The organism is Streptomyces sp. NPDC048623, assembly GCF_040650755.1.
Classification (GTDB): domain Bacteria; phylum Actinomycetota; class Actinomycetes; order Streptomycetales; family Streptomycetaceae; genus Streptomyces.
In genome coordinates this window covers 12,517-70,187 of sequence record NZ_JBEZHV010000016.1, presented here as the reverse complement: position 1 = coordinate 70,187, position 57,671 = coordinate 12,517, and the positions used below count along the sequence as shown (strand labels likewise).

The 57,671-nt window shown below is 73.4% G+C and carries 44 protein-coding genes, 1 tRNA gene and 2 pseudogenes (1 of these 47 running past the window's edge); 17 read left to right on the top strand and 30 right to left on the bottom strand.

Annotation, left to right across the window (positions count from 1 at the left end; genetic code table 11):
• Positions 1-1,563 carry the 5' portion of a DUF4139 domain-containing protein gene (locus tag AB0C73_RS22895; protein WP_362533055.1) on the bottom strand. It extends 513 nt beyond the left edge of the window, so only the first 1,563 of its 2,076 coding nucleotides appear in the window; the start codon lies at positions 1,561-1,563; the stop codon falls past the left edge of the window.
• 102 nt (positions 1,564-1,665) lie between these two features.
• Positions 1,666-2,193, bottom strand: a complete 528-nt coding sequence (locus AB0C73_RS22890) for an NUDIX hydrolase family protein (protein WP_362533303.1) — start codon at positions 2,191-2,193, stop codon at positions 1,666-1,668.
• A 164-nt stretch (positions 2,194-2,357) separates the two neighbouring features.
• On the opposite strand from AB0C73_RS22890, the gene AB0C73_RS22885 reads away from it, so the two are divergent.
• Complete coding sequence (locus AB0C73_RS22885; protein WP_362533052.1) at positions 2,358-3,071, top strand: DUF2993 domain-containing protein; 714 nt, start codon at positions 2,358-2,360, stop codon at positions 3,069-3,071.
• A complete protein-coding gene (locus tag AB0C73_RS22880) occupies positions 3,068-4,024 on the top strand; it encodes an endonuclease/exonuclease/phosphatase family protein (RefSeq protein ID WP_362533049.1) in 957 nt (318 codons plus the stop codon). Before AB0C73_RS22885 ends, AB0C73_RS22880 begins: the two co-directional genes overlap by 4 nt.
• Here the strand turns inward: AB0C73_RS22880 and AB0C73_RS22875 are convergent.
• From AB0C73_RS22875 to AB0C73_RS22860, 4 genes are all read right to left on the bottom strand, one after another.
• The gene (locus AB0C73_RS22875) at positions 4,011-5,408 is read right to left on the bottom strand and encodes a GH1 family beta-glucosidase (RefSeq protein ID WP_362533047.1); all 1,398 of its coding nucleotides are present in this window, start codon (positions 5,406-5,408) and stop codon (positions 4,011-4,013) included. The two genes, AB0C73_RS22880 and AB0C73_RS22875, sit on opposite strands and share 14 nt — an antisense overlap.
• 114 nt (positions 5,409-5,522) lie before the next feature.
• On the bottom strand, positions 5,523-6,434 hold the full coding sequence (locus AB0C73_RS22870; protein WP_362533045.1) for a carbohydrate ABC transporter permease: 912 nt from the start codon (positions 6,432-6,434) through the stop codon (positions 5,523-5,525).
• Positions 6,431-7,384, bottom strand: a complete 954-nt coding sequence (locus tag AB0C73_RS22865) for a sugar ABC transporter permease (RefSeq protein WP_362533042.1) — start codon at positions 7,382-7,384, stop codon at positions 6,431-6,433. Before AB0C73_RS22865 ends, AB0C73_RS22870 begins: the two co-directional genes overlap by 4 nt.
• A gap of 115 nt (positions 7,385-7,499) precedes the next feature.
• A complete protein-coding gene (locus tag AB0C73_RS22860; RefSeq protein ID WP_362533040.1) occupies positions 7,500-8,837 on the bottom strand; it encodes an extracellular solute-binding protein in 1,338 nt (445 codons plus the stop codon).
• A gap of 348 nt (positions 8,838-9,185) precedes the next feature.
• On the opposite strand from AB0C73_RS22860, the gene AB0C73_RS22855 reads away from it, so the two are divergent.
• Entirely contained in the window at positions 9,186-11,969 is a 2,784-nt protein-coding gene (locus AB0C73_RS22855) for a glycosyl hydrolase (RefSeq protein WP_362533038.1), read from the top strand.
• Between the two features lie 103 nt (positions 11,970-12,072).
• Here the strand turns inward: AB0C73_RS22855 and AB0C73_RS22850 are convergent, their stop codons facing one another.
• On the bottom strand, positions 12,073-13,098 hold the full coding sequence (locus tag AB0C73_RS22850; RefSeq protein WP_362533035.1) for a LacI family DNA-binding transcriptional regulator: 1,026 nt from the start codon (positions 13,096-13,098) through the stop codon (positions 12,073-12,075).
• Positions 13,099-13,351: 253 nt separating this feature from the next.
• Here AB0C73_RS22850 and AB0C73_RS22845 point away from each other — a divergent pair, with 253 nt between their 5' ends.
• On the top strand, positions 13,352-13,948 hold the full coding sequence (locus AB0C73_RS22845; RefSeq protein WP_362533032.1) for an ATP-dependent Clp protease proteolytic subunit: 597 nt from the start codon (positions 13,352-13,354) through the stop codon (positions 13,946-13,948).
• Between the two features lie 70 nt (positions 13,949-14,018).
• On the opposite strand, the gene AB0C73_RS22840 is transcribed toward AB0C73_RS22845, so the two are convergent.
• The 9 genes from AB0C73_RS22840 to AB0C73_RS22800 all read right to left on the bottom strand — a co-directional run bounded on the left by AB0C73_RS22840 (position 14,019) and on the right by AB0C73_RS22800 (position 21,476).
• Entirely contained in the window at positions 14,019-15,164 is a 1,146-nt protein-coding gene (locus AB0C73_RS22840) for a DUF6596 domain-containing protein (protein ID WP_362533300.1), read from the bottom strand.
• A 16-nt stretch (positions 15,165-15,180) separates the two neighbouring features.
• Positions 15,181-15,588: a YciI family protein gene (locus AB0C73_RS22835; RefSeq protein WP_362533029.1), complete on the bottom strand. Its 408-nt coding sequence runs from the start codon at positions 15,586-15,588 to the stop codon at positions 15,181-15,183.
• Between the two features lie 137 nt (positions 15,589-15,725).
• Positions 15,726-16,280, bottom strand: coding sequence for a Clp protease N-terminal domain-containing protein (locus AB0C73_RS22830; RefSeq protein ID WP_362533027.1), 555 nt, complete (start codon positions 16,278-16,280; stop codon positions 15,726-15,728).
• On the bottom strand, positions 16,281-16,490 hold the full coding sequence (locus tag AB0C73_RS22825) for a helix-turn-helix domain-containing protein (protein ID WP_362533024.1): 210 nt from the start codon (positions 16,488-16,490) through the stop codon (positions 16,281-16,283).
• A 108-nt stretch (positions 16,491-16,598) separates the two neighbouring features.
• Entirely contained in the window at positions 16,599-16,829 is a 231-nt protein-coding gene (locus AB0C73_RS22820) for a hypothetical protein (protein WP_362533021.1), read from the bottom strand.
• 196 nt (positions 16,830-17,025) lie between these two features.
• Positions 17,026-17,952, bottom strand: a complete 927-nt coding sequence (locus AB0C73_RS22815) for a GNAT family N-acetyltransferase (protein ID WP_362533019.1) — start codon at positions 17,950-17,952, stop codon at positions 17,026-17,028.
• Positions 17,953-18,165: 213 nt separating this feature from the next.
• On the bottom strand, positions 18,166-19,686 hold the full coding sequence (locus tag AB0C73_RS22810; protein WP_362533016.1) for a chitinase: 1,521 nt from the start codon (positions 19,684-19,686) through the stop codon (positions 18,166-18,168).
• Positions 19,687-19,964: 278 nt separating this feature from the next.
• Positions 19,965-20,906: a hypothetical protein gene (locus AB0C73_RS22805; RefSeq protein WP_362533013.1), complete on the bottom strand. Its 942-nt coding sequence runs from the start codon at positions 20,904-20,906 to the stop codon at positions 19,965-19,967.
• 138 nt (positions 20,907-21,044) lie between these two features.
• Positions 21,045-21,476, bottom strand: a complete 432-nt coding sequence (locus tag AB0C73_RS22800; RefSeq protein ID WP_362533011.1) for a hypothetical protein — start codon at positions 21,474-21,476, stop codon at positions 21,045-21,047.
• A gap of 65 nt (positions 21,477-21,541) precedes the next feature.
• Here AB0C73_RS22800 and AB0C73_RS22795 point away from each other — a divergent pair, with 65 nt between their 5' ends.
• On the top strand, positions 21,542-22,168 hold the full coding sequence (locus tag AB0C73_RS22795; RefSeq protein WP_362533009.1) for a TetR/AcrR family transcriptional regulator: 627 nt from the start codon (positions 21,542-21,544) through the stop codon (positions 22,166-22,168).
• A gap of 303 nt (positions 22,169-22,471) precedes the next feature.
• On the opposite strand, the gene AB0C73_RS22790 is transcribed toward AB0C73_RS22795, so the two are convergent.
• A complete protein-coding gene (locus AB0C73_RS22790) occupies positions 22,472-22,960 on the bottom strand; it encodes an Lrp/AsnC family transcriptional regulator (RefSeq protein ID WP_362533007.1) in 489 nt (162 codons plus the stop codon).
• A gap of 99 nt (positions 22,961-23,059) precedes the next feature.
• Between AB0C73_RS22790 and AB0C73_RS22785 the strand changes: the two genes are divergently transcribed.
• The 3 genes from AB0C73_RS22785 (at position 23,060) to AB0C73_RS22775 (ending at position 25,764) form a co-directional block, all read left to right on the top strand.
• Complete coding sequence (locus AB0C73_RS22785; protein ID WP_362533005.1) at positions 23,060-24,016, top strand: SMP-30/gluconolactonase/LRE family protein; 957 nt, start codon at positions 23,060-23,062, stop codon at positions 24,014-24,016.
• A 70-nt stretch (positions 24,017-24,086) separates the two neighbouring features.
• Positions 24,087-24,950 (top strand): TauD/TfdA family dioxygenase, encoded by an 864-nt coding sequence (locus tag AB0C73_RS22780; protein ID WP_362533003.1) that lies wholly within the window; start codon positions 24,087-24,089, stop codon positions 24,948-24,950.
• Positions 24,951-25,104: 154 nt separating this feature from the next.
• On the top strand, positions 25,105-25,764 hold the full coding sequence (locus AB0C73_RS22775; RefSeq protein WP_362533001.1) for a hypothetical protein: 660 nt from the start codon (positions 25,105-25,107) through the stop codon (positions 25,762-25,764).
• Here AB0C73_RS22775 and AB0C73_RS22770 read toward each other — a convergent pair.
• The 3 genes from AB0C73_RS22770 to AB0C73_RS22760 all read right to left on the bottom strand — a co-directional run bounded on the left by AB0C73_RS22770 (position 25,752) and on the right by AB0C73_RS22760 (position 28,744).
• A complete protein-coding gene (locus tag AB0C73_RS22770) occupies positions 25,752-26,639 on the bottom strand; it encodes an alpha/beta hydrolase (RefSeq protein ID WP_362532999.1) in 888 nt (295 codons plus the stop codon). The two genes, AB0C73_RS22775 and AB0C73_RS22770, sit on opposite strands and share 13 nt — an antisense overlap.
• A gap of 106 nt (positions 26,640-26,745) precedes the next feature.
• Positions 26,746-27,636 carry an NAD-dependent protein deacetylase gene (locus AB0C73_RS22765; protein ID WP_362532996.1) on the bottom strand — a complete coding sequence of 297 codons (891 nt, stop codon included), beginning with the start codon at positions 27,634-27,636 and terminating at the stop codon, positions 26,746-26,748.
• 67 nt (positions 27,637-27,703) lie between these two features.
• A complete protein-coding gene (locus AB0C73_RS22760; RefSeq protein ID WP_362532994.1) occupies positions 27,704-28,744 on the bottom strand; it encodes a vWA domain-containing protein in 1,041 nt (346 codons plus the stop codon).
• Between the two features lie 227 nt (positions 28,745-28,971).
• Between AB0C73_RS22760 and AB0C73_RS22755 the strand changes: the two genes are divergently transcribed.
• Together AB0C73_RS22755 and AB0C73_RS22750 are read left to right on the top strand one after the other, a co-directional pair.
• The gene (locus AB0C73_RS22755; protein WP_362532992.1) at positions 28,972-30,150 is read left to right on the top strand and encodes an FAD-dependent oxidoreductase; all 1,179 of its coding nucleotides are present in this window, start codon (positions 28,972-28,974) and stop codon (positions 30,148-30,150) included.
• Between the two features lie 77 nt (positions 30,151-30,227).
• Positions 30,228-31,121, top strand: a complete 894-nt coding sequence (locus AB0C73_RS22750) for an RNA polymerase sigma-70 factor (RefSeq protein WP_362532990.1) — start codon at positions 30,228-30,230, stop codon at positions 31,119-31,121.
• 9 nt (positions 31,122-31,130) lie between these two features.
• Here the strand turns inward: AB0C73_RS22750 and AB0C73_RS22745 are convergent, their stop codons facing one another.
• The 7 genes from AB0C73_RS22745 to AB0C73_RS22715 form a co-directional block, all read right to left on the bottom strand.
• Entirely contained in the window at positions 31,131-31,265 is a 135-nt protein-coding gene (locus tag AB0C73_RS22745) for a hypothetical protein (protein WP_362532988.1), read from the bottom strand.
• Between the two features lie 670 nt (positions 31,266-31,935).
• Positions 31,936-33,843 carry a hypothetical protein gene (locus AB0C73_RS22740; protein WP_362532987.1) on the bottom strand — a complete coding sequence of 636 codons (1,908 nt, stop codon included), beginning with the start codon at positions 33,841-33,843 and terminating at the stop codon, positions 31,936-31,938.
• Positions 33,840-37,622: a DUF5682 family protein gene (locus AB0C73_RS22735; protein ID WP_362532985.1), complete on the bottom strand. Its 3,783-nt coding sequence runs from the start codon at positions 37,620-37,622 to the stop codon at positions 33,840-33,842. Before AB0C73_RS22735 ends, AB0C73_RS22740 begins: the two co-directional genes overlap by 4 nt.
• On the bottom strand, positions 37,619-38,773 hold the full coding sequence (locus AB0C73_RS22730; protein ID WP_362532983.1) for an AAA family ATPase: 1,155 nt from the start codon (positions 38,771-38,773) through the stop codon (positions 37,619-37,621). Before AB0C73_RS22730 ends, AB0C73_RS22735 begins: the two co-directional genes overlap by 4 nt.
• Before the next feature lie 226 nt (positions 38,774-38,999).
• Positions 39,000-43,934, bottom strand: coding sequence for a DNA-binding protein (locus AB0C73_RS22725; RefSeq protein WP_362532982.1), 4,935 nt, complete (start codon positions 43,932-43,934; stop codon positions 39,000-39,002).
• Positions 43,931-44,815: a DUF4132 domain-containing protein gene (locus AB0C73_RS22720; RefSeq protein ID WP_362532980.1), complete on the bottom strand. Its 885-nt coding sequence runs from the start codon at positions 44,813-44,815 to the stop codon at positions 43,931-43,933. The genes AB0C73_RS22725 and AB0C73_RS22720 overlap by 4 nt, the downstream gene beginning before the upstream one ends.
• Positions 44,816-45,112: 297 nt before the next feature.
• Positions 45,113-46,552: a DEAD/DEAH box helicase gene (locus AB0C73_RS22715; protein WP_362533298.1), complete on the bottom strand. Its 1,440-nt coding sequence runs from the start codon at positions 46,550-46,552 to the stop codon at positions 45,113-45,115.
• A gap of 253 nt (positions 46,553-46,805) precedes the next feature.
• On the opposite strand from AB0C73_RS22715, the gene AB0C73_RS22710 reads away from it, so the two are divergent.
• Complete coding sequence (locus tag AB0C73_RS22710; protein ID WP_362532979.1) at positions 46,806-48,518, top strand: protein kinase; 1,713 nt, start codon at positions 46,806-46,808, stop codon at positions 48,516-48,518.
• Positions 48,519-48,813: 295 nt separating this feature from the next.
• On the opposite strand, the gene AB0C73_RS22705 is transcribed toward AB0C73_RS22710, so the two are convergent.
• Positions 48,814-49,449, bottom strand: a complete 636-nt coding sequence (locus tag AB0C73_RS22705; RefSeq protein WP_362532977.1) for an SUKH-4 family immunity protein — start codon at positions 49,447-49,449, stop codon at positions 48,814-48,816.
• Positions 49,450-49,950: 501 nt separating this feature from the next.
• Here AB0C73_RS22705 and AB0C73_RS22700 point away from each other — a divergent pair.
• From AB0C73_RS22700 to AB0C73_RS22685, 4 genes and pseudogenes are all read left to right on the top strand, one after another.
• Positions 49,951-50,337 (top strand): annotated as a pseudogene (locus AB0C73_RS22700) (ricin-type beta-trefoil lectin domain protein); the annotation flags it as partial.
• A 79-nt stretch (positions 50,338-50,416) separates the two neighbouring features.
• Positions 50,417-50,490, top strand: a tRNA-Met gene (locus tag AB0C73_RS22695).
• A gap of 168 nt (positions 50,491-50,658) precedes the next feature.
• Complete coding sequence (locus AB0C73_RS22690) at positions 50,659-50,973, top strand: hypothetical protein (protein WP_362532974.1); 315 nt, start codon at positions 50,659-50,661, stop codon at positions 50,971-50,973.
• 914 nt (positions 50,974-51,887) lie between these two features.
• Positions 51,888-52,433, top strand: coding sequence for a DUF6193 family natural product biosynthesis protein (locus tag AB0C73_RS22685; RefSeq protein WP_362533295.1), 546 nt, complete (start codon positions 51,888-51,890; stop codon positions 52,431-52,433).
• A 155-nt stretch (positions 52,434-52,588) separates the two neighbouring features.
• Here the strand turns inward: AB0C73_RS22685 and AB0C73_RS22680 are convergent.
• Positions 52,589-52,761, bottom strand: a pseudogene (locus AB0C73_RS22680) (IS5/IS1182 family transposase); the annotation flags it as partial.
• Here AB0C73_RS22680 and AB0C73_RS22675 point away from each other — a divergent pair.
• Both AB0C73_RS22675 and AB0C73_RS22670 read left to right on the top strand, forming a co-directional pair.
• Complete coding sequence (locus AB0C73_RS22675) at positions 52,750-53,076, top strand: hypothetical protein (RefSeq protein ID WP_362533323.1); 327 nt, start codon at positions 52,750-52,752, stop codon at positions 53,074-53,076. The pseudogene AB0C73_RS22680 and the gene AB0C73_RS22675 overlap by 12 nt on opposite strands.
• Before the next feature lie 430 nt (positions 53,077-53,506).
• Positions 53,507-56,452 carry a BTAD domain-containing putative transcriptional regulator gene (locus AB0C73_RS22670; protein ID WP_362532971.1) on the top strand — a complete coding sequence of 982 codons (2,946 nt, stop codon included), beginning with the start codon at positions 53,507-53,509 and terminating at the stop codon, positions 56,450-56,452.
• A gap of 469 nt (positions 56,453-56,921) precedes the next feature.
• On the opposite strand, the gene AB0C73_RS22665 is transcribed toward AB0C73_RS22670, so the two are convergent.
• Positions 56,922-57,671: VCBS repeat-containing protein (locus AB0C73_RS22665; protein WP_362532968.1), on the bottom strand; the 750-nt coding region annotated here is incomplete at its 5' end.

Below are 57,671 nucleotides of genomic sequence, written 5' to 3'. Positions count from 1 at the left end.
CAGCGTCGCGTACACGGTCTGCTCGACGGACGGGACGCACAGGTACTCCGTGCGCAGACCGACCGTGATCTCACCGACGGTGACGGTGTGCCAGGTGCCGTCGGACGGGATGTCCACACGGGCCGCCGCGTCGTAGCGGTGATCGAAGGAACCGGCCGAGCGGCGCGGCCGCACGGCGTGCCCGGGCAGCGGCAGCAGGGCGACCTTCTCGGCCCGCTGCCGGTACTCGGCGGCGACGGGATCGGACGCGGCCGCCGCCGGGAACAGGCGTCCCCGGCGCGCCGCCGGCTCGCCGGGACCGCTCAGCACCAGTGCCGCGTAGTCGAGTTCGGCACCGCTGGGCCGGGGCGGCCCGGGCTCCGGCTCGACCACCGGCTGGACCGAGGGCGGGGCCGGGGCTGGCGACGGGGGAGCACCGCGCCCACGCGTGGGTGCGGCCGCCCTGGCCATCGGCGGAGGAGGAGCCCCGTACGCGCCTCCGGGCGCCTGCGGCCCGCCCGGCGCCGGCGGCGGTGGCATCACGGCCGGCGCCGGTGGCGGTGGCGGTACGGGAGGGGTGAGGCCGCCGGCCACCGGCATGGACTCCCACCCTCCGGCGGCGGCTCCGACCGCGAGGGGCCGGCCGGACGGGCGGCGAGGAGCGGGGGCCGGGCCCGTCGCGTCGTACCCGGAGAACAGATCGCCGAGCCCGGCCGGCGGCTCGCGCCAGCCCGCGGGCGCCGGCACGGGCCGGCTGCGTCCGATACGGATCGAGGAGAGCCGGGGCAGATCGGTGCGGCGGCGCAGATCGGCGGTCGCGAACGCGACCCGCACCCCCGTCCAGTCCTCGCCGGTGCGCTGCGCGACCGAGGCCCGCAGCACCAGACGTCCGCTGCCGTCGCCCTGGCGGGCGTCGAGCCGGTACGACGGCGCCCACACGGCGCCGGGCACCCCGTACTCCACCTCCAGTCCGACCTCCTGGCCGACCGGGCCGTCGAGCGTGAGGAGCGCGCTCACGGTGGTCTCCACATGCACGCCCGGGGTGTCGCTGGACGCGCGGGCCATCCGGCCGTCGAGGAGCTCCGCCTCGTGGTCGAGGTCCCGGAGCTCCTCGTCCAGCTCGGCGAGCCGGGCGTGCAGCCGGGTCAGCCGCTCGTCCACGAACTCCGTCAGCTCCAGCCACGCCTCGACCGGCGCAGGGCGGTACGGCTCGTCCCGCTTGCGCTGCGGCACGACCGGACGCAGCGCCGTGACCTCCTTGACCAGCGTCAACTGGCGCTCCCTGCGCGCCCACGCGGCATCCCGCGCCTCCCGCAGCCGCTCGGCCTCCCGGCGCAACGCGTCCCCGCCGCCGTCCGCGACCGGCACGGCCGCCACCTCGACGCGCGCCTCCGTGACCCGTACACCGGAACCGTCCACCACGCGCGCCCGCAGGGACGCCGGATCCGCCACCCGCGGCAGCCCCGTCACCCGGACCCGCCCGCCGGCCGGAACCGCCCCGCGCGCCACCCGCGTGCACAGCGCACCCTGCGCGTACACCACCACACCGTCGAGCACCGACACCCAGGCGTGCTCCGTCCCCACCGCCATACCCTGCCCCCGAACGCCGTTCCAACCCTCGCGCCCGAAGCGTACGCGCCCCTGCTGACAGCCGGGCCCGAGAGCCGGGCCCGGCCGTTCACCCCCTCAGAACGCGAGCCCCACATGCGCCAGCGCCTGCCGCAGCAGCGCCCCGTGTCCGCCCGGCATCTCGCCCTGCACGGCGGCCGACGCCGCCTCCTGCGGGCTGAACCAGACCAGGTCGAGCGCGTCCTGGCGGGGGCGGCAGTCGCCCGTCACCGGGACCACGTAGGCGAGGGAGACCGCGTGCTGACGCGGGTCGTGGAAGGGGGTGATGCCGGCCGTCGGGAAGTACTCGGCGACCGTGAAGGGCTGGAGGGAGGAGGGGATCCGGGGCAGCGCCACCGGACCCAGGTCCTTCTCCAGATGCCGCAGCAGCGCGTCGCGGATCCGCTCGTGGTGCATGACACGGCCGGACACGAGCGTGCGGCTGATCGTGCCATCCGCGCCGATCCTCAGGAGCAGCCCGATACTGGTGACTTCGCCGCTGTCGTCCACGCGCACGGGCACGGCCTCGACGTACAGGATCGGCATCCGGCCCCTGGCGGTGTTCAGCTCGTCCGCCGACAGCCAGCCAGGCGTGGTTTCGGTCATGTCAGACATCGCTTGATCATACTTTCCCGGCCGTTCCACGTCTCGGGAAACACGCCTGCCGGGTGCCTGCTCATCCGTACGACATAGGATCGATCACCGGTCCGAGCGGCCGGCGACGAGCCGGCGCCCGCCAGGGGCGCGGCACGAGACGGGGGAGTACGGGGATGGGACGGCGCTGGGTCAAGGTGCTGCTGATCGTGTTCGGCATACTCGCGGGGCTGTTCGTCGCGGTGGACCGGATCGCCGTGCACTACGCGGAGAAGGAGGCCGTCGCCCTCGCGCAGGAGAAGTACGGCTACGCCGACTCGACGAACAGCTTCACGGAGCTGTCGATCCACGGCTTCCCGTTCCTCACGCAGGCCGCCTCCCTCCAGTTCGACCACGTCACCCTGACCGCCGGGAACTTCTCGGTCAACACCACCGCGAACGCCCAGGGCGACCATCTCACCGTCCGCCGGCTCGACCTGGAGATGCACGGCCTGGCCGCCGGCTCGGTCTCCTCCCGCCGCGTGGACGCGAACCTGGTCACCGGCCGCGCGACGATCGGTTACGAGGACCTGTCCGGCGTCCTGTCCCGGCTGACCGACCAGGGCGGCGCGCTCACCGTCAAGCAGGACCCCACCGCCTCCTCCGGCGGGAACACCGCCACCGAGGCACCGCTGCGCGTGACCGGCACCAAGGACGGGCGGACCGTGGACACCGCGGCGAGCATCGCGGTGGCGGCCGACGAGTTCGAGTTCCGCGTCCCGCAGTTCTCCGCCCAGCCCTACACCTGGCGCCTTCCGCTCCCGCAGAACATCAACATCACCGGCGTCCGCTCCACCGCGGACGGTGTCGAGTTCGAACTCACCGGCCACCAGGTCGTCCTCGGCGGATGACCCGGACACCGGCGTCGGCCGCGCCCCGGAACAGGGGCCGGGGCCGGGGCCTCGCCGTCGCCGCGATGGTGACCGCGGCCCTCCTGGCCTTCCACCGGGCCGCCCCGAACACCCCGGGACACCTCGGCAGCCTGCTCGAAGCCTTCCTGCCCTGGCTCGGCCTGCCGGTCGTGGTGCTGCTCGGCTGGGCCCTGCTGCGCCGTTCGGCCCTCGCCCTGGCGGCTCTGCCGCTGCCCGTGGCCGTCTGGACGTACCTCTTCGGTGGGCTGTGGCTCCCCGCGGCGGAGCCGGGACCGCGCGAGCTCCTCGTCGTCCAGCACAACGTCAGCGACGAGAACACCGATCCGGCCGGCACGGCGCGGGCCCTGGCCGCCGCCAGACCCGATCTCATCGCGCTGGAGGAGCTGCTGCCCGCGGCCCTCCCGGCCTACCAGCAGGCCCTGGCTGCCGCGTACCCGCACCACGCCGTCCACGGCACCGTCGGCCTGTGGTCGAAGCACCCGCTGACCGGCGTCCGGCCGGTGGACATCAGGCCCCGGGAGATCACCGAGGGATGGAGCCGCGGACTGCGGGCCGAGGTGCGCACACCACACGGCGCCGTCGCGGCGTACGTCGCACACCTCCCCTCCGTACGCCTCGGGGCCGGCGGCTTCGCCTCCGCCCGGCGCGACGAGAGCGCCCGCCTCCTCGGCGAGGCCGTGGCCGAGGAAGGACAGCGCACCGTGATCCTGCTCGGCGACCTCAACGGCACCGTCGACGACCGCGGTCTCGCCCCGCTCACCTCCCGCCTGAACATCGCCGAACGGGGCTTCGCCCTCAGCTTCCCCGCCGCCTTCCCCACGGCCCGTATCGACCAGGTCATGGCCCGCTCCGCCACCGTCGGACGGATCCGCACCCTGCCCGCGACCGGCAGCGACCACCTGCCCGTCGCCGCGCGGGTCACGTTGCCCTGAGCAGGCCGCCGCGGGCGATGACCTCCGCGTACCAGCGCGCGCTGTCCTTCAACGTGCGGCGCTGCGAGGCGAAGTCGACATGCACGATCCCGAAGCGCTTGCTGTAGCCGTACGCCCACTCGAAGTTGTCGAGGAGCGACCACAGGAAGTAGCCGCGCACGTCGGCACCGTCCGTCAACGCCCGGTGAACGGCGGCCAGATGGGCGTGCAGATACGCCACCCGCTCGGGGTCCTTCACCTGCCCCGAAGGATCGGCGTAGTCGTCGTACGCCGCGCCGTTCTCGGTGACGAGGAGGGGCAGGCCCGGCAGTTCGTCGCGCAGCCGCACCAGGAGCTCGTACAGACCGTCCGCGTCGACCGGCCAGTCCATGGCCGTCCGCGGACCGGCGACGGGCACGAACCGCACATGCCGCTCGGCGCCGGCCCACGGCGACGGCGCCCCGGTGGCCTCGCCGGCTCCGGCCGCGACCTCGGTGGGGGAGTAGTAGTTGACGCCGAGCGAGTCGATCGGGGCGGCCGCCGTCGCGAGGTCCCCGTCGTGGACGAAGGACCAGTCGGTGATCTGGGCGGTGTCCGCGATCAGGTCCTCCGGGAGACGCCCGTGGAAGACCGGGTCGAGGAAGATCCGGTTGCCGACGGCGTCGATCCGGCGCGCCGCGTCACGGTCGTCCGGAGCATCCGAACGCGCCCGCACCGCATGGAGGTTGAGGGTGAGCGACACCTCGGCGGGCGACGCGGCCGCGGGCGGCGCGGCGCGCAGCGCCCGTACCGCGAGACCGTGCGCCAGATTGAGGTGGTGCGCGGCCCGCAGCGCACCGGCATCACCGGTCCGGCCCGGCGCGTGCACCCCGCTGCCGTAGCCCAGGAAGGCCGCGCACCAGGGCTCGTTGAGCGTGGTCCAGGTCGCGACCCGGTCGCCGAGCGCCTCGGCCGCGATCCCCGCGTACTCGGCGAAGCGGTACGCGGTCTCCCGCTCCGGCCAGCCGCCCGCGTCCTCCAACTCCTGGGGCAGGTCCCAGTGGTAGAGCGTCGCCACCGGCCGGATCCCGGCCTCGCGCAGCTCGTCGGTCAGCCGCCGGTAGAAGTCCAGGCCCTTCTGCACGGCCGGGCCACGGCCGGTCGGCTGCACGCGCGGCCAGGCGATCGAGAACCGGTAGTCCGTCACGCCGAGCCGGCGCATCAGCGCGATGTCCTCGCCCACCCGGTGGTAGTGGTCGGCGGCGATGTCCCCGGTGTCGCCGTTGCGGACCCTGCCCGGCGTACGGCTGAAGGTGTCCCAGATGGACGGCGTCCGCCCGTCCTCGCGGGCGGCCCCCTCGATCTGGTACGCGGCGGTGGCGGTGCCCCAGCGGAACCCGGGCGGGAAGCGGAGCGGCATGGTCATGAGGACACGACTCCCGGAGAAGTGAGGGATGGTGGGGTACGGGACGGGGTGGGGCGGGTGCGGGGTGCGCGGAGGCGCGGGTCCGGGGTCGTGCCGGAGCGGACCGGCCGGCCGTCAGCCCTTGACCGCGCCCTGCATGATCCCGCCCACGATCTGCCGGCCGAGCAGGCCGAAGACGAGCAGCACGGGCAGGGTGCCGAGCAGGGTGCCCGCCATGATGACGGACTGGTCGTTCACGTAACCGCCGCCGAGCTGGCGCAGTGCGACCTGGACCGTCGGCTCGGAGGAGGAGAGGGCGACGATCGGCCAGAAGAAGTCGTTCCAGGCCGTCATGAAGGTCAGCAGGCCGAGCACCGCCATGCCGGGCCGGGCGATCGGGACGACGATCGACCAGAAGATCCGCGCGGTGGACGCGCCGTCGACCCGCGCCGCCTCGATCAGCTCGTCCGGCAGGGACTGGACCAGGAACTGCCGCATGAAGAACACACCGAACGCGGAGACGAGGCCGGGCAGGATGACGGCCTGGAGCTGGTTCACCCACTGCAGCTTCGCGATCAGCATGAAGAGCGGGATGACGCCGAGCTGCGGCGGGATCATCATGGTGCCGACGGTGAGCGCGAGCAGCGCGCCCCGGCCGCGGAAGCGGAGCTTGGCGAAGGCGAACCCGGCGAGGGTGCAGCACAGCACCGTGCCGAGGGTGATCGACCCCGATACGACAAGGGAGTTGAGGAGCGCCTTGCCGATGTCGGCCTCCTCCGTCACCGCCTGGATGTTGTGCGCCAGGCGCGGTCCGGGAAGGAGCGCCGGGGGCACCTTCGCCAGGTCGGCGTTGGAGCGGCTGGCCGCGACGAGCGTCCAGTAGAACGGGAACGCCGAGACGAGCACGGCGAGGGTGAGGATCGCGTAGGCGAGCTTCCCGCCCCGCATCGTCCGCCCGGCGCGTGAGCGGCGCCGCCGGCCACGCGGGGCGATCGGGCCGGTGCCGGGCTCCCGGACGGGCGGGGGCGGTGCGGCGAGCGCGGTCATCGGCCGGCCTCCTTGGGCGAACGGCGCCGTACGACCAGGGCGTTGACCCCGACCACCAGCAGGATCAGCAGGAACATCACCCAGGCGATCGCCGCCGCCCGGCCCAGATGGAAGAAGCCCCAGCCCTGCTCGTACAGATACAGCCCGAGCGTCTGGTACTGGTGCGAGATGCCGCCCGACACCGAGCCCTCGAACAGCAGCGGCTCGCCGAACAACTGGGTCGCGCCGATCGTCGACACCACGACTGTGAACACGATCGTGGGCCGCAGCCCGGGCAGGGTGACATGGACGAACTGGCGCCACCGCGAGGCCCCGTCCATCTCGGCGGCCTCGTACAGCTCGCGCGGGATGGACTGCATGCCCGCCAGATAGATCAGCGCGTTGTAGCCGGTCCAGCGCCAGATCACGATCGTGGAGACCGCGACCTGGGAGGCGACCGTGCCGGTCTGCCAGTCGACCGGGTCGACACCGGCGAGCCCGAGCGCGTAGTTGACCAGACCGAAGTCCCGGCCGAAGAGCTGCGCGAAGACAAGCGTCGCGGCGGCGACGGAGGTCGCGTACGGAAGGAGCACGGCGGTGCGGAAGAACGTCCGCCCGCGCAGCCGGTAGTTGAGCAGATGCGCGAGCCCGAGCGCCATCACCAGCTGCGGCACCGTGGACAGCACCCCGATGGTGAACGTGTTGCGCAGGGCCGTCCAGAAGTACGCGTCGCCGAGAAGCGCCGTGTAGTTCCCGAGCCCCCGCCACTCCATCTCGCCCGGCGTCTGCAGCTCCACCCGGTAGAGCGACACGAACGCCGTGTAGAGGAGCGGGAAGAGCCCGAAGGCGGCGAACAGAGTGAAGAAGGGGGCGAGGTACGCGTACGGGGAGGCCGTCCGCCACGCGCGCCGCAGCGCGGGCGGGCGGCTCACCGCCCTCGGTCCGGTGGTCGTCGGTGCGGTCAGGGTCACGCTGCGGCCCTTCGGGAGGAGTGGGGGGGCTCTACGGGAGTGGTGCCGGTACGACGCTCGGCGGGGGCCGGACCGGGAGGTCCGGCCGTGAGGCTGCCGGGGCTGCCGGGGCGGCTCAGCCGATGGTGTTCTCGACGCCCTTCCGGGCGTTCGCCCAGGCCTGGTCCGGTGCCGTGCCCTTGCGTTCGACCTCGCTCAGGGCGTTGGTGATCTGCTGGGCCACGTTCTGGTCGTGGACGCCGAGCACCTGGACCGGGGCGGCCTTCGCCGCGTCGCCGAAGATCCGGCCGATCGGCGCGCCGCTGAAGTACGGGTCGGTGGCGCCGGCGATCTGCCCGATGGCGGCGGTCGCGGACGGGAAGCTGCCCTGCTTCTGGAACAGCCGGGCCTGCTGGGCGGGCGCCGTGAGCCAGGCGATCAGCTCGTACGCCTCCTTCTTGTGCTTCGCCGCGCGAGGCACCGCGAGATACGAGCCGCCCCAGTTGCCCGCACCGCCGGGCAGCTTCGCGATGTCCCACTTGCCCTTGCCCGCGTCACCGGCCTGGCCCCTGATGTAGCCGAGCATCCAGGCGGGGCAGGGGAGCGTGGCGAAGGAACCGGCGGAGAAGGCCTGGTTCCACTGCGGCGACCACTGGTCGAGCTTGGCGCTCAGCCCGTCGTGGGCCGCCGTGACGGAGGTGTCCCAGGCCGTCTTCAGGGCCGGGTTGGTGTCCCAGATCAACTTGCCGGAGGAGTCGTAGTAGCGCTCCTTCTGCTGGCCGATCATCACCGAGTAGAGGCTGCCGACGCTGTCCAGCCAGGCACTTCTGCCGGCGGCCTTCGCCTTGTACTGCCGGCCGAGGCCGAGATAGCCCTCCCAGGTCGACCACTTCCGCGCCAGCTCCTCGCGGTCGGTGGGCAGCCCGGCCGCGGCGAGGAGGTCGGTGCGGTAGCACATCGCCTCCGGGCCGATGTCCGCGCCGAGGCCGAGCACCTCGCCGTTCTTCCCGGTGGCGGCCGCCCATTTGGCCTCCTGGAACTGCCCCTTGAGCCCGTCCGCACCGTGCTTGCGCAGGTCCTCGAAGCGGTCGCTCTGCTGCTGCGCGACGGAGGCGATCCGGCCCACCTCGACCGCCTGGACGTCGGCGAGACCGCCGCCGCCGGCCAGCCGGGTCTGCAGCGACTTCCAGTAGTCGGCCTCGTCCTCGGTGTCCGTCTGCTTGATCGTGACACCTGGGTGCAGCTTCTCGTACTCGGCGTAGAGCCCGGCCTCCTGGTAACCGAAGGAGCCGAACAGGTCCACGGTGAGCGTGACCTCGCCGCCCGCGCCGTCGGAGGCGCCCTCCGGTGAACCCCCGCAGGCGGCGAGCAGGACCCCGGCGAGCGCGACCGCTCCCAGGCGGACGGCGGCCCGGCCGGCGGCCGTCCGAGGGACCTTGCCGGTGGCTCTTCCGGCGGCTCGGGCAGTGGGCATGGGAAGCCTCCCTTGGCTTCGGGACCGGATGAGAACGCTTTTGAGAGCGCTCTCAAGGTGCGAGGGGAGCGTGCCCGCGCCATGCGTGATCCGTCAAGAGTCGAAGGCGTAACGGGCCGGAATCGACGAGGAGTCGGGGTGTTGCGTCATGTATTGACAGCGGAGTTTGGGCAGCCCTACGTTTCGAGCCGTCTGAGAGCGCTCTCGGACACGTTCACGGATTCGTGCCGCGGCCCCGACCCGCAGGCGCGCCACAGCCACACCCGCATCCCGCACCGCCCCCGTATCCCCGCACCGCCCCGTATCCCCGTCCGTCGTCAACCGTCTGATGACACGAGGTGTATCCCCATGCGAGTCCCCCACCCGCGCCCCGCCGCCTCGCTCCTCCTGGCCGCCGCCCTCGCGGCGGCCGTCCTCGGCCCGTCGGCCGCTCCCGCGGCCGCCGCCACCGTCCCCGTGGGCTCCGGCAGCTACTCCGACACCCGCCCGGCCGGTACCTCCGGACCCACCACCAACACCGGCACCCCCGTCACCCCCAAGGTCACCCCGGCCGCCCAGGGCAAACCCGTCCCCACCAACGACTGGTGGTCCTCCCTCGCCTTCCAGCGCTACGGGGACAACCCCTGGTCGACTCCCATGTACGGGCACCCGCTCACCTACCAGGCCACCGCCGGCGGCCTCGACATCGGCTACCCCACCAGCCCCGCGATCGTCGGCGACGGGCGCCAGTACGAGTTCGCCCACAAGCGCGACCTCACCGTCGGACTCGCCGGGCTCAACTCACCCGACACGAAGGCGGACGCCTGGTCGGACTGGACCGTCACCCCGTACTGGTCCGACGGCACCCGCACCCTGCGCACCACCATCGGCCACGGCAGCCCGTTCGTGTACGCCCAGGGCACCGGCGGCAACGCCCAGATCACCACCGCCGGCACCCCGACCGTCTTCGCCGACCAGGGCAACGTCCTCGGCATCACCGTCGCCGGCCATCACTACGCCCTGTTCGCGCCGACCGGCAGCGACTGGACCGTCTCCGGCACGACCGTCAGCGCCGGGCTCGGTGGCCGGGACTACTTCTCCGTCGCCGTCCTGCCCTCCACCGACGCGCTCGCCACCTTCCGGAAGTACGCCTTCAGCTTCGTCACCGGCTCCCGCGTCGACTGGAGCAGCACCGGCGGCACCGTCCGCGCGACCTACACCCTCACCACCGAGGCCAGGGAGGGCACCGAACGCGGCACCCTCCAGGCCCTCTACCGCCACCAGTGGCTGCACACCACCGACGCCCTCACCCCGTACACCTACGTCTCCCCGCGCGGCACCATGAAGGTGCGCGAGGCGGCCTCCTTCACCACCGTCCAGAAGGCCGCCCCGGTGCTTCCGGCGCTGCCCCGCACGAACGCCGTCGACACCGCCCGGCTGCGCGGCTACCTGAACGAGGTCGTCAACGCGAGCGACCCGTTCAACGGCGCCGTCGACACGTACTGGACCGGCAAGGCCCTCGGCCGCCTCGCCCAACTCGTGCCCGTCGCCGACCAGATCGGCGAGACCGCGACCCGCGACCGGCTCCTCGCCCTCCTCAAGGGCCGCCTCCAGGACTGGTTCACCGCAGGAGGCGCCAACGAGTTCTCGTACGACCGGACGTGGCGCACCCTGATCGGCTACCCCGCCTCCTACGGCAGCGACACCGAACTCAACGACCACCACTTCCACTACGGCTACTACGTGTACGCCGCCGCGATCGTCGCCCAGTACGACCCCGCCTGGGCCGCCGACTCCGCCTGGGGCGGCATGGTCAAGACCCTGATCCGCGACACCGCCAACCCCAGCCGCACCGACGGCGCCTTCCCCTTCCTGCGCGGCTTCGACGTCTACGCCGGCCACAGCTGGGCCTCCGGACACCAGGGCTTCGCCGCCGGCAACAACCAGGAATCGTCCTCCGAGTCCACCAACCTCAGCGCCGCGCTCGTCCTGTGGGGCTCCGCCACCGGCGACACCGCGCTGCGCGACCTGGGCGGCTACCTCCTCGCCACCGAGGGCGAGGCCGTCTCCCAGTACTGGTTCGACGCCGACCAGCAGGTCTTCCCCGGCACCTTCGCCCACGACACCGTCGGCATGGTGTGGGGCAGCGGCGCCGCCTACGCCACCTGGTGGACCGCCAACCCCGAGGAGATCCACGGCATCAACGCCCTCCCGGTGACCGCCGGTTCCTCGCTCCAGCTCGGCGCCCGCAAGGACGCCGTACGCCGCGACATCGCCGAGATGGAACGCGAGAACGGCGGCCCCGCCGTCGAATGGCGCGACATCCTCTGGGAGTTCCAGTCCCTCGCCGACCCCGCGGCCGCCAAGGCCAAGTGGGACGCGGGGAACACCGGGTACACCCCGGAGACCGGCGAGTCCAAGGCCCACACCTACCAATGGATCGTCACCCTCGACGCCCTCGGCGCCCCCGACCCGTCCGTCACCGGTGACCTGGCGACCTCCGCCGTCCTCGCCAAGGACGGCGTGCGCACCTACGTGGCCCACAACCACGGCTCCTCCCCGCGCACCGTCACCTTCTCCGACGGCAGGACGCTCACCGTCCCGGCCCGCTCCACCGCCACCGCGACCGGCACCGGCGGCGGCACCGACCCCGGCCCGGACCCGCAGCCGTCCACCGGCAACACCTTCCGGCCGCGCACCGGCGGCACCCTCACCACCGCCACCGACGGCACGCCCGGCAGCGACGTGATCCCCTCGGCGGACGGCGCCAACCACGACGGCACGCCCTACCGGCCGCTCGTCTACGAGGCCCGCGGCGTCAACGGCACCCTCCGGGCCGGCGGCACGACCGCCTTCCGCCTCCCGGTGGACGCCGGCACCGCCGTCGCCCTCGGCCAGCAGGTCCGGATCAGCTACGACCTCACCGGCGACGGCACCTTCGACCGCACCGAGACCTACCACTACTTCGCCACCGACCCGGTCGTCGGCTGGGAGGAGTACAACCAGAGCCGGGGGCTGCAGGCCGCCACCGGAACCCTCGGGAACCTGGTCGGCGGCACCGTACGCCTGGAGGTCTGGAGCGCCATCGGCAACGCCGACTCACGGCTCAGGACGGACGCGGCCGACTCCGTCCTCGTCATCCCGTACGACTGAGGGCGGAGCCGGTGCCGGTGCCGGAGCCGGATTCGGCAAGTGACGGGTGGCGGGTGGCGGCGTGACCTCAAGGGGCGCGCCGCCACCCGCTTCCGCCTTCCCGTCAGGCCGAGGCCCGCCGTATCAGACTCGTCTCGGTGATCACGGAAGCGGTCGCCGCGTCCGCCGCCCCGTCGAGCAGCCGCATCAGCAGCCGGACCATCAACCGCCCCATGCCCTCGATGTCCTGACGGACCGTCGTGAGCGCGGGCTCGGTGTCCCGGACCACGGATTCCATGTCGTCGAACCCGACCACCGCGATGTCCTCCGGCACCCGGATCCCGCGCTCGCGCAGCGTGCTCAGCGCACCGGCCGCCATCAGGTCGTTCGCGGCGAAGACCGCGTCGACGTCCGGCCGCCGGTCGAGCAGCTCCGCCATGGCGCGCGCCCCGCTCTCCCGGGTGAAGGCGCCCTGGCACAGGAGCTCCGGATCGGCGTCGACCAGGACGTCGTGATAGCCGGCGATCCGGTCGAGCGCGGACGTCTGGTCGCGCGGACCCGCGAGGTGCGCGATCCGCTGCCGTCCGAGGGACACCAGGTGGCGCACCGCCTCCCTCGCGCCGCCCCGGTTGTCGCAGTCGACATACGGCACGGCCGGCCGCGAGGCCGCCGGCCGGCCGCCGAACACCGCCGGGACCCGGCTGCGCGCGATCAGCGCCGGCAGCCGGTCGTCGCTGTGGAGCGAGAAGGCGAGCGCCCCGTCCACATGCCCGCCGTCCAGATAGCGCGCGATCCGCCCGTGATCGCCGGGCCCCTCCACCCACAGCAGGACCAGCTGGGTGTCGCGCGCGGTCAGCTCCCGGCTGATCCCGCGCACCTGCTGCTCGAAGAACGGATCGGAGAAGATCCGGAACTCCGGCTCCGCGATGATCACGGCGACCGCGCCGTGCCGCCGGGTCACCAGTGACCGCGCGGCGTGGTTGGGGACGTAACCCAGCGCCTCGACCGCCTCGCGCACCTTGTCCACCAGCGGCTGCCGTACGCCGGCGCCGCCGTTGACGACCCGCGAGACCGTCGCCCGGGACACCCCGGCGCGGGCCGCGACGGCCTCCAGGGTGGGGCGGGACGACTCCGTGGTCTCCTCGGGCAAGGCAGGCACTCCTCGTTCCTCCGCTCCGCACGCCGGTCCGATGCCGCTCAGGATAGACGCTGGACGGCACCTTCTGAGAGCGCTCCCAGAACACGGGGCCGGGCCCCGGAACGCTACTCCGATCGGCTGGCCGCTGTGATGCCCGGCGGACCGCAGGGAACGGGTGCAGAGGTACGCCGTACGAGGGCGGTACGGCCCTCCGCCCCGGTGTCCTGTCCGTCGCCCGCCCCGCGCCGCAGGAGGGAAGCCCGGTATGACCTCTGCCCCCGACGAGCCGGCCGGCGGCCCGGGATCCGGCGGCCCCGGCACGGACCCCGTCCTCGACCGGCTGCTGCGCCACGGCATCCTCCACATCAGCGAGCCGATCACCGCCGGGACCGCCGACCGCGTCACCGCCGAGCTGCTCCTCCTGGCCGCCGAGACCGACCGGCCGGCGACCCTCTACATCAACTCGCCCGGCGGATCCGTGCCCGCCGGCATGGCGATCTACGACGTCATACGGCACATTCCGAACGACGTCGTCACCATCGGCCTCGGCTACTGCGCCTCGATGGCCCAGTTCCTCGTCTCCGCCGGCACCCCCGGCAAGCGCTACGCCCTCCCCAACGCGCGGATGATGCTGCACCTGCCCGCCTTCGACCAGCCGCCGACGGGCACGGCCGAGGGCACCCGCCACGAGGAACTGCGCTACAGCCGCGACCGCATCGCCGACCTGCTCGCCGACTTCACCCACCGCGAAGTCGCCCAGGTGGTGAGGGACTTCGCCGATGACCGCTGGCTCACACCGGCGGAGGCCCTGGAGTACGGCCTCATCGACCGCGTCCTGGACATGACACCGCCCACCCCCTGACCGCCGCCGCCAGGGATCGTGCGCGGGCCGGTGGGGCACCCCGGCAGGCGAGCCGATCCCGTCCCCGTCCTCACCCCCGCAGCCGCGTGTTCAGCCGTGCCGCCTGCCGCGTCAGGTGGTCGCGTTCGGCGAGGCTGGACGCCTTCCGGGCCGCCTCCGCGTACAACCGGGCCGCCGTCGTCAGGTCGCCGGCGCGCTCGTGGAGGTACGCGGCCGCCGCGGTGTGGCGGGGGAGGGTGCCGTCCAGGTCCGCGAGGGCGGCGAGGCCCGCGCGCGGGCCGTCGGCCTCGCCGACGGCCACGGCTCGGTTGAGCCGGACGACCGGGCTGTCGTTGAACCGCGCCAACTCGTCGTACCACTCCACGATCTGCACCCAGTCCGTCTCCTCCGCGGCCCTCGCGTCCGCGTGCAGCGCCGCGATCGCCGCCTGCGCCTGGAACTCGCCGAGCCGGTCCCGCGCGAGCGCCGCCTGCAGGATCCCCACCCCCTCCGCGATCATCGCCGTGTCCCACCGCCCGCGATCCTGCTCGGCGAGCGGCACGAGACCGCCGTCGGGCGCGGTCCTGCCCGCCCGCCGGGCGTGATGGAGCAGCATCAGGGCAAGCAGCCCCGCCACCTCCGGGTGGTCGTACGCCGCCGACAGCTGCCGGGTGAGCCGGATCGCCTCGGCGGCGAGATCGACGTCGCCGGAGTAGCCCTCGTTGAAGACGAGATAGAGCACCCGCAGCACCGTCGCGACATCGCCCGGCCGGTCGAACCGCACGCCCGACACCGTCCGCTTGGCCCGGCTGATGCGCTGCGCCATCGTCGCCTCCGGCACCAGATACGCCGCCGCGATCTGCCGCGTCGTCAGCCCTCCCACGGCCCGCAGCGTCAGCGCGACCGCCGACGACGGCGTCAGCGACGGGTGCGCGCACAGGAAGTAGAGCCGGAGCGTGTCGTCCGCCTGCGTCGCGGGCCCGGGCTCCGGCTCCCCGTCCACCCGCTCCTCGCGCCGCCGTCGTGCCGCGTCCGCCCGCGTCGCGTCCAGGAACTTGCGCCAGGCCACGGTCACCAGCCAGCCCTTCGGATCCCGCGGCGGATCGGCCGGCCACACCCGCACCGCCTCCACCAGCGCGTCCTGCACGGCGTCCTCGGCCGCCGCGAAATCGGCTCCGCGGCGGACGAGGACCGTGAGCACGCCCGGCGTCAGGCTGCGGAGCAGCGCCTCGTCCATCGGTGCGGTCACCCGGTCACTCCGTGACGGTGGGCTGCTCGGTCAGGAAGGGCCGCAGCTCCAGCCACTCGTGGATCGGCTCCCCGCCCGCCCCCGGCGCGGCCGACAGCTCCCCGGCCAGCTCGACGGCCCGCTCGTACGAGTCGACGTCGATCACCATCCAGCCGGCGATGAGGTCCTTCGTCTCGGCGAACGGCCCGTCGGTCACCGGCGGCCGCCCCTCGCCGTCGTAGCGGACCCAGGTCCCCTCCGGCGCCAGCGCCTGCCCGTCGACGAACTCGCCGCTCTTCTCCAGACGCGCGGCGAAGTCGTGCATGTACGCCATGTGCGCCGCGATCTCCTCCGGCGTCCACTGCTCCATGGGGACGCAGTTGACCGCGTCCGGAGCGCCGCGGTAGTGCTTCAGCAACAGGTACTTGGCCATGATGTCTCTCCTCGGTGCGCTGCGGCCCATTCTGGTCGCGTTCACACCGGGGACGGAGCCGGCCACGCGTTCTCGACATCACAGGCGAAGAATTTTCTCCCGGCCCCGGTCACCCGGCGCCGCCGTCCGGACGGGCCCTAACCGGTGAGCTCGCTCTCCGCCCGGGCGTAGGTGACGCCGTGGTCCGCGAGGACCTCGGACACCGGGCCCGGGCGGGCGACGAGGGCGAGGACCAGATGGCGGGCCCCGATCTCCTTGTCCTTGCGGCCGAGGGCGATCCGCAGGGACTGCTCGAGGGCGTGCTTGGTCTCCGCCGTGAGCGGACGGTGCGTACGAGGCCCGGGTTCCCGCCGCCCGAACAGCCCCGCGGCCCGGCCCCGGCTCCGGGTGGGGGACGCGCTCAGAGCGCCCTCGCCGTGGGCCTCCTCGACCCGCGCCACGATCTCGGTGAGGTCGATCCCGAGCCCGGCGAGCGCCTCCTCGTCGGCCTTCGACAACCCACCCCGCCGCCGCGCCGCACCCAGCCCGTCCCGCACGGCCGCCCGGTCCACCCCGAGCGGATCGAGCGCCCCCTGCTCCATCAGGGCCAGCAGCAGATGCTCCTCGGTCACCACCGCGGCCTCCGCCTTCGCGGCCTCCACCTGCGCTCCGACCACGGCGGCCCGTGCCGCCGCTGTGAACCTCTCGAACATTCACGACCTCCCGTACTTCTTGTGCACGGCCTGCCGGCTGACGCCCAACTCGGCCGCGATCTCCTGCCAGGACCACCCCTGCGCCCGCGCACTGCGCACCTGCACGGCCTCCAACTGCTCCAACAGCCGCCGCAACGCGGCGACGGCCCGCAGCCCCACCCGGGGATCACGGTCGCCGGCGCGCCCGGCCAGTTCGGTCGCCTCACTCATGATGTCAACTTAGGTTGACGGCTCGCCCATGTCAACCCAAGTTGACGTGGGGCGGGGAACAAACATGCCGGCGCTCGAACATCCGGGCGTACACACCGCCGAGCCCCATCAGCTCGTCGTGGGAACCCGACTCGCGAATCGGCCCTCCGTGAAGACGTAGATCCGGTCGCATTCGACGACGCTCGCCAGCCGGTGGGAGATGAGGACCGTGATCTGGTCGTCCCGCGGGCGCCCGCGCAACACCGCCTCGTAGACGGCGTGTTCGGACGGCGGGTCCATGCTCGCCGTCGGCTCGTCGAGCAGGAGCACCGGCGCGTTCTTGTACGGGCCGCGGGCCACGGCGATCTTGGCCCCCTGTCCGCCGGAGTGTTTCGGTCGCCGCGCGAACCCCGCGAACAGGCGAATGCGCGTTCGTGCCGGATACACCGACCCGTGCGGCTCCGGGCCCGAGGCGGCAGGGCGTGGTGGCCGAAACGCCGATGGCCGTCGGACAGGCCGGGAAGGGGAAGGGAGGACAGGTCTGTGCAGGGCAGTGTCAGGAGGGAGCGTCCAGGGATTCCGCGTCCAGGGATTCCGCGTCCAGGGACTCCGCGTCCCGGTACCGGTCCGCGACCTCGGGGCACGTGACGAAGCCGGCCGACGCGTACGTGGCGACGGCGCCCACGTTGGCGCTCGGCGTGCAGACGAGCGCGCTCGACGAGCCCAGCTCCCGCAGCGCGGCCGCCGCCGCGACACCGATCGCCTCGCCGTAGCCGCGGCGGCGATGGTCCGCGTGCACACCCATCGGTTCGAGCAGCCCGGGCCTGCCCGGCCCGGCCGACCACACGGTGACCACCGCCACGGCCTCGTCCCGCTCGTCGTACGCGACCAGGGAACGGGCATCGGCGTACGGCACCCCCGCCGCCATCCGGTGCCAGCGCTCGTCCGTGAACCGCGACCCGCCGAACGCCGACCGGTGGACGGCGGCGAAGACATGCGCCTCGTCAGGCCCGACCACCTCGACGCGTACGCCCGCCAGGCCCGGAACCCGTACCGGCTCCGTGAGATCGTGACGCAGCGGCGTCCACGGCTCGTCGACGGGCCAGCCGTCCTCGGCCAGCACGTCCTGGAGCAGGGCGGTCCTCGGCGCCTCGATGCTGACCCGGCCCGCGGGCAGGACGCCACGCTCCGGGTCGGCGGCGTCCGCGGCCAGCCGCCGCGCCAGCTCCTCGTCGTGCAGCGCGTCCGGCGCGGTGGTCAGCCGCAGCAGCCCCGGACCGTCGAGGAGCCCGACGGCGAGGATCCGCCCGTCCCGGCTCCAGGTCCTGACCGCCCCGGCGGTCGCCTCCGCGCCCGACTGCCAGAACCAGCCCAGGTCTCCCGGATGCAGTTGCATCGGCGCCCCGTCGTGCTGCCACTCCCGCAGCGCTGCCACGGCCCGGGCCAGTTCGTCAACTCCCGGCGTGCTCAACGTAATCGCCATGCGTACGAGCACAACTCACGGCACCGGTGGACCGCAACCGGATTCACGCGCGCGTGCTCGTGACCACGGGGGCTCACGGGACGGTGGCTCCCGCCCCGAGGGGCAGGAGCCACCGTGTGCCGGCCGGGGCGGGTCACCGGGTGGGGGCCGGTGGTCCCGGTCGGCCGGCACGGTCCGCAGGCGGCCTCACCACCCGCGGACCGTGCCGGGGGTTCAGCAGGCGCCGAGGTCCTGCCAGACGCCCCACTCACCCGTGGTCCCGGGCTCCTCGCCCAGCGTCCACCACTTGGCCTTCCAGGTGTGGCCCTTGTGGGAGACCTGCTGGCCGCCGGTGTAGACGGTGGTCTTCGACCACGGGGCGGCGGTGCACTGGGTGGTCCCGCCGGTGATCGTCAGGGCGTAGGTCGCCGTGTGCGCGGCGGAGGGGCCGGACGCGGTGACGGCGATCTGGTACGTCCCCGACACGGCGGTCGTGCTGGTGGAGAGGGTCAGCGTCGAGGAGCCGCCGGCGGTGACGGAGGCCGGGCTGAAGCTCGCGGTGACGCCGGCCGGGAGGCCGCTCGCGCTGAGGCTCACCGTCTGGGCGGAGCCGGCCGTGACAGCGGTGGAGACGGTGGTGGTGGCGGCAGCGCCCGCCGTCACCGTGCCACTGGCGGGGCCGGTCGTGACGGAGAAGTCGTCGGCCGGCGTCGTGGTCCCGCCGGTGAACGGCGCGAAGATGTGGCTGAAGTCCCAGGTGTTCTGCGCGATGCCGGAGCAGTTGTCGGCCGCGGCGCCGCCGGCGCAGCTCCCGTTGTCGCGCTGGAGCGCCCAGAAGGACAGGGTGTTGATGCCCTTGCCGACCGCCCAGTCGTACACGGTGCGGGCGTTGGCCAGGGTGAAGGTCTCGGCCGGACCGAAGTCGTCGACGCCGATCATCTCGGTGATGCCGACCATGCCCCAGAGCTGCGCGGCGGTCTTGGCCGGGTAGAGCTTGGCGAGCTGGTTGTAGAGACCCTGGGCCGCGGTCTGGGTGTCCTTGGCCATGTCGTGGGCGGCGTTGTCGTAGTAGTCGAAGGTCATCAGGTTGACGATGTCGACCCGCGCGCCGTTGCTGACGGCGTTCTTCAGGACGGCCAGCCCGCTGGAGGCGAGGCCCGTGGTCGTGGTCGGGAGGGTGTACGAGATCTCCAGCTTGCGGCCGGAGGCGGCGGCCCGGTCCTGGAGGACCTTGATGGCCTTGTTGCGGCGGTCGATGCCGGCGCTGTTGTCGAGGGAGTCGACCTCGATGTCCATGTCGAGGCGCGTCACGTCGTAGGTCGTGAGGACCTTCTCGTACGCGTCGGCGATCTGGCCGACGTCGGTGCAGCTGTCGGCGATCTCGGTGCCGGTGGTGTCGGCGGTGTAGCCGCCGAAGGACGGGATCACGTCCCCGCCGCGGTCCTGCATCGTCGTGATGTCGGCGCCGAAGGTGGCGGCGGAGACGGGCATGCTCGTGTCGCCGTTCCAGTACGGCGTGCACGAGCCCTTCGTGGCGGTCTGGAGGAACGCCATGGTCAGGTGCTTGGCGCCCGACTGGGCGGACAGCGCGGCGGGGCTCTCGCCGGTCCACGCCTCGAAGTAGGGGGCGAAGACCCGGTTCGGCAGCGGCGTCGCCGCCTGGGCGGTGCCGGCGCCGAGCGCGGTGAGGCCGGCCGCGGCTACAGCGGTGGTGACGGCGGCGACGATCGCGCGCAGGGAGCGCATGCGTCTCATGTCAGTCAGTCCCAAGGTGTGTGAGGGGTCGGGAGGCACCCCTCCTGGGGAGAGCGCGGAGCAGAGCGAGGCGGCGGTGCGGAGGGGTGCCGGCTACCGGGATAGCGGTGGCCGAGGAACCGGGTCAATGGTCTGGACCAAGAGTGGACTAGACCGGTCGAGGGTGGCATCCCATGTTTCCCCAGTCCATCCGGACGGCTTATGGACTAGACCAACTGCCGGGATTTTTACCACCCTTGACCCACCGTCAGGGCGCTGGACCGCGCGCCGCCGAGCCCTCAGTAGCCCCCGAACCCGCCGCAGCTGAAACCCCCGCCGTGACCGCCGGTGAACCCGCCCGTCCCGCCCGTGGCGGTACCGCCGCTCGGGTTGCCGCGGGGAGTGGCGCGCGGCGCCGGTGGCGCCGTGAAGGTGCGATGGTCCTCGTGGAACACTTCCCGCCACCAGCTGCCGAAGTCGACCTCCTCCAGCTCGCGCTCCGTCGCGGCGACCGCCGCCTCGTCCCACACGAGCCCTACCGGGCCTTGTGCCTTGAGCTCCTGACGGAGCGTCGCCAGATCGAGCGGCGGAGCCGCCGAGCCGTCGGCGCCCGCCACATCGTGCCGGAAGATGTGCGCGGTCCGCGTCGCGCCGTCATCGCCGGTCGCCCACCGCCAGCCCCACACCGCCCGCTCGGCCAGCGCGGCCCTCCGCGCGTACGCCTCCGCCGCCCGCCGCGCCTCCTCGCGGGCCCGTTCGGCGGCCCGCTCCCGCTCCGTCCGCAGGGCGAGCCGGATCTCGGCGCCGACCGGCTCGTACGCCTCCGCCGCCTCGCGCAGCACCTGTTCGTACCGCTGCAACGCCGCTTCCCACTCCCGCAACGCCCGGCGGGCGAGCCGGGGACGCCACCGGGGAACGGCCATCGCCCGGCGGCGTACGTCCGGCAGTTCGGCGCTGACGCCGTCGACCGCGGTGGCGTACGCGAGCGCCGCGTCGACCCAGCGGCGGCACGCCTCCGCCGTGCACGGCACCAGCTGTCCGGACGCGTCACGCGGCCCCGGAGTCCACACCAGGAAGAACGAGGCCGCCCGTTGCCCGCCGAAGAGCCGCTCGGGCCAGTGCTCGTAGACCCGGACCCGGCCGTCGCGCGGAGTCACCGGCTCGCGGTCCGACTGACGACGACGCGATTCCCAGTAGTGGGCGATGAGGTACGGCAGCACGACCCGGTTCATAGGTTCCACCCGCTTCCCGTTCCTGCCAGGGTGCCCGCGCTGCCGGGGTGAGGCAATGCCCCGCACGGCCAACTCGCCGCACTCGGGCTCGGACTGCCCGAGGACGCCGGTGACCTTCCCCGGCGCCATCCCTGGCGGAGAACCGGTTCAGCGTTCGGAGTCCTCTGCGCGGGCGTCCGAGGCTGACGGCACGGGGGTGGCAGCCGACAACAGCGCGGCAAACACGAGGGGAGCGGCCGTCTGGTACCCGATCCACACCTCGCCCCCGGCGCTGCCGTCCCGCCATGTCATCAGCAAGCCGGCAAGCGCCGTCAGCACCCAGCCGGTGTCGTACCCGACCATGAGCCACACGTAGGCGCGGAGCGGGCGGCTGTGCACCAACGTGATCTCGATCCCGCCACCGATCAGCAGGGCGACTCCGGAGACGCCCATCAACCAGGCGGACACGCCCAGCAGATCGCCGAGCCGGGAAGCGCCGATCAAGTAGGCGGCGCCGAGCAGCACCTTGAAGACGCCGTCGGCGATGATCCCCGCCGAACGACGCGTCGCTGACGGTGTCACAGCCTGTGCCTGCGTCATGAGCGTTCCCCCTGGTGCCTGTCCTGGTCCCGTAACTTCGTTACTAGGATAATGGAGTTATGAGAATGACGAGAGCGGAGACCAAGGAACGCAACCGCCGCGCCCTGCTGGATGCCGCCTTCCATGTCGTCTCCCGGGATGGGCACCGCGCCAGGCTCGACGAGATCGCCGAGCAAGCCGGCCTGACGACCGGCGCTGTCTACTCACTGTTCGGCAGCAAGGGCGGCCTGGTGGCGGCCTTGGTCACCGATTACCTGCGGCCGCACTATGAAGAGATCGAGCAGGCGATTCCCGCAGAAACGGACCTCCTGGAAGCGGTGGAGGCCTTCGCCCGGTACTACCGGCGCAGCTGTGACGGCCCGGCCGCGACCTCTGCCCTGGCGTTGCAGATCACCCTGCTGGACATGGCCCTGCACGATCCCGAGCTCGGTTCCCGGCTCGCCGCGTCCGTACGGACGCAGGAGAGGCACCTGATCGCGTTGTTCACCGGCAGATCGCACAACGGGAAGGCCGTGACGTCGCATCAGGCGCAACGCCTGGTCACCGCGCTCAGGGCCCTGTTCGTCGGGCTCACCCAGGGTGTCATCCTCGGCCTCGCCCCTGGCGCCGACGAGCAGTACTTCGCCGACGTCGCCTGCGCCCTGGCGTCCAACGCGTGCCTCATCGACCAGGAAGCCGACGCCCCTGCGTGATTCAGCCGCGTTGGTTCAGGGCTCTGGCCGGGCGATGGCCGAGGGGCTGATTCTGAAACCTCTTGTGGAGCATGCGCGCCGCCGGTGGGGCGATGCGGCAGGCCGGCACGCCCTGCACCAGCCCAGAGCGCCACGGGCCCCCGCGGCGCGTCCCCAGCGCTCCCGGGCCGCCCCGGACATGCTCACGCCTGCGGCACCTTCCTGGCGGGGCCCGCACCGGAGACATGGCCTCCCTGGAGAGGCTCCTGGCGGAAGCCGCCGTATCCGCGTGCCGAGGCGCACCGCTCGCGTCGCGTGACGGCGTCAGGCCCGCGGCGATGCGGGTGCCGCGGGCGGTACGGGCTGCGTGGGCTGGGCGGCGACGGCGACCGGGCGTTCGAAGAAGGTCTCGAGGACGACCGTCGCCTGTGTCCCGCTCACCCCGTCGATCGCGTAGATCCGCCGCAGTACGTCCTGGAGCTGCTCCGTCGTCGCCGTCCGCACCTTGACGAGCACCGTCGCGCTGCCCGCGATGACGTGCGCCTCCAGGATCTCCGGCAGTGCCGCGAAGTCCGCGGCGGAGTCGCCCATCCAGGCGCTGGAGTCGACCATCACGTACGCGAGGACGCCGCCGCCCACCACGGCCGGATCCACCTCCACCGTCGTACGGCGGATGACCCCGCGCTCGCGGAGCTTGCGCACGCGCTCGTGCGCCGCGCCGGCGGACAGGCCGGCCGCCCGGCCCAGTGCGGCGTAGGACTGGGTGGCGTCCCGCTGGAGCTCCGCCAGCAGGACCCGGTCGATGTGATCCACAGCTCTCCATTCGGCATGACCTTGCCAAGACCATATCTCATCCTCCAATCTTCTCATCGAGCCAAAGAAGGTTCGGTCGACATGGCATGGAGGGGAACCATGACCGGCAAAGGCCCTGGCCTGTACGAGATGTTCGACGAACGGTTCCGCACCGGGCGGTGCATGAACGGGGACGCGGACCTGGAAGTCCTCCACACCGGCTGCCGCTGGGCGGAAGGCCCCGTCTACGTCCCGGCCTGGCGCCAGGTGGTCTGGAGCGACATCCCGAACGACCGGATGCTGCGCTGGGACGAGGAGACCGGCGCGGTCGGCGTCTTCCGCCGCTCCGCCGGGCACACCAACGGCAACACCCTCGACCGCCAGGGCCGGCTCATCACCTGCGAACAGGGCAACCGCCGGGTGACCCGCACCGAACACGACGGCACCGTCACGGTCCTCGCGGACCGCTGGCAGGGCAAGCGCCTGAACAGCCCCAACGACGTCACCGTGAAGTCCGACGGCTCGATCTGGTTCTCCGACCCGGACTTCGGCATCACCAGCGACTACGAGGGCCACCGCGCCGACAGCGAGATCGGCGCGAACAACGTCTACCGCGTCGACCCCGCCACCGGCGAAGTACGCCTGGTCGCCGACTCCTTCGGCGCACCGAACGGCCTCGTCTTCTCGGCCGACGAGCGACAGCTCTACGTCTCCGACACCCGCGCCGGACACGTCCGGGTCTTCGACGTACGCGACGACGGCACCCTCTCCGACGGCAAGGTCTTCGCCGACGCCGCCGGCCGCCCGGACGCCCGCTTCGACAACCTGCGCTTCGACGACGGCGGCCGCCTGTGGGTGGCGGCGATGGGCGACGGCGTGCACTGCTACGACCCCGACGGCACCCTGATCGGCCGGCTCGTCGTCCCCGAGACGGTCGCCAACATCGCCTGGGGCGGAGCCAAGCGCAACCGCCTGTTCATCGCCGCCGAGACCAGCCTCTACTCCGCGGTCATGGCCGTCACCGGCACCCACCCGACCGGCCCAGGACACCGCCGCTGGGTGGAGCGCCCTGTTTGAAGCCGCCCCGCCCTCGCCAGCCTGTGAGGGAGGACGCCCGCAGGGGCGCGGGCGTGGAGGTGGTCAGGCCGTGAGGAACGAACTCCCCGGGACCGAGCAGCCGTTGAGCTGGTGTCCGGCGACACTGAACAGAGACGACTGGCTGATTCCCGCACCGGACGGACCGCTGGAAGACGGCCTGGCCGACACGGTGAACGCCCGCCTCTGGCAGGGGACGGGCTTCGTCGTGCTCCGGGGCCTCGACCTCGACTGCCTCAACGACCGGCAGTGCGCCGAGCGGTGCGCACACCTCGCCGGCCAGGTGTGCGCCCCCGCCGGACCCCGTCTCCAGCGCTCCGCCCACGAACTCCTCACGGCGAGCACGGCCCCCGCCCTCCCACGGCGCCCGCCGGACCCGGGCTCCCCGCCCCCGCCCACGCCCAGCGGCGACGAGCACCTCCTGCTCCCGCACATGGACCGCGGCGAAGCGCCCGAGCCGCCCAGGCTTCTGGCCCTCCTCTGCATCCGCCCGGCGGCCGAGGGCGGCGAGTCCCTCCTGGCCAGCGGCCCGGCCCTGCACGACCGCCTCGCCGCCGAACACCCGGAAGCCCTGCGCGAACTCCACCAGGACTTCTCCTTCGGCCGCGGCCCCGGCTTCGACCGCGTCCGCCCGGTCTTCCGCCACGACGGCCCGGCCCTGCGGGTCCACTACAACCGCTACTGGATCGACCAGGGCCAGGCCGAGACGGGCCGCCCCTTCACGCCGGGACGGCGCACCGCCCTGCGCGCGATGGAGACGCTGCTCCACGACCCCGCCCTGGTGATGACCCTCCCGCTGCGCCGAGGAGACCTCCTCCTCGTGAACAACTCCGCGGTCCTGCACGGCAGAACGCCGTTCGAGGACCGGGGCGGGCCGGGAACCAGTCGCTGCTACGCGCGCGTCTGGGCGGGCTGAGGGGCGAGTGGCGAAGGGATGATCACAAGTCCCTGGCCGGTGCCGCGGCCGTGCGGCACGATGGGCGGGGACGGCATACTCGGGGGGAGTCGTGATGGGCAGGTTCAGGCAGGCACGGCCGCGGCCGGTCGGCGTGTCGGACGTTCAACGGCGGGTGCGTCGCAGCCCGTTGCTCTTCACCGCGCCGATCGTGATGCTCGTCCTGCTCACACTCGTGCTCGGCTGGGAGATCGTCCGCGGCAACATGCCGGCGGAGGCACGCACCGAGTGGCCGTGGCGGCTCCAACTGCTCGACATGGAGCCGCTGGGCAGCCTGCTCGCGGTCGCGGCCGGTGCGGTCCTCGCCCGGGCCCAGTACGCCCGAACCGTACGCCCGCACCTCGGCTGGCGAGCCGACTGGACGTCCGGACATCTGCGCGGCGGAGTGCCCGAGTGGCAGGTCGGGCTGCTCAACGGCGGATCGCACACGGTGGTCGTCGAGGAGTACGCGTGCCGGGTCGTGCTCCGGGGCACGGAACCGCGGGACCCGGCCGCCCCGTGGACGGACGTCCAGGGAGCGGCGGCGGTGCTGACCGGGGCCGGTCTCACGGTGGGGGAGGACTTCCAGCTGGTCTCCATGGGGAACTTCCCGCTGGTGGGCACGGGCAGCTATGAGACGACGATGCTCGGAGCCTTCTCCCAGCGCTTCGTCGACGAGGTCGAAGCCCTGTACCTCCAGGTCCGGGTGGTCGATGTCGTCGGCGACAGCCACGAGCGGATCCTCGACGCACTCAAGGGCGCCCGGTCGACCGCGTACCAGCGTCAGGCCCCCTGACCGTCCAGCCGGCGCAGCACCTCGGGCAGCGCGTACTGGGCGGCGAAATGCCCGGCACCGGGTACGAGGACGGGCTCGGCGCCGGGGATGGCGCCGGCCAGCCAGCGCGTGTGCGCCACCGGGGAGAACGCGTCGTCGAGGCCGTGCCACAGCAGCACGGGCACGCCGATGGCGGACACGTCGAAGCCCCACGGGCGCACGAAGGCCAGGCAGTCGTCGAGCCACCCGTGGTGCGAGACCGCCAGTGCCTCGCGATAGGTGCGCAGGAGCACCGCGCGGACCCGCGGGTCGTCGACGACCGGCAGGTCGTACGGGGAGAGTTCGGCGCGCAGGTCCTCGATCAGCCGGACCGGGTCCCGGCCGATGACGGCAGCGCGGGCGGCGAGATCCCGGTCGAGCCCGCCGGGGTCGCGCCCGTCCAGGTGGGCGCGGGCCATCCCGTACTCGCGCACGTTGAATTCGGTCATCCCCGCGTACCAGTCCAGACCGGCCGCGTCCGGCGGGGCGAGCCCGACGAGGACGGCGGCCGCCCGGACCCGCCCGGGCAGCAGGGCCGCGCAGGCGAGCGCGTGCGGCCCGCCCCCGGAGCGCCCGACCACGGTGAAGCGGTCCACGCCGAAGGCGTCGGCGACCGCGGCCGCGTCCCGGGCGGCGTCGGCGACCCGGCGGCCGGAGTGCCGGGTGGAGTGGCCGTAGCCGGGGCGGTCGTAGGCGAGGAACCGCACGCCGGGATGCTGCTCGGCGACCCCCGGCAGCGCGGTCCCCAGGCGGGTGCCGGGCGTCCCGTGGAGGAGCAGCACCGGCATCCCCGCCGGATTCCCCCATTCCTCGGCCACGAGAAGACGCCCGTCGTCAGTGCGCACCGTCTTTCGCATGGGGCGAGCGTAGGGGCTGCCGCGGCCGGGGTCTCCCCGCCGTCCCCAGGGACCCTCCCGAGGACCACGGGACCCGTCCCGGCCACCACGGGACCCGTCCCGAGGACTACGCGGGATCGACGGGGACGGAGAGGCTTCCGGCGAGGGTGGTGAGCGCCGCGCCGAGGGGGAGTGCGAGACGGGTGCGGGCGTGCCGGTCGCCGCGGGTCGGATCCTGATTGATGATCAGGACGGTCTTTCCAGCGTCGGCGGCCTGCCGCACGAACCGCAGCCCGGACATCACCGTCAGCGACGACCCGAGCACCAGCAGGGACGCGGCCTCGCGGACGAGGGAGCGGCAGTGCTCGACCCGCCGCGGCGGCACGTTCTCCCCGAAGAACACCACATCCGGCTTGAGAACCCCGCCGCAGACGGTGCAGGGCACGACACGGAAGTCCGCGACCTGCTCGTCGGTGAGATCGGCGTCCCCGTCCGGGTTCAGCCCGGCCGGCACCGGCGCGAAGCCCGGATTGGCCTCCTCGAGGCGTGCGGCGAGCTCCCGGCGCGCACTGAGCGCCCCGCACGACAGACAGACGACCCGGCGCAGGCTGCCGTGCAGTTCCACGACACCCTCACTGCCGGCGGCCTGGTGCAGGTGGTCGACGTTCTGGGTGATCACCCCCGACACCAGCCCGTGCCGCTCGAAGGCGGCGACGGCACGGTGCCCGGCGTTGGGCAGGGCGCGGCCGAAGGTCCGCCAGCCGAGATGGCTGCGCGCCCAGTACCTGCGCCGCGCCCGCGCGCTGCCGGTGAAGTCCTGGTACGTCATCGGGGTGTGCCGGCTCAGGCTCCCGCCCTCGCCCCGGTAGTCGGGAATCCCCGACTCGGTGGAGATCCCCGCCCCGCTGAGCACCACGACGCCACCCGCCCGCAGCACGTCGGCCACCGGCGCGAGGTCCGTGGTGGCCGGCGGAAGGTCCTCGGTGGGCGTCCAGCTCAGGGTGGGGCGCGTACGCATGCGGCCAGGGTACGAGACGGGCCGTCCCGGCGCGCTGCACCGGGACGGCCGGGCGTACCGACCGGAATCAGTTCATGATCAGCAGACGCGTGTTCGGGACGAGCTTGCGGTTGACGCTGGTGCTCTGGACGAAGATCGTGTACTCGTCGTTGTGGTCCGGCTTGATACGGACCTCCGTGTCGGGCAGGCCGAGCAGGGTGCGGGCCTCGGGTCCGGTGTAGACGCGGTCGGTGCTCTTCTCCAGGACCGCGATCTGCTTGCGCGCCTGGACCTTCTCCGGCTTGCTCAGCTGGTAGTAGGCGCCGCCGGTGCGGTAGGTGTGCCCGCTCTCGACGACCCACTCCTTGATCGCCGCGTCGCGGGCCACCGCGACCAGCTGGTACGCCGACGGGTCGACCGGCGTGAGGCCGGCGGCCTTGATGGTGTCCTTGTTGACCGCCTCCGCGCCGGTGGAGAACACCGCCCGGGTGCCGCGGATGCCCTTGGTGCGGCCCACCATGAACTTCTCGGTGGCCTCCTGGATGACCTGCCCGGCCTCTTCCAGGCCCTGCGTGCTGGTGGCGTCCCAGATCGCGATGTTGTCCTTCGGGAACCCGCACTGCGTGGCCTCCCGCTTGCCCATCTGGTCCGGCACGAGGACGGCCAGCGTCCAGTTGTCCTCCTGCCGCTCGATCATCTCGGCCACCGCCGCGACCAGCGCGCGCGGGTTCCTCACCGGGGCGTCCGGGCTGCGGTGGCTCGCGTTCTCCTGCCCGTCGGTGAGGATGAACGTCAGGAAGCTGTGGTCGCCGTAGAGCTGGGCGGTCTGGGCCAGTTCCCGCTGCGACTTGAGCGCGGCCGCGAGCAGCGCCGTCATCCCGCCCGCCCGGTAGAGCTGCTTCAGCGACGGCATCCGCAGCACGTCCTTGTCGTAGATGACGCACTCCACCTTGTCGGCGAAGACGTACACCGTGACGCGGGTCTCCTGGTCGAGCTCCCGGGACCGGCGCGCGAGGTAGGAGATCTGCTGGTCGGCGACCTCGACGACCTTGCGGCTCAGGTGCGACATGGACGAGCTGGCGTCCAGGACGAGAGCGACGTGGTTGATGTAGTTCTGGTTCTTGGGCATGACGGTGTTTCCCCCTCTGTCCGACTGGATGCTCCTACTCTTTCAGCCGCCACTGACAATCGATCTTGACCGCCGGACCGGTGCGCGCGGTGCTCGGCCAGGGCTCCGCCATCGACGGAGAGTCGTGTGACGCAGGTCACAATCATGGGCTGTCACGTTCTCCGGGGGGCGCTTGTCCCATGGGCGTCACCGGCACCGAGACCGGTGCGCGAACAGGGGAGACAGAGATGACCGGCAACCACCGCATCGTCGTTCTCGGCGCCGGCTACACGGGCATGTTCACCGCCGTCCGCCTCGCCCACCGCACCCGCCGCACCGGAGTCGAGATCACCCTCGTCAACCCCTCGGGCCGGTTCGTCGAGCGGCTGCGACTGCACCAGATCGCCGCCGGGCAGGAGCTGGCCCACCACCGGATCTCCGACATGCTCGACGGCACCGGCGTCACCTTCGTCCAGGGCGCCGCCACGGCCATCGACCCCGAGGCCCGGCGGATCACCGTCGACGGGAAGGACTCGCTCGCGTACGACACCCTCGTGTACGCGCTCGGCAGTTCGACCGACACCGGCCAGGTCCCGGGCGTCGACGCCCACGCGCACGCCCTCGACAGCCCGGAGGTCGCGGCACGTTTCGCCGCACGGCTCACCGAGGTCGCCGCGGCCGGCGGCACCGTCACCGTCTGCGGCGGCGGCCTGACCGGCATCGAGGCGGCCGCGGAGATCGCCGAGGCCCACCCGGGGCTGAAGGTGACCCTGGTCAGCACGGAGGAACCCGGATCCATGATGGGCGACAAGGCCCGCGCCTACCTGCACGGTGCGCTGGACCGCCTCGGCGTCACCCGCGAGACCGGCACCCGCGTCGCCAAGGTGCTGCCCGGCTCCGTCGAGCTCGCCGACGGGCGGACCCTGCGCAGCGACGCCTGCCTGTGGACCGCCGGCGTCAGGGTGTCGCCGCTGGCCGCCGACGCCGGGATCGCCACCGACGCCCACGGCCTGATCCTGACCGACGCCACGCTGCGGTCGGTGTCGCACCCGCAGATCCACGCCGTCGGCGACGCCGCCGCCGTCCGCCTCGCCTACGGACAGCTCCACGGCTCCTGCCAGAGCGGGCTGCCGACCGCCCAGTACACCGCCGACACGATCGCCCGCCTGGTCCGCGGCAGGTCCGTGAAGCCGTTCCGCTTCGGATACTTCCACCAGCCGGTCAGCCTCGGCCGCCGCGACGCCGTCATCCAGTTCACCCGCGCCGACTTCACCCCGGTCCGCGCGCGCCTCACCGGACGCAGCGCCGTGATGTACAAGGAAATGGTCAGCAGCAGCCCGATCATGACGTACCGCTACAGCAAGCGCATGAACCTCACCACCATCGTCTCCAAGGGCGGCCGCGCCACCCGCACGCCCGCGGCATGAACGGCACGCGCAACGCCGGCGCCGACACCGCGGTCCGGGCCTTGCCGCCCGGGCCGCGGCGTTGGGAGCATGATCCGGTGATCGACACTCGCACGGGGCAGGACCCGTACCTCGAGCACCGCAGGCTGCTGTTCGCCACCGCCTACCGCATGCTGGGCAGCGTCACCGACGCGGAGGACGTCCTGCAGGACGCCTGGCTGAAGTGGAGCACCGTCGACCGCGGAACGGTCGATCACCCCAAGGCGTACCTGGTCCGAACGGTCACCAATCTCTCCCTGAACCGCCTCACGTCCGCGCGGGCCACCCGCGAGACCTACGTCGGCCCGTGGCTCCCCGAACCCCTGCTGACGTCCCCGGACATCGCCTCGGAGGCCGAAGTGGCCGACAGCGTCTCGACCGCCATGCTGGTGGTCCTGGAAACCCTCAGCCCCGTCGAGCGCGCCGTCTTCCTGCTCCGGGAGGTCTTCGGCTACTCGCACGCCGAGATCGCCGAGACCCTCGAACGCCCCGAGGCGACGATCCGCCAGATCGCCCACCGTGCCCGCGCCCACGTCCAGGCCCGCCGCCCGCGCTTCGACGACGACCCCGACCGCCGCCGCCGGATCACCGAGCGGTTCCTGGCGGCCTGCTCGGGCGGCGACCTCAACGCCATGATGGAACTCCTCGCCCCCGACGTGACCGCCTGGTCCGACGGCGGCGGCAAGGTCACCGCCGCCCGCCGGCCGCTGTACGGCATCGACCACGTGGCGCGCTGGCTCGTGGGCTTCCTGGCCAAGCCCGACCTGGCCGGCCTGAGCCTGGAACCGGCCGTCATCAACGGCGAACTCGGCGTCCTGGCCACCCTGGGCGGCCACACGATCGGAGCCCTCACCTTCGACATCGCCGACGACCGCCTGCACCACCTGCGCTTCCAGGTGAACCCGGACAAGCTGGGGGGTCTGACCCCGGACAACGGCCTGACCACGCCCTGACGATGGACGTCACATGGGCGTGTTCAGCGGGACCGTGACCTGCTTCATCCACGCGCCCGCCGCGCAGTCGCGGGCCGCGATCCTGACCCGGTCCCGGTACACCGAGACCTGGAGGCCCTGGTTGAAGGTGCCCGGGACGGTCACCTCGCCGTCCTTGCCGTCGTCCGTGAAACCGGTCTGGATCGCGCCGGTGTTGAGGACGCCCTGCGGCGACGCGCCCAGTACCCGAGCCGGTCCTCCAGCCAGGCGAACTGCATGTCGCTGATGACGTTGAACGTGGCCACCGGGGCGGTCCTGGCGCCCGCGCGCACCTGCGCGGCGACGAGCATCCCCGCCGCTCCGGCGGCGGCTGTGCTGGCGAGAAGGGATCGGCGATCCACGGGACTTCCCTTCGCAGGCTGAGGCCGGCCTCCGGGCGGGGCGGGGAACCCGGCTGAGACCTCATTTGGTCTAGACCCGTTATGTGTACGAGGCCGACCCCACCCGCATCGCGCGGCGTGTGACCGCCCGTGAACACTCCCCGGGGACCCGGCCGTTCGCCGTGCGGACATGCGCCGCGTACGTCCAAGGCGGGATGGCGCTCCGGCCCTTCACGCGCCACCGCGCCCACCGGACGGCCGGGACGGCCCCGGTGGACGCGGCAACAGCCAGGCCGTGTCCCGAAAGCCCCCCAGGGGCTTCGCCTGGGACGGAATGCCAGCGGCGAAGCCAGGGGGAGTGCCCCGGAAGGGCAGGTGGCCCTGGGGAAGCCCCAGGCGCCAGACGCCGTGAGCCCTGCCCCAGGGGCAAACGGCGCTACTCTTCCGGACGCGGCTCAGGACCAGGACGCGGCCACCAACGCCCGTTCCGCCGCCGCCAGATGGACCGCGGAGGCGAGCCAGGCCCGGGCATAGGCGTCGGCCGAGGCCTCGGTCAGACGGCCGAAGGCGTCGCGGGGGCGGCGGCCCGCCTCCGACGCCAGGGCCTGCGCGAGGTGCGCCGCTCCGGCGAGCCCCGCCCGGGTCAGCCGGGCGGTGAGCGAGGCCGCGTCCGTCCCGCGGCCCGCCTCGGCCACGGCACGGCGGCCGCCCGCGACGCCCGTCTCCAGCAGACGCCGAACCCGCCACAGGGGCGCGTCCGCCAGTGGGTCGGGCCCCGCGGGCACCGGACCGGAGGCCGCGGCTCCCGCCGTCTCGCGGGGGAAGTGCTCGCCCTGGAGCCGGTCGTAGCCCAGATCGGCGCGGCCCTTCCAGCCCTCCGGCAGCCGCAGCGTGTCCGACGCGCCCGGCACCGGCCCGACCGCCAGCGGCCGCAGCGTCGCCGCCCGGTCCAGGTCGGGACGGCCGAGGACACGCAGGACGAGCCCCGGATGCCCGGCGATCCGGCGCAGGTTGGCGGCGTGCGGGAGCTCGGGGTGGGGGTGCGCGGGGCGGAGCCGCAGCAGAGGGCCCTCCCCGGCGACCCGGACGACGACACAGTCGCCGGCCGCCCCGATCACCTCGACGTCACAGCCCAGCAGCCCGGGCGCGGCACCCTCGGTGAGTACTGCGGCCATCGCCTCCCGAACCGGCCGGGCGAAGAGGGCGGCGACCGGCTCCTCGGACCAGTCCACCCCGCGCAGCGGTGTCGCGCTGACACCGCGCCCGGCCCCGAGCCGCCCGTCCGCGGAGACGGTCGCGCCGACGATCCGCAGACCTCCGCGCGCAAGCCCGGCGTGGTCGAGGACGCCGCCGCCGAGCGCCACGGACGCGGAGCCCGCGCCCTTCACCCGGGCGAGACCGCCGGGACGCACGTCGGACGCCGTGTAGCCGGCGCCGTCCGGACCGACCAGGTGGGTGGTCACACCCCCGTACCCGGTCGCGGACAGCACCGGCTCCCGGCACAGGCCGTACACCCGCAGGCTGCCGCCCTGCTCGTACACCCGGCGCGCCGAGCCCGCAGCAGCCGTGTCGGCCGAACCGGAGGCGAGCAGCGCGGCTCCGGCAAGCAGCTCACGGAAGGCCTCCGCGAGGTCGCCGAGGCGCTGCCCCTCGCTGCGCTCCCGGGCGGCTCTCAGGCCCCGTACGACACGCAGCGCGGCGGCCTCGGCCCGCGGCAGACCGGCAAGGCGTGCGGTGTGGGCGGCCCGCAGCAGCTCGGCCTGCACCACGGCACCACCCGCGGTGACACCGGCGGACAGGGCCTCGGCGGCGGCGTCCCACAGCGCGGTGGCGGCGCGGACCTGGGCGGGGGTGAGGGCGGCCGGAGCGGGCGCGAGAGCCTCGGCGTGCGGCCCGGACCCGGGGTCCGCCACGTCGCCCCCGCCGGCGGCGGGTGCGCTCTCGCCGGGCCTGGTACCCGCGCCCGCGTCCGTATCGAGGCCCGCGCCCGCGTCCGCGCCGGAGTCCGTACCCGAGTCGGCGGCCTCGCCCGTACCCGAGTCGTCACCCCCGCCCCCGCCGGTCTCGCCGTCCGAGAGCGGGGCCGCGCCCAGGACCGCCGCGCGGTGCAGGCAGCGCGGAGCCAACAGGCAGGTGCACACGGCCTGTTCCGCGTGCGTGACCGCGCCGGACGGCCCCGGACGCAGCGTGACCGTGGCGTCCTCGCCGAAACGGACCTCGACCGACCCGTCGGCCGCGGCGGCGGCCTGGCCGGCGCAGCCCGCGATCGCCGCGTCGAGCTTCTTGCGCAGGCGTGCGCTGAGCTGTTCCACGGCGTCGGCGAGGACGTCCGGGGCGACGGGAGGCAGGAGTTCGGTGCTCAACGGGGTTCTCCACGGAGGCGGTCGCCCACCCAGCGGGCGAGGGCGAGCGGGCTGAGGGCGGCCACCGGCATACCGGCCGCGACGAGTTGGCGCGCGACCGGCACCGAGTAGCGCGGCGTGCCGGTGTCGTCGAGTGCCGCGCAGCCCAGCAGGTGGGCGCCGGAGGCGGCCAGGGCACGCACCTCGCCGAGCAGCCCGCCGAGCGGTGCGCCCTCCTCGAAGTCGCTGACCACCACGACGAGCGTGCGGCTCGGCACGGTGATCAGCGAACGCGCGTGCGCGAGTCCGGCCGCGATGTGCGTACCGCCGCCGACCCGGACTTCCAGGAGCAGCGACAGCGGATCCTCGACCCGGTCGGTCAGGTCGATCACCTGCGTGGAGAAGGCCAGGAAGTGCGTGGACAGGGTCGGCACCCCGCCCAGGACCGCGGCCGTCAGCGCCGACCAGATCACCGAGGCCTCCATCGAGCCGGAGACGTCGACGACGAGGATCAGGCGCCAGTCCGCCTCCTTGCTCACCCGCGTGCTGAACATCGGGCGCTCCGGTACGACGACGAGCCGGCCGTCCTCGGTGCGCCGGGTGTGGGCGAGGTTGGCCCGCAGGGTACGGGCGAGGTCGAGGCGCCCGCCGGGGCGCCGGGTGGGGCGTGGGGTGGCCAGTCCGGAGAGCGCCGGGCGCAGGCGGGTGGCCAGCTCGCGGGCGAGCTCGTCGACGAGCCGCTTCACCAGCGGGCGCAGCCGGGCGAGTTGGGCCTCGGGCATCCCGCCGGCCAGGGACAGCACCGAACCGAGCAGCTCCACCGACGGGCGTACCGATGCCGGATCGAGCTGCGCGAGCACGTCGGTGCGTCCCGCGTCGGCGGCCTCCGCGAGAACCTCCTCGCGTACGTCGGCGCCGAAGAGGGACTCCAGCTCCGCCGCCCACTCCCGGGCGGTGGGGAACGACGGGTCCTGCCCGCCACCCTGAGCGGGCGCGCCGCCGTCCAGGTCCTGGGCTCCCTCGCCGTGCCCGCGGCCGTACAGCTCGTCCAGGGCGTGGGCGTAACGGCGCGCGTCGCCGGTCAGCCGTTCCTTGTGGCGGCCGAGCAGCAGCCGCCAGCGGTCGGCACGGCCGAGCCGCCGGTCCGCGTCGTCCGTTCCTGCGGCGAGGCTGTCGACCTCGGGCCCGTCGGCCGTCTCCGCACCCGTCCCCGTGCCCGTCCCCGCACCCATGCCCGCGTCGGCGCCCGGCAGGCCCAGGGCCTTCAGCGCGGCCGATCCGGCCGCGTCGGCCGCCGCCCACAGGGCGAGCAGCTCGGGCGGGGCGTCGAGCGACAGGTCGAGCCGGTCGCCGAGGCGTTCCGTCACGGTGGTGAGCAGCCGGTCGCGCGCGGCCGGGGCCAGCGTGTCGAAGCCGCCGCGCAGGGCCGGGAGCCGGTCGAGGAACTCCTGGTCGGCCAGCGTGTCGACCCGGTCCATGAGCGGGGCGAGCGCGTCCGGTGACGCCTGGAGCAGAGGTCCGGCGGCCGTGAGCAGTCCGGCGAGGCGCTTCGTCAGCGCCCGGCGCGTGTCGGGCGCCGTGGCCCCGTCGATCCAGCCGGCCGTGCGCTCGCCGAGACCGGCCGCGTCGTCCAGGTCGAGCAGGACGCGTACGGCGAGGGCGGCGCCCTGGACGAGCGGGGAGCCCTCGGCGGCCAGCTCGGCGAGGGACCGGTCGAGCCGGAGGCCGAGGTGACGCGCGGCCGTCCGGTCCGCCAGCGCGACCAGTGCTCCGGCGTCGGCGAGGCTGTCGCTCCCGGCGAGGCCGGGCAGGGACCGTACGGCGGCCTCCAGAAGCTCCTCCGCGAGCGCTCCGGCCGTGGCGCGGGCGTCCTGCGTCGTGCCGGGGTAGTGGCCGCGCCGCAGTCCCTCCAACAGGTCCAGGGCCTGGAGCAGTTCGGGCAGGTCGGCGCTGTCGGGCAGCATCGCGGAGGCCTCGTACAGCCGCGCGTCGACCAGTTCGGGCAGGTCGCAGCGTGCGGCGGCGGTCAGCCCCGTCAGGATCTGGTCCGGGGTGGGGCCACCCTCGGCGGCCTCGCGGTGCGCGGTCGCCGCGAGCGTGCCGGTGGCGGCCTGGGCCGCGGTGACCCCGCGCACTCCCGCGAGATCGAGACGCGCGGGCACGGACGGCGTCCAGGTCACACGCCACTTGGTGCCGAGCGCGGTGCCGTCGCCCGTGCTCGCCACGGCGAGGGGTTCGCCGTACGAGGCGCCGATCACGAGCAGACGCTGGAGCAGCACCTCGCGGCGGCCGTCCAGGTGCGAACGGAGCGGGTCGAGGCGCAGGTCACGGCTTTCAGGCTCGTCCGGGCGGGGCAGCCGCAGTTCCGCGAGCTCGGCCTCGACCGAGGGGCCGAGACCGGACCGGGGCGCGTGCGGGCTGATCCGGCCGCGCGCCGTACCGACGAACACGGCCTCCAGCGCACGGGCCAGGGCCCGGCCCCGGCCGAGGAGTTCGCCCTGGCCCAGGACGGTGGTGACGGCCTCCAGGACCTCGCCGCGCCCGGGGGCCGGCAGCCCACGCAGTGCGGCCAGGTCACAGGCCAGACGCAGGGTCTCGGCGGCCTCACCCGTTCCCGCGGTGTGGCCCGCCCGTCGCATCTCCCGGCACAGCCCGGTCACCGCGTCGGACGCCGCCACCCGGATCCGCTCCGGATCGCCGCCCGCGGCGAGCACGGCCTGCTGCCACAACGGGTCGCGGATCCCGGCCGGGTAGCCGGAGCGGGAGTCGAGCAGATCGAAGGAGTACGGCACGAGCGAGGTGACCACGGCCCCCTCGGCCCCGGCGGGCGTGCCCGCCCCGATGCCGCCGGAGACGGGCGGCTCGTCGGCCGGTCCCGCCTGGGCGGAGTCGGGCGTCGTGGCTTCGCCCCCTGCTGCTGAATCCGCACCCGCGGTCATGCCCGGGGCCGCCCCGGAAGCCGTGTCCGAAGCCGTGTCCGCCCCCGCTCCTTCCGCCGTCCCCGTCTCGGCCGACGTGAGGAGCGCCGGTGCATGGAAGGCGCCGATCACGGCGGCCACCCGGTGTCCGTCCGCCGAGGCGGAGGCGATCACCTGCCGCATCCGCACCTCCCGTGCCAGGTCGGTGGCGGGTACGGCGGCGTCCGTGCGCAGGGCCCAGCCCACGCCGAGTGCCGCCCGGCGCACCGCGTCCGGGGTGCACCCCGGAGCCAGCACCTCCACCGCGCGGTCCCACAGGTCGTCACCGTCGCGCCCGGTTCCGGCGGCGGCGAGCGCCCCGGCGTACGAGCGGCGCCCGCGCGCCGTCCCGGCGCCGGGAACATCGGCCGCACCCGCACCCGCACCCGCGGTGCTCTCAGCCCCCGCCCCCGCCGACGCGTCGGCGTCCGGACGCACCTCCCCGCCCCCGTCCGGCCCGGGCACCGGCCCGCGGTCTCCCGCCGACCACCCCGGGTCGCCGAGGGGAAGGTCGCAGCACACGACCTCCACCCCGTGGGCCCTGGCCCAGCGGACCGCGGCGAGTTCCGGCGAGAAGTCGGCGAACGGGTAGAACGACAGGCGTCCGTCCTCGCCCGCACCGGCCAGGGCGACCGGGGCGACGGTCTCCGGGTCCGCCAGGTGCTCGAGCCACGGCTGGAAGTCGGCCGGGAGCTCGACACAGACCACCTCGGCCCGCGCCTCGTCCAGCAGGGCGGGCACCACCGCGGCGAGGGCCGGACTGTGGTGGCGCACGCCCAGCAGGTACGGCGCGCGCGACGCGGCCAGCGCGTCCACGGCCGCTCGTGGATCGACGGTCGTCAACGCAGGCTCCCGCGCAGGTCCCAGAGCCGGCGCCACATCGCCGAGCCGGTCTCGGCGCGGCGGCGCACCGGGCCGTCCCAGTAGCCGAGCAGCCGCGCGTGGTCGGCCGGGTCGTCCTTGCGGACCACGCCGAGCAGATGGCCCGGCAGCAGGTCGAGCACGTCGCCGCCCGGCAGATAGGCGGCCGCGACGCCCAGCGACGCCGCCACCTGCACGGCCTCGGCCGTGGACATGACGGTGCCCGGCCGCTCCACGTCCCAGCCCTCGGTGGAGCGGCCGGAGCGCAGATCGCGGAAGACGGTGACGAGGGCGTCGAGGACCGCGTCGTCGACGGCGAAGGCCGCGCCCGCCCGCTGTACGGCGGCGACGGCCTGGCGGCGGATCAGGACCGCCTCGGCGTCGGCGTCGGCGATCGGGTCGACGGTCTCGAAGTTGAAGCGGCGCTTGAGCGCGGCGGACATCTCGGAGACGCCCCGGTCGCGCAGGTTGGCGGTGGCGATCACAGTGAAGCCGGGCGCGGCGCGGACGACCGCGTCCTCGGTGGCGGTCAGCTCGGGCACGCTGATCCGGCGGTCCGACAGGATGGAGACGAGAGCGTCCTGGACCTCGGGCAGACAGCGGGTGATCTCCTCGACCCGCACCACCCGCCCAGCGCGCATGGCGGCGAGGACGGGGGAGTCCACCAGGGCCTGCGGGGTGGGGCCCTGGGCGAGCAGCAGGGCGTAGTTCCAGCCGTAGCGGAACGCGTCCTCGGTGGTGCCGGCCGTGCCCTGCACGGTCAGGGCGCTGGTCCCGCTGACGGCGGCCGCCAGCAGCTCCGACAGCATCGACTTGGCCGTACCGGGCTCGCCGGTGAGCAGTAGTCCGCGCTCTCCGGCGAGGGTGACCACACAGCGTTCGACCAGCGCGCGTTCGCCGACGAACTTCGGGGCGATCACCAGCTTCGACGGCAGCCCGGCGCGGCGCCCGGGCAGGGCCAGCTCCACGCCGTCGCTGCCGCAGACGAACGTGACGACCGCGCGCGGGGTCAGCGCCCAGCCGGGCGGGCGCGGGCCGGGGTCCTGGGCGGCGAGGAAGGCGAGCTCGGCGGCGTGGCGCTCCTCGGCCGGCATGCCCTGCCGGACGGGGGCGGTCTGTTCGGTGACGGTCATCCGGATTTCCTTCGTGATGTTCATCGTGGTTCGACGTGCCCGTGCGTGCGGGCCTGTTGACGTACGAGGACGGGGACGGGGACGGGTACGGGGAGGGGTACTGCGGGGAACGGGTACGGGGACCGGCGCGGCGCACCCGGGGACGGGCGCGCCCCGCCGTGCCGGCGACACGCGGCCCGCCTCAAGGCGGCCGGGCCGCGGTTCACCGACGCTGTCAGGCCGCGCCTCAGCGGCGGCGCCGCGTACGCCTCACCTTCAGCTCCTCGAAGCGCGGCACGTCCCCGTCGAGGATCCGCCGCCACGCCCGGGCGAACAGCTCCGCGGCCGGTTCGGTCGGCACCAGCGCGCCCAGGACCGGCTGGTTGCCCGCGCCCACCCCGTACATCGGCAGCTTCCACTGCTCGACCGGCAGGACGGGCGACGACTGCTCGGCCCAGGCACCGGGCAGGAACAGCGAGCGCCCGGCCCGGGCCCGTACGGCCGACACCACCAGGTCGGTCCCGGCGAGTTCGGCCCGCGCCGCCTTGAGGCGGGCCGGCTTCCATCCCGTCCACCGCGCCGTGTTGCGGTCCGTCGGATCGGGCATGGCGAGCAGCATCAGATACAGCGTCGCCGCATCGGCGCCCAGGCCGCGGGCTTCGGCGACCTCGGCCACCAGCTCCGGCACCGAACGCGAAGGATCCTGCGGCCACCACAAGCCCTCGCCGTCCGTCTCGCCGGCCGCGGGCGCCCCCGGGGCGGCGAGGAGCCGTGCGAACGCCGGGTCGTGCGCGCGCTTCAGGGCCGTCTCGACCGCGGTCGGCTGCTGATCGGGGCCGCGCAGCGCCACCAGATACGGGTCGGACCCGGTGGAGTCGAGCAGGGCGGTCCGCACGGCCGGCCGCGGCTGACCGTCCTGCGTGGCCATGAGCACCGCGCCGTACCGCTCGTGGTCCGGTGCCGTCTCCGTCGGAGCGCCGGCCACCTTCCGGAAGTCCGCGAGGCTCGTGTAGTGGCCCACGGAGAGCAGCAGTTCCGGCGCCGCCAGCCGCTGCCGTACGGCGGACAGGGCACCGGGCAGCGCAGCCCGTACCGGATCGCCGGCGGGCAGCCGGTGGGCCAGCCAGGCCGTCAGGCTCATCGAACCGGCCAGCACCTCCGAGGTGAAAGGCGCCTCGGCGGGCGCCACGAGCTCCGGGTGGTCGCCCTCGATGCGCCACGCCACGTCGACGCCGAGTTCCTTCGACCCCGCCGGGTCGAGCAGCGCCGGGAGCGCCCGGTGCAGGGGCCAGCCGCTGCGCGCGGCCCGCGCGGCCTCCGCCGCCAGCCAGTCGGGCACCTGCCGGCGCCGTCCCACCTTCTCGTTCCACACGGCGGCCGCCGCCGCGACATCCGGGCCCTCCGTCCACAGCCGTGCCGGGTCCTCCGGCAGCAGCGCCGCGAGCAGCGCCCGGCGCACCTCGACCGTGAGCGTGCGCAGCTCGTCGCGCGCGTGCCTCGCCTCCGCCACCTTCAGGCCGAGCGCCTTGCGCAGCTCGGCCGGCAGGAAGTTGTTCTGCCAGCCGTCCACGCCGGGCATGCCCACCAGAACGATCCTGGCCAGCGCCCCGGACACGCCGGTGAGGCGGCTGAACTCCTCGGCGGCCTCCGGCACGAAGGGCACCTCCGCACGCGACCGCGCCTCCCGCAGGAAGCCGCTCAGCCAGTCGGACCCGCGCACCCGGTCGCCCACCGGCGAGTCACCCCGCACGGTGTAAGGGCCGGGCACCTCGAAACGGCCGCTCGGATCGTGGAACAGCGCCCCGAACTCCCACCCGTCGGCGACGCCGGAGGTGTGCTCGGTGATGCCGAGCGCCGCACCGCCGCCCAGGGGCAGCACACTGCGGTGCCACTGGTTGCGCCCCTGCCCGTCCGGCGTGTGCAGATGGGGCGTCGCCAGATGGACCAGGACCCGCCGCCAGCGACCGGCCGAAGCCGCGGTCGAGGCCAGCCCCAGCGAGTCGACCTGGCCGAGCACATCGAGCAGGGCCGCCCGGTGCTTCGGGTCGGAGCCCGGCGCGACGGCCCGGTAGGCGATCGCGGCCGGCTCGTCGAGGAGCGGGACGAACGGCAGGCGCGTGTACGGCAGCGACGGCAGGTCGAAATGCAGCCGGCCCGGCAGCGCCTCGGCGGAGGCGTCCGCACGTACGGACGCCAGCGCCTCCAGATAACGGTGGGTCACATCGCCGTCCCTGCCGTAGTGGTAGTAGCCGCTGTCGAGGATGCCGTTCAGCGCCTCGCCGAGCAGCTCGTCGCTCGGGCCCTGGACCCGGAGCTCCGCGGGCCCGGCGACCGGGTCGAGCCGGGCGGCCACCTCGTCCAGCGCCTTCTGCTGCCGCACCGCGAAGCGCAGCACCTTCACCACACCGGCGATCAGCTCGGGCGCCGAGACCTGCGGCAGCGCGGCGCGCACCAGCTCCGGCACGTCCGCCCCCCGCTCCGCCAGCGCGGCCGCCTTCAGCAGGACGCCGGCCGACTCCGCGTCGGCACCCCGCAGCGCGGCCGACCCCTGCGGATCACGCGCGCGCAGCATGTGCAGATACGCAAGCGGCGGCAGGGGCTGGGCCGCGGTCCCGTACAGCTCGTTGCGGTGGTCGCACTGAGCCGTCGTCGTGACCACGCCCTCGGGATCGCGGAGCGCCACCTCACGCCACTGCCGGGCCAGGGCCCGCGGCCGGTCGTCGCCGGGGAAGGCCAGCGCGCCGACCGGCCGGTCGGCGCCCTTGGGAAGGACGACGACCCGTCCGGCGGTGTCCTCGCCGTGGTGGCTCCCGTCCGGCAGCCGTACGACACGCCAGCCGAGGAGCCCGTCCGCGGACGTCCCCTGGACCGAACCCGCCACCGCCGGCGCGGGCAGCAGCCGACACGAGCTCGCCACCAACTCGGCCCCGGGGGCGTGCCCCAGCAGCGCGTCGGCGAGGAATCCGGGCTGTGAGCGCCGGCCGTAGGCACCCCCTGCGGGGTCGTACTCCAGCCAGCCGCCCTTGTCCGCTCCGTCGGCGTTCTGCCACACCCAGTACGAGGTGCCGTCGGACAACAGCTCGCGCTCCCCGGGCAGCTTCGTGTCGCCGCCGTGCAGGACCCCGCCGCCGGTGGTGCGGCCGCCGCCGGGCAGCTGCAGGCTGGGGTTCTCCGAACGCATGCTCCAGTGGTCGGAGCCGACGAGGTCGAACACCGCGTCGGGAGCGGTGTGCCAGTAGCCGCGCGGCTCACGCCCGTTGTACGTCCTCCAGAACACCAGGAGCGCGCCGTCCACGTAATGGAAGCCCCTCCGCCACACGTGCGTGGTGGGCATCCGCAGATCGTGCACGAGGACGGTGGAGTCGGCGTCGATCACCCGCGCCTGCGTCGCATTGGCCACGATCAGGTACGGCCAGGCCTCGACGACGGTCAGACCCTCGGTGCCGTGGTGCCCGGGCACCAGCTCCGCCAGCGCCTCCTCCCAGGCCGGCCAGCGCAGCTCCTCCCACAGGCCGCCGCGCAGCGTGCGGGCCACGGCCTCGCCCAGATCGGCACCGGCCGCGGCCGCGACCTCCTGCGGCGCGAGCGCGAGCGCCTCGGAGGGCAGCCACGAAAGACGCTGGATCGCGGACGGCAGTCCGGGCAGCCCGGCCGCCACCGAAGAGGCGGCGACCTCCCGCATCCACTCGGTGAGCATCGGGCGCCCGCCGGGCGAGGCGGCGAGCCGCTGCATCACATCCGTACCGGAACCCGCGTCGTGGTAGCCGTTCGCCCCGCGGCGGAAGGCGGGCCGGAAGCGCGGATCGGCCGCCAGCGCGACCAGGTCCCGCCGCTCCTCGCCACGCGCCCAGTCCGACAGGTTCATGGCGTTGCCACGCCGGTGGTGCTGGGCGGACTTCCCCTCGGGATCGGCGACCGCGACCTCGAGCGACAGCAGGAGGTCGAGCAGGTTCACGTCCTCGACGCCGATCCGCAGGAACCGCTCGCCCTCGGGCCGCGCCGCCAGATCGGCACGCAGCCGGCCGGCCGCCCGCTCCACCAGCCCCAGCAGCGCGGGCGGCGTCGGGCGCGGCCCCCAACCGCGGTGCCGGGCGCCGTGGAAGCGCTCCAGCCAGCCCGCCGCGCCGTCGGAGCACTGCTCCTCCTGCGGCAGGCCGGTGTCCGTGAGACCGGCGTCCGCTCCCGAATCCGCCAGGATCCCCAGCCACAGCTCGGTCATCTCCCCGCTGTCCCCCGGCGGGTTCATCGAAAGCAGCGTGCCCCGCACCGACGGAACGCGCCGGGCCAGCGCGACCAGCGCGCCGCGGTGCGACTTCCACCAGCCGGCGGCGGCCCGCAGCGTGGCCGGCAGCGGCAGGAGCTCGGCCAGGTAGTCCTGCTCCGCCTCGTTGCCGGACAGGGACGCGGCACGGGCCAGCCGCTTCAGCTCCGCCGCGGCCTGGGCGGAGGGCGCCAGGCCGCCGGCGGTCCGGCGCACGCACAGGCGCCGGAACCGCTCGTACGCCTCGACCGGCGCCAGCCGGGCCGACAGATCCTTGCCGTAACCCGTCAGCACCTTCACCGGCAGCGCACCGGCCAGGGCGAACTCCAGGAACACGGCGTCGAGCCGGTCCTCGTCGACCGTCAGCCCGTGCTGCGCCTCGCTCGTACGGGCGCGGCCGAACAACTGGCCCGCGTACGTGGCGTTCTCGACGCCGAGGAAGACCCGCGCGGCCTGCTCGTAGAAGACCGGGAGGAAGTGCGGTACGGCCGAGGCGAGCCGCCCGGCCAGCTCGAGGCAGGCGTCGAGCGCGGCCTTGGGCTTGGTTTTGGCCTGCCGGGCCAGCCGGTCCAGCTCCGGCACGACCGCCAGGGCGTGGTGCCCGTCCTCCGGGTGGTGCACGAGCACCCACTCGGGGAAGCCGAGCTCCTGGCGCCGGCCGAGACCGACCACGGCCGGCTCGCCGTGCGGTTCGAGCCCGAGGAAGCCGGCGGCGAGGTCCTCGGCGGGGCCGAGTTCGGCCGCGGCGAGCCGTACGACGACCCGGTCCTCACCGAGCACCGCGTGGCGGTAGGCCCGCGCGGTCAGCTCGACCGCCGAAGGGCCGGCTCCCTGTGTGCCGGCCGGGAGCACCGCCCCCGCCGCCAGCAGCTCCTTGTTGTCGTTCACGCCCTTGTCGCCGCTCACACCCGTGCCGGTCACGCGTCCCCACCCTCTTCGATCGTGCGGCCGGCGTACAGCGCAGCGGCCATGCGCATCCCCTCGGACCAGGCCACCGGCCCGACCTCGCCCAGCCGCACCGCGCGGCCGTCCTCGTCGTGCCAGCTCAGCCCGCCGGTCTCCGACTCCCCGTCCCAGTACGGCTCGCCGATCCACACCGACGCCTCCGTGCTGCGGCCCCCGTCGCGCACCTTGCATGTGGCGTAGCCGCCGGACACCCGGTAGCCGAGGCTCGTGGCGCGCGCCGCCAGACCGAACCGCGAGGCGAACTTCCCGCCCGCGTAGTCCCGTACCTCCGTCGCCGACTCCGGACGCGCGGCCTTCGCGCCGTCCGACCCCTCCGAGCCGTCCGTCTTCGACCAGGTGGCCCGGTGGATCTGCTCGACCTTCTGCGTGATGCCGAGGTCGGCCGCGAAGTCCCGCACGTCGTCCAGGTCGGGAAGAAGCACGGGGTGAGGGAGCGTCACCGTGCGCGGCGAAAGCCGTACGGTCTCGCCGTCCAGGTCGACCACCTTGAGCTCCCCGTCGGCGGTGACGTCCCGCAGGAAACCGACCTCGTCCGGGTCGTCGCCCACCACGGCCATGTCCCGCAGCGCCGCCTGCCACGCCTCGTCCGGCCACACCCGCGCGATCAGCTCGGTCGGAACCGGGAGCGACGACACCATCCAGGCATCCACCTGCGCCACGCACGAGGCCGCGTGCCGGTCCAGCCACTCGGCGAGCCGCCGCAGCCGGTCGACCTCGGTACTGTCGCGCAACGCCTTCGGCAGCGTCTTCAACTGCCGCCCCCCGACGCGCCGTGCGACCACACGCCCGTCCTCGAGGGTGATCTCGTACCCCTCACCCGCTGCCAGCCACGCCATCAGCCGTGCCCCTCCGCCTGTCCGTCAGATGTCCGTCGGATGTCCTCAGCGCAGCCCGAACGAGGGGCGCGAAGCCCCTGAACTGCGACATGTGGGGAGACTAACGAGGGCCACTGACAACGCCCTCCGGCCGGGGGGTGCCTGGCACGGAGTCAGGTGCGGAGCAGGTGCGGAGCCAGGCCGGAGCCAGGTGCGGAGCGAGATGCGGAACGGGCACCGAGCCAGGCGCGCGGAGTCCCACACCTACGGCCTCCGACCGCTCTCGGCACGGCGCCGGTCGGCGCCGGCCGCGGCCGCCTACTTGCCGCGCCGTACGCGGGCGGCCTTGCGGGCCTCGGCCGTGCGCCGTGCCTCGGCGGACTTGCGGGACTCGTTCTTGGCACGGCCCGCCTTGCCCGGGACGGTGCCGATGCCGCGGAAGGCCGCGCCGCGCCGCCCGTCGCGGTCCGCTGCGGCGGGCGTGCCGCCTGCGGGGGCGACGGCGGGGGCGACGGCGGGCGCCTTGGCTCCGGTGATGCGGCGCAGCTCGGCGTCACCGGGGCCGACCTTGGTGATCCGGGGCCTGATGCCCGCCTCCGCGAGGACACGAGCCAGGTCGCGGCGCTGGTCGGGCAGGGCCAGGGTGACGACGCTTCCGGAGGCCCCGGCCCGGGCCGTACGGCCGCCGCGGTGGAGGTAGTCCTTGGAGTCGGTGGGCGGGTCGACGTTGACGACGAGGTCGAGGTCGTCGACGTGGATGCCGCGGGCGGCGACGTTCGTCGCCACCAGGACGGTGACCGCCCCGGTCCTGAACCGCTCCAGGGTGTCGGTGCGCTGCGGCTGCGACTTGCCGCTGTGCAGCGCGGCGGCCCGCACCCCGCTGCCGACGAGCTGCCGGGTGAACCGGTCGACGGCGGCCTTCGTGTCCAGGAACATGATCACGCGCCCGTCGCGCGCGGCGATCTCCGCGGCGGTGGCGAACTTGTCGGCACCATGGACGTGGAGGACGTGGTGCTCGACCGTGGAGTCGCCGTCCCCTTCCCCTGCGAGGTCGGCCGCGTGGATCACCGGGTCCTTCAGGTACCGGCGGACCAGGAGCTCGACGTCCCGGTCCAGCGTGGCCGAGAACAGCATCCGCTGCCCACCGGGCCGCACCAGGTCGAGCAGTTCGGTCACCTGGGGCAGGAAGCCCATGTCGGCCATCTGGTCGGCCTCGTCGAGGACCGTGATCTCCACCTGGTCGAGCCGGCAGTCCCTGCGCGCGACGAGGTCCTTGAGCCGCCCCGGGGTGGCGACGAGCACCTCGGCCCCGGCCCGCAGCTCGGCCGCCTGCCGCCCCGACTGCAGCCCGCCCACGACGGTGGCGAGGCGCAGCCCCAGGACCTGCGCGTACGGCGCGAGCGCCTCGGCCACCTGCTGGGCCAGCTCGCGCGTCGGTACGAGCACCAGCGCGAGCGGCTTCTTCGCGTCGGCGCGCCGGCCGGCCGTACGGACGAGGAGCGCGAGCCCGAATGCGAGCGTCTTGCCCGACCCGGTACGCCCCCGGCCGAGGACGTCACGGCCCGCGAGGGCACTGGGCAGGGCGGCCGACTGGATCGGGAACGGCGCGGTGACCCCCTGGTCGCCCAGCGTCGCCAGAACCGCCTCGGGCAGCCCCATCGCGTCGAAACGCTCCACGGCCGGGAGCGGCGGGGTGCTGGTGAGCTCCGTGAGGCCGGCGAGGCCTGTGAGGTCTCCCGTACGGTCCGAGCGGTTCATGGATGCCATGCCTTCTTCTCTGGGGTGCCCGTCAAGGAAAACACGGCGGGGAGGGACCGGCCGAATCCTCCGGGTGATCGAACCCCGGGGCGGACCGTGCGCACTCGCACACAGGCACACCCCTAACCTGGTGCCCGCCATGTGGCGGGCTTCGAACGATGCGAGCAGTGCGAGCAGTGCGAGCAGTGCGAACGATGCCGTCGGCGCGAACAGTGTGAACAGTGCGAGCAGTGCGACGAACGGGGTGTGACAGGTGACGGCGGCGAACGGCTCGGATCTGGTCGGCGAGGTTCTGGGCGGGCGGTACCGCGTGACCGCGACGATCGGCCGCGGCGGCATGGGTGTGGTCGCCCGGGCGACGGACGAGTTGCTGCACCGCGAGGTCGCCGTCAAGGTCCTGCGGGCCTACACCGACGCCTCCCCGGCCGAACTGGCCGGTCTGCGGACCCGGATGCAGCGGGAGGCACAGGCCGCCGCCCGTGTCCGGCACCCGGGAGTGGTCACCGTGCACGACGTGGTCGAGGAGCGGGGGCTGCCCGTCATCGTCATGGAGCTGGTCGACGGGCCCTCCCTCGACGACGTGCTGACGCGGCGCGGCTCACTCGACCCGCGCGAGGTGGCCGCGATCGGCGCCCAGCTGATGGACGCGCTCGACGCGGCACACCGGGCCGGGGTCCTCCACCGCGACGTCAAGCCCGGCAACGTACTCCTGGAACACGGCGGCCGCGTCGTGCTCACCGACTTCGGCATCGCCAGCATGGACACCCCCGGCGACGAGGCCCTGGCCAAACTGACCCAGAGCGGCCAGATCGTCGGATCCCTCGACTATCTGCCGCCGGAGCGCGCACAGGGCCAGGTACCGGGTGCCCCGTCGGACATCTGGGCGCTCGGCATGACGCTGTACGCGGCCGTGGAGGGCGCCTCGGCCTTCCGCCGTACGTCGGTGTGGGAGACGCTGGCGGCGATCGTCGGCGAACCCCTGCCGGAACCCCGCCGGGCCGGGCCGCTCACCCCGGTCCTGCGGGCGCTGATGGCCAAGGATCCGCTGCAGCGGCCCGACGCCGCACAGGCGCGCGAGATGCTGGAGGCGGTGGCCGGGGGCAGGCGGACGGACCTCCCGGCGGCACCGGCTCCCCAGCCGGTCGCTTCGCAGCCCCTCACTCAGCCGGGCTTCGGTCCGGCCGTCGCCGCACCGTTCGCGCAGCCCGTCCCCGGTACGTACGCCGCTCCGCCGCCGGCAGCCATGGCGCAGCCGGGCATGACGCATCCGCGCATGGCGCAGACAGCCGTGGCACCGCCGGGTGTGGTGCCGGACCGCGCGCGCCGCCGTACCCGCACCATCGTCGCGGTGGCGGCTGCCACCGTCCTCACCTGCGGCGGAGTCGTCTACGCCCTGACGGGCATGCGAGGCCCCGAGGACGGGGGAGGGGCGGCCACGGCGCCGCTTCCCGCGTCGAGCACCCCCGCCGACGGGGACATGTCCGGTGCGGGCGGTACGACCGACGGCCCGACCTCCCCGGGCGACCTGACGTCCCTCGGCCCCGGCGAGACGGCTTCCGGCACCCCGTCGAAGAAGGCCGAGGACCGGGACACCGGCCCCACCCCGTCGCCGAGCGGCGGGGACGACAAGCCGGCCGGGAGCCCGACAGCCTCCCCGAGGACGACGCCCAGCTCCACGGCGCAGGAGCCCGTTCCGGTGTCGACGGCGTGCACCGGCTGGGCCCACTCGAACCGCAGCAGCGGCACAGGCCATGCCTCCCAGAACACGCACCTCTACACCGGTCCGTACGCGGACTGCTCCTATGTGACCGCGCTCAAGTCGGGGACGAAGCTCTCCTACGACTGCTACGTCACCAATGCCCACGCCAACAAGTGGATCTACGCCCGCATCCCCGGCACGGACACTGTGGGCTGGGTGTTCGGCGACAAGTCGACCGTGGACAGCGGCACGCTCGCCCGCTGTTGACGCGGCGCGGCGCCGACGCCGGTCTGCTTGCCGGGCCGTGGGGGTGGGTGGTGGCGACGCGGAGGAGCCGCTGGGCCTGGAAGACGTGGGGGGATGGCGGTGGCGGTCGCCTCGAACGCGCTGACCGTGTCGGGGGTGGGGGTCCTCCCGGCGCAGGGTCGCGAAACGAGGTCGTGGCGAGCTCTCCGACCCTGCTCACCGCACTGACCGTCGCCGGAGCCGGGCCGGTCACCTCCGCCCGCCCGTCCCGTTCCGCCACCGAGGTGGATGCTGTGCCGTGGTGATCGCCGTGCGATCACCCGTAGAGCGTGCGGCCTCCCGGGCTGTTGCTCATGAAGCGCTGGCCCATGGCGATCTCCTCACCGACCACCGACCAGACGGTCTCGTCGTTCTGGAAGGGGAGCGGGTCAATGCTGCTGATCTCCCGGCGGATTCGCTCGACCTCGCGCTCCAGGCGCTCGAAGCCGGCTTCCTCGTCTTCGTCTCCGCCGCCGTCTCCGTCACCGTCGTCGAAGGTGAACTCCTCGAGCAGGCGCTGGAACCCGAGGGTCACCTGGACGAGGGACGAGACGTCCGTGTGGAGTTCCTGTACGGTCTCCTCGTCGGCGTCGAAGGCGTACACCTTGCCGGATCCTGGGTCCAGCGCGAGGTGGGCGTTGAGCAGCCAGCCGATGACGGGCCATGCGCCCGCGCCCTCCGGGGCGTCCTCGAAGTCCTCGGTGTCGACGACGTCCTGGACGAGGGGCAGCCCATCGGAGTCCCCGGCGGCCTCACACAGCCAGAGCGTCCCGGTGGGTACGCCGACGGTCCGCAGAAGGCGGGCGCCCTCGGTGTCCGCGGCGGAGGCCGGGAAGGCCGTGGCAGGCAGGGTCGCGAGCCGGTCCTCGCCGAAGATGTCGGCGAGTTCGCTGCGGGTGACATCGAAAAGCACTGCTGGAACTCCGAATTCGGCGTCGTGCGGGCGCTGTGGGACTCACGCGGAGGGACGCGGTCACGATACGGCAGGCCGTCACCACCGGACCGTCGAAGGCACCGGAGCCCGCCCTGTCGGCTTCCGCCGACTCCACCGATGCTACGAGCGTAAAGCCACCCACGCTCCGTCCGGCCGGCTGCGCCGTCTCAGGCAGCGCTCCGGCCGCCAAGTCCCCGGCCGCTACGCAGTCCTGACCAGCCCGCCAGCCTCACCCGCATCACCGACCCCACCCAGCTCTCACCACCCCCGCGGTGTGCCGCGCTCGGCGTGGGGGAGTGGTGCGCAGCGTGAACCATCCGGAGGCGGGACTGGCGTGAACTCCCTTTCTTCACAGCTTATTTCACCTCTTGACGCAAGGTGGTCCAGACCTTTAGTTTCACGTCGCGCGACAGCCCCGTTCTCCCCCATCCGCAGCCGACCCCTCGGCTGACGGCGAACCCCGAGGAGCGTGCCCTCCCCATGCGCAGAAGTCGTCTCTCCGGACGGGCCCTGGCCCTGACGGCGCTCACTGCCGTCCTGTCCGCCCTCTTCACCACGGCGCCGGCCGGAGCCGCCGAGGGGTCCATCACCGGACTCGCCGGCAAGTGCATCGACGTCGCGGCGGCGAACAGTGCCAACGGCACCGCCGTCCAGCTCTACTCCTGCAACGGGACCAACGCCCAGCGGTGGTCGAACCCCGGCGACGGAACGCTCCGCGCCCTCGGCAAGTGCCTCGACATCGTCGACCGCGCCACCGGCGACGGCGCCTCCATCCAGCTGTGGGACTGCAGCGGTGGCGCGAACCAGCAATGGGTGGTCACCGCCGCGCACGACATCGTCAACCCGGCCGCGAACAAATGCCTGGACGCTGTATCGCGCCTGGGGGAGGGATGCGGGGTGGAAAATTGCTTTGTGCAGGCTGGCGTTGGTGTCTTAGCTTGGAGGTCGCCGGGTGGAGCAGGTCGGTAGCTCGCTGGGCTCATAACCCAGAGGTCGCGGGTTCGAATCCCGCCTCGGCCACGAAGGAGAGCGGGCCCGTCGCACACGATGCGGCGGGCCCGCTTTCTGTGCTCGGGCTGCCTGTTCCTGCCAACACGCGGCGGGCCGCGGTGGGCTTGTTGTGGGGCTGGGCTGCCGTAGCAGGGCCTCGAGGGGATGAGGGTGACCGGGTCCTGGCAGGATGCGCGAGTGCAGATCTTGAAGATGGCGGGCTGCGTTGGCCTGTTGGCTGCGCTCGTGGGCTGCGGTGGCGCCAGTGATGGTGTTGCGCCCCCAGGCCACGCGCAGAACATGGAGGCGACGGCTTCGATGGACCCGAGTTCGATCACTGTTCTGGTGACCTTTGTCGGCGGACCGGCCGACGGTCGGACCGAGCACCTGCCGCTGCCCGAGGTGGCGGGCAAGGTCACGATCGATGGCGTGACCTACCGGGGAAACCCCGGTCCGCCGCCGGAGGTGAAGGACACTCCGGAGGGCCTGGCCCAGGTGATGCGGCCAGTCTGAGGAGAGTTGCATGCCGTGGTCGGAGACATCCGCTGCTCTCGCACAGTGAAGGCTGAGCATTCTCACCGAAGGTTGAGTCGCCTTCCATGGGAGGCCGAGGCGATAGCGGCCTTGGGCATGGGACCGCGCTGGGCTGTCAGAAAGGGAGTGTCGGCACGGCGCGGATACGGTGCTCTGCGGCATTCAGCGAGGATCTGCAGCACGAAGCCGGTGCCATCTGATCCTGGACGGTCACGCACGGCTCGCCGCGGCGATCACCGAGTCCGTCGAGCCTCCGCTGCTGCAATTGCACCGCACGGTGCCGTGCGATGACCTGGCCGTGCGCGTCAACGAGGCTGTGGGCTTCTACGAGGGCGAACCGGCACGCTTCGCCGCACTCCGCGCCGTTCACGGGCCCCACCGTCCCGAAGCGCGCTGCCACGGCCGGCCCGCAGCTCGTGCGCCTCCTCCACGACCTGAAGACCGCGGAACAGCCGACCCGGGCCTGGCCCCTGCCCGGCGGGGAGGACCAGTGGCGTCGCATCGCATGCGAGGTGACAGCCGGCCGGGTCTGGCCTCCTGTCTGACTCCTGCCGAATTGCTTCCGCTGACCGCTACGTCCGGGTGTACGGCCCATGCAGGAGCTCACTGGCGGCTCGTATGTCCATCGACCAGCGTTTCGCAGACAACGGTGACGCCCTGCTGAGGCCTTTCCTTCGCTGGTCGGAAGGCGCGGTGGTCAGCCGGGGTGATTTGGGCACACTGGGGCGATGAACTTCGGGGGGCCTGGCGAGGGCGGCTGGCACGATAACGGGGCACTCCGGGCTGCGCTGAGGCGTACGGCCGAGGGGCTCGGGCTTGGCCGCCTGCCCGAGTCGGACGGGAGGTGGGGTCGCCTCGCGGAGTACGTTGACGCGGGGGGACGCCGACGCGTGATGGTGTATCCGCCGGACGAAGAACGTCGCACGTTCCAGGTGAACTTTCAGGACAACGGCACGCGCATGGCGTGTGGGTGGACCGCAGACCTGGCCGAGGTGGTCAGGGCGACGGCGGGGTGGACGGGTGGCGCGGGGCTCGAGGAGACCAGGGCGCACGCCCCGTTCATCCAGTTCAGGCCCTGGGCCCTCGCCCATGAGCGGAAGCCGTTCGGTGTCGTCGAGTTGACGTGGCGTGCCAAGCTCGACCGCGTTCACATGCCGCCGTACGACCGGCACCCGCGCCCTCACGCGCTGCTGGCGGCGGCGTACGCCCAGCCGGTGCTCCGCCGGCTGATGCCAGGCAACAGCCACTTCAACCTCTGGTTCTCCACCAGTGTCAAGGACCCCTGGAAGACGCGGGTCGGGTACGCGATCGGCCCCTACGACGAAGGGCTGTACGGGGTGCGGAACGAAGGCAAGGTGGTCGCGCGCACCGGGACGCCGGAGGAAGCCGTCGCCCTTGTGGTGGCCTCCCTCCCTGAGGGGCTCGGGCCGGCGAGCTGAGGCAACGTGGAGGATTTCGCCTTCAGCAGGGCAGGCTGGTGATCGTGTAGATCGGCCGGTACTGGGAGACGGTCGCGGTTCGCGTGGGGGGAGTACGTACGAGACTGCTCTCGTCGACGCGGAACTCGTAGGCGGGCCGTCACGTGTGTGAAGGCGGGCGCGTCGTCGGCCTGTCCGGCCGTGAGGCAAAGTCCAGAGGCCGACAGCGGTCATCGGACGCGAGATGGATCTTCGTGGTCAGTCCGTCGTGAGACTGGCCGATGTCATGGTCGTCAGGCTCGTCGGCCGGGGCCCCCTCTTTGCGGGCGCCGGCCGCGTGCTGGTGAGCGTAGCGGCTGGGGCGAGACCTTCCCGCGCCTGCTGCCGCTGGTGGGGCGGGCGCCCGGTCCCGGCCCGCGCCGTCGTGCGGATCGCGCGGACCGGGGGCGTGCTGCTCGTCCTCATCACCCTGCACGGCGTCCTGAATAGCATCTTTGGGTTCGCCGAGCAGCCCCTGGTACTCATCGGCCGGGACCTGCCGTACCCGCAGCCCGGAGCCTGGGCGAACTGGCTGTACCTGCCCGCCACGGCCTGGGGCTTCCTCGTCCTCGCCGTCGCCGGTGACTACGCGTGGCGCACGGCCGGCCGAGACGCCAGCCGGTGAGCCGGGGCGCGGACGGTTCGTTCTCGGGGCTGCCGCTGTCGTGTTCGTCGTCGGTATGAAGCGGGAGATGCCGTGCAGCCGGCGCCGGGCGAGTTCCTCGCGGAGGCTGGGGGCAACGAGGTCCTGGGGGCTTTCCGGTTCGACTGCGACGACCGGTGCGAGCCTGGCAGGGCGGACTTTCTCCTGGGCCCGTCCCGGCCCGGGGAAACGGCACCCGTCCCGGCCCGGACAAACGGCGAAACGGCACCCCGTCCCGGCCGGGAGGAACGGCACCCGTCCCGGCCGGGAGGAACGGCGCCCGTCCCGGCGCCTCGAGTGGCATACGGCGGGTGATTGAATGCGAATGACCGGGTGCGATGCTCGCCCGTATGATCGCGGACGCGGGGTATGACGACCTGTCATGCTTTCTCGGGGGAGAGAACGATCCACGATGAAGTTCGGCGTACTGGGACCGGTGAGCGCCCACGACGGAACGGCGGCCCTGGACATCCGGGGGGCGAAGAGCCGGGCGCTGCTGGCCGCTCTCCTGCTCGCACCCAACCGCCCTGTTTCGCTCCAGCAGCTGCAGAACGCGCTGTGGGGGCAGGAGGCACCCGCGACGGCCATGGCCTCCCTGCACAACCATGCCGTCCGGCTGCGGCGGGCGCTGGGTGGTGAGGGCGGGCAGCGCCTTCATTCCGTGCCCAACGGCTACCTGCTTCAGGTGGAGCCTGGTGAGTCCGATCTCGAGGAGTTCACGGGGTTGCTGGAGTCCGCCGCCCGGGCGCGCCGCGAGGGTGACCGGGCGGCCGTCGGTGTGCACGCTGCTGCGGCGCTGGCCCTGTGGCGGGGTGAACCGCTCTGCGATCTGGCGGACAGCGGCGGCCTGGAAGCCGATGTCCACCGTCTGAGCGAGGCGCGGTTGCAGGCCGTGGACTGGTTCGTCGAAGCCGAACTCGGGCAGGGCCGCCACGTCGAGGCGGTCCCCGAGATCAGGCGCTGGATCGCCCGCTACCCGTTGCACGAGGGCCTCCACGTTCACTTGATCACTGCGCTGTGCCGCAGTGGCCGTCAGTCCGACGCGCTGGAGGCGTTCGAGGGGATCAGGACCCGGCTGGCCGACGAACTCGGCATCGGCCCCGGGCCCGCGTTGCTGGCCGTCCACCAGCAGGTGCTGACTGCTGATCCGGTGCTGTTTCGGCAGGCCGCGGGAATTCCCGCCCGGCGCGGCGCGGGTCCCTCGGCCGGGCCTGCGGCCGGGCCTGCGGCCCCCGCCCACCCCCCATGGTCCTGGTCCACCGGTGTGGAACCGACACCACGTCAGCTGCCCTTGCCCGCCCAGGATTTCACCGGTCGGGCGGCCGAGGTCAGGGCCGTCGTCGAAGCCCTCACGGCTGCGGCCGCCGGCCGCGGTGCCCCCGCTGTCGTGGCGATCTCGGGGATGGGCGGCGTCGGGAAGACCGCCCTCGCCGTGCACGCGACCCACCAGGTCGGCCACCTCTTTCCCGACGGCCAGCTCTACGCGGACCTACGGGGCTTCGGCCCGGGCCGGCCGCGCAGCGCACACGACGTCCTCGCACGATTCCTCACCGACCTCATCGGCCAAAACGAGCAGGCCGGTGGCGGCCGGCCGATCCCGCAGGACACCGACGACCGGGCCGCGCTGCTGCGGACCGTACTGGCGGCACGACGCGTCCTGCTGGTTGTCGACAACGCCCGGGACGCCGATCACCTCCTCCCGCTGCTCCCGGGCGACGGCCGATCCGCGGTCGTGGTGACCAGCCGCACCGCCCTCGCGGGCCTTCCCGGTGCCCTGCTGGTGTCCCTGGCACCTTTGGACATGGAGGAGCAGCGGGCCCTGCTCTCCGCACTGTGCGGTGCCCGTCGCCTCCACGAGGACCACGATGCGGCCCTGCGCGTCCTGGCCGCCTGCGCAGGCCTGCCGCTCGCCCTGCGGATCGTCGGCGCTCGCCTCGCGTCCCGCCCGGCCTGGTCCCTCGACACGCTGGCCCGGCTTGTCGACTCCGGCACCAGCCGCATCCGTGCCCTGTCCGCGGGCCCCCTGGACGTGCACAGGACGTTCGCGTCGAGCTATGCCGCGCTGCGCGACAGCCCCCTTGCGTCCGACCGGGAAGCCGCCCGGCTCTTCCGGCTGCTGGGTCTGTGGCCCGGGTTCGTGTTCCGGACCCAATCCGCGGCAGCCCTGATCGCCCGGCCGGTCGCACCGACCTGCGAACTGCTCGAACTGCTCGTGGACTCCCACCTCCTCGAGTCCCCGGAGCCGATGCGGTACCGCTTGCACGATCTGCTCGGCGAGTACTCCGCCGAGCGGGCGGCCGTGGAGGAACCGGCCCAGGAGAGCGAGGCCGCACGCATGCGCCTCCTGGTCTGGTACATCAAGGCGCTCGACGGCGTCGGCGTCGCCGTCGGGCTCGCCCCCCACCCGCACCTGGCGCTGGCGGAGGCACCGGCAGCGCCGCTTCCCGTGTTCGCCGACGCGTCAGCGGCACTGCGGTGGTGCACGGAGGAACTCCCGCACGTCCACGAGGCCATCCGGACGGCAGCGCACTGTTCCCGGCCGGACTACTCCTGGCAGTTGGCCATGGGGTTGGCAGGGTACGAGAACTCCCGCTGGTGGACCGGGCAGGTGCTGAGCTTGCACCGGGAGGCGCTCCGGTTCGCCGAGGAGCACGGGGACAGGCTGGGACAGGCGGTCATGCTCCGGGCCATCGGCACGTCACTCGGGCGCTCGTACCGCGGCGAGGAGGCGCTGGCTGCGCTCCTTGCAAGCCTCGCCCTGTTCGAGGAGCTCGGCGATGACGGTGTCCTGGGGTCGCTGCTGACGAACATTTCCACGGCCTACCACCAGCTCGGACGGGCCGAGACGGCGCTGTGCTATGCCCGTCGGGCCATGGAAGCGGCCCGCGCGGTCGACGATCCGCGGCCCGAGACTCTCGCCCTGTGTGCGCTGGGGGCCGCCTTGCTGGAAGCCGGTGAGTTCGCCGAGGCCGAGGGGTGCCACCGGGAGGTCCTCGGCCGGTTCCGGGCCTACGGCGATCCCACCAGTACCGCGATCACCCTCGCGAACCTCGGTGACACGCTGCGCGGACTCGGCCGGCAGGAGGAGGCACTCGCCGCACTGGCCGAGTCGTTGGCCGTCCGCCAGTCTGTCGGGGACGTGGCGGGCATCGCCGACTGCCTGGTCATCACGGGCCGCTGCCACCTCCACTTCGCCCGCTGGAGCGAGGCGGGAGAGTGCTTCGAGCGAGCCGTCGAGCTGGCGCGGGAGCACAGCATCGACGTGTCCGTCAGGGAAGGCCTCGCAGGTCTGGAGAAACTCCGCCGCCTCTGCGCCGGGCAGCGGTTCCAGGACGGGCGGGCCGCGGCCGCCCGATGAGCCGGGGCTGGCCCGCCCGACCAGCCCCGCCCGGCCAGCCCCGGCCGGGCGACCCATCGGGCGGTCACTATCCGCCGGTCACTATCCGCCGGTCACTATCCGTCGGTCACCGTCCGCCGGTGACCGCCCGATGGGCCGCGAGGCTGCCGCCGCTGTGCCCGGTCCCTCGCTGCACGCCTGTGTGATACGGCCCCGTGCGGGAAGCCGACGGCGCCGCGCCCAGGGCGAGGCGCCTGGGCGCGGGCCCTCAGGAACGCGCCGGCCTTCGGGAACGACGGGCACGTGTCCCGGGCTGACCGTGCGCCCACGACGGCGGCCCATGCCCTTCCAGCCACCGGTGCGGTGTACGGCCCGGCACGTGTCCCGTCCCCCCCCGTTTGCGCGGATCGGCGGGTCGGGGGCATCGCGCCTGATCGGATCCGGCCCGCTCGTCACCGTCGACGGGTGGAGCGCCGCGCCTGTCGGCGGGTTACAGCAGGTCGCTGCGGAACCAGCTCCACGAACCGGTGCTGTCCCAGCCCTTCACCGGGCCGCCGAAGGCGGTGCCGGTGCTGGTGAAGCTCCACAGGGCGGTGTGGTTGGTGCCGTCCGCATCCGACCCGTTGTTGTAGAGAACCCCGACGTCGGCCCTGCCGTCGCCGTTGAAGTCCCCGGCGGTCACCTTGGACGAGTCGGCGTTCCAGCTCCCGGTGGTCCGGTCGTCGTTGTCCCAGGCGTTGACGGGTCCGCCGAAGCCGGTGCCGGTGCTGGTGAAGGTCCACAGCCGGGTGTGGTTGTTGCCCTCGGCGTCGGCGCCATTGTTGTACAGGACGCCTACGTCGGCCTTGCCGTCGCCGTTGAAGTCCCCGGCGAACGGCTTGGAGCGGTCCCAGCTCCAGGAGCCGGTGGTCCGGTCGTCGTTGTCCCACATGCGCTGCGGTCCGCCGAAGCCGGTGCCGGTGCCGGTGCTGGTGAAGGTCCACAGGGCGGTGTGGTTGGTGCCGTCGGCGTCGGCGCCCTCGTTGTAGAGGATGCCGATGTCGGCCTTGCCGTCGCCGTTGAAGTCCCCGGCGGTGACCTTCGACCGGTTCCAGTTCCAGGAGCCGGTGCTCGACCACTTCTTCACCGGGTTCGCGAAGCCGCCGCCGGTGCTGGTGAAGGTCCACAGGGCGGTGTGGTTGGTGCCGTCGGCGTCGGCGCCCTCGTTGTAGAGGATGCCGATGTCGGCCTTGCCGTCGCC

Bases quoted from the DNA above. Each gene is read 5' to 3' on its own strand.
- AB0C73_RS22670 (WP_362532971.1), top strand. From the start codon at position 53,507: ATGAAGTTCGGCGTACTGGGACCGGTGAGCGCCCACGACGGAACGGCG.
- AB0C73_RS22885 (WP_362533052.1), top strand. From the start codon at position 2,358: ATGGGACGGCGCTGGGTCAAGGTGCTGCTGATCGTGTTCGGCATACTC.
- AB0C73_RS22825 (WP_362533024.1), bottom strand. From the start codon at position 16,490: ATGAGTGAGGCGACCGAACTGGCCGGGCGCGCCGGCGACCGTGATCCC.
- AB0C73_RS22755 (WP_362532992.1), top strand. From the start codon at position 28,972: ATGACCGGCAACCACCGCATCGTCGTTCTCGGCGCCGGCTACACGGGC.
- AB0C73_RS22845 (WP_362533032.1), top strand. From the start codon at position 13,352: ATGACCTCTGCCCCCGACGAGCCGGCCGGCGGCCCGGGATCCGGCGGC.
- AB0C73_RS22860 (WP_362533040.1), bottom strand. From the start codon at position 8,837: ATGCCCACTGCCCGAGCCGCCGGAAGAGCCACCGGCAAGGTCCCTCGG.
- AB0C73_RS22760 (WP_362532994.1), bottom strand. From the start codon at position 28,744: ATGCCCAAGAACCAGAACTACATCAACCACGTCGCTCTCGTCCTGGAC.
- AB0C73_RS22715 (WP_362533298.1), bottom strand. From the start codon at position 46,552: ATGAACCGCTCGGACCGTACGGGAGACCTCACAGGCCTCGCCGGCCTC.
- AB0C73_RS22880 (WP_362533049.1), top strand. From the start codon at position 3,068: ATGACCCGGACACCGGCGTCGGCCGCGCCCCGGAACAGGGGCCGGGGC.
- AB0C73_RS22830 (WP_362533027.1), bottom strand. From the start codon at position 16,280: ATGTTCGAGAGGTTCACAGCGGCGGCACGGGCCGCCGTGGTCGGAGCG.
- AB0C73_RS22855 (WP_362533038.1), top strand. From the start codon at position 9,186: ATGCGAGTCCCCCACCCGCGCCCCGCCGCCTCGCTCCTCCTGGCCGCC.
- AB0C73_RS22840 (WP_362533300.1), bottom strand. From the start codon at position 15,164: ATGGACGAGGCGCTGCTCCGCAGCCTGACGCCGGGCGTGCTCACGGTC.
- AB0C73_RS22890 (WP_362533303.1), bottom strand. From the start codon at position 2,193: ATGACCGAAACCACGCCTGGCTGGCTGTCGGCGGACGAGCTGAACACC.
- AB0C73_RS22765 (WP_362532996.1), bottom strand. From the start codon at position 27,636: ATGCGTACGCGCCCCACCCTGAGCTGGACGCCCACCGAGGACCTTCCG.
- AB0C73_RS22685 (WP_362533295.1), top strand. From the start codon at position 51,888: ATGGTGTATCCGCCGGACGAAGAACGTCGCACGTTCCAGGTGAACTTT.
- AB0C73_RS22810 (WP_362533016.1), bottom strand. From the start codon at position 19,686: ATGAGACGCATGCGCTCCCTGCGCGCGATCGTCGCCGCCGTCACCACC.
- AB0C73_RS22875 (WP_362533047.1), bottom strand. From the start codon at position 5,408: ATGACCATGCCGCTCCGCTTCCCGCCCGGGTTCCGCTGGGGCACCGCC.
- AB0C73_RS22800 (WP_362533011.1), bottom strand. From the start codon at position 21,476: ATGACGCAGGCACAGGCTGTGACACCGTCAGCGACGCGTCGTTCGGCG.
- AB0C73_RS22815 (WP_362533019.1), bottom strand. From the start codon at position 17,952: ATGGCGATTACGTTGAGCACGCCGGGAGTTGACGAACTGGCCCGGGCC.
- AB0C73_RS22870 (WP_362533045.1), bottom strand. From the start codon at position 6,434: ATGACCGCGCTCGCCGCACCGCCCCCGCCCGTCCGGGAGCCCGGCACC.
- AB0C73_RS22770 (WP_362532999.1), bottom strand. From the start codon at position 26,639: ATGCGAAAGACGGTGCGCACTGACGACGGGCGTCTTCTCGTGGCCGAG.
- AB0C73_RS22785 (WP_362533005.1), top strand. From the start codon at position 23,060: ATGACCGGCAAAGGCCCTGGCCTGTACGAGATGTTCGACGAACGGTTC.
- AB0C73_RS22795 (WP_362533009.1), top strand. From the start codon at position 21,542: ATGACGAGAGCGGAGACCAAGGAACGCAACCGCCGCGCCCTGCTGGAT.
- AB0C73_RS22730 (WP_362532983.1), bottom strand. From the start codon at position 38,773: ATGACCGTCACCGAACAGACCGCCCCCGTCCGGCAGGGCATGCCGGCC.
- AB0C73_RS22720 (WP_362532980.1), bottom strand. From the start codon at position 44,815: ATGGCGTGGCTGGCAGCGGGTGAGGGGTACGAGATCACCCTCGAGGAC.
- AB0C73_RS22835 (WP_362533029.1), bottom strand. From the start codon at position 15,588: ATGGCCAAGTACCTGTTGCTGAAGCACTACCGCGGCGCTCCGGACGCG.